Raw genomic sequence first — 56,915 nt, 5'->3', positions numbered from 1 at the left:
CGGCCGCCGATGCCGAAGCTGCCAGTCTCGCGCCGGCCGTCCTGTTCGACCACCAGCGAGACGTTGAGGCGCACCAGCGGGCGCACGTCGGTGGCAATGAAGCCGTCGGGACGGACGATCTCGACCACGCTCCACGATCCGCTGAGGCTGACGCTGGCCTGCACGACGCGGGGATCGCGCGCGCGCGCCGCCGCATCGATCGTCTGGCACAGGTTCACCTTGTCGGCGAAGGGGACGAGGTCGAGGGGGTCGGCTGCGGTATAGAGATGGCGGTTGTTGCCCCGCGGCGGCGGCGCCTTGGCACCCTTGGCGGGATCGATCAGCGCCATGGTCTCGCCCGCGCGCAGGATCGCGTCTTCGCTGATCTCGTTCGCATGGGCAAAGGCGGTCGTCTCGCCCGACACCGCGCGCAGGCCGAAACCGGAGGCGGTGTCGTAGCTCGCGGTCTTCAGCCGCCCGTCGTCGAAGCCGAACGCCTCCGACCGGCGATATTGCAGGTAGAGCTCCCCGTCATCGGCCTGCGCGAGCGTGCGCGCGGCAAGGCGGGAGGCAGCGGCGGGTTCAAAGCCGTCGCGGTACAGGAAGGCGCGGGGATCGGAGGCGGTCATGTCCTCCGATATAGGGACGTCAGAGGCTGGCGCCAGACGGGATGTCGGGCAGCGTCGCCGGGTCGACACCGTCGGCCGGGCCGCCGACCAGCACGAAACGGCGGTCGCAATAGCCGCAATCGACATAGCCATGCTCGTCGATCTGCAGCCACACGCGCGGATGGCCGAGTGCCGGAGCGATCTCCCCGGCGCCATCGCAGGCGACGCGGGGAGTGGTGACGCGGATGAGTTCAGCGGGCGGAATCATGCATGTGCGATAGCAAGGCGGCCGGCGGTCGACAATGCTGCAGCGCGCGTAAGGGCGCGTCCTTTCGCACGGCGGGGATTGGCGTTGGCCGCGGCTGCGCCTATCCGCAGGGCCATGACCCAGGCCGCGATCCGCATCCGAGACCTTTGCAAGACCTATGAGGGCGGCAAGCGCGCGCTCGACGGCGTCACCTTCGATGTGCCGCGCGGGCAGATCTTTGGCCTGCTCGGCCCCAATGGCGCGGGCAAGTCGACGCTGATCAACACGCTGGCGGGCCTGGTCCGCAAGTCCAGCGGCACGGCCGAGATCTGGGGCTTCGACATCGACGAGCATCCGCGCAATTCCAAGGCGTCGATCGGCATCGTGAACCAGGAGATCACCTTCGATCCCTTTTTCACGCCGTCCGAGACGCTGGAGAACCAGGCCGGCCTCTATGGCATCCCCAAGGCGAAGCGCCGGACGATGGAGCTGCTGCGCGCGGTGCACCTGGAGGACAAGGCCAACGCCTATGCCCGCAGCCTGTCGGGCGGGATGAAGCGGCGGCTGATGGTGGCCAAGGCGATGGTCCATTCGCCGCCGGTGCTGGTGCTCGACGAGCCGACCGCGGGCGTCGACATCGAGCTTCGCCAGCAGCTGTGGGCCTATGTCCGCCAGCTCAACGACGCCGGGGTGACGGTGGTGCTGACCACCCATTACCTGGAGGAGGCGGAGGAGCTGTGCGACCGCATCGCCATCATCAACAACGGCCGGCTGATCGCCAATGAGCCGACCCGCGCGCTGGTGGGGATGGCGCAGGACAAGCTGGTCGAGGTGACGGTCGACCGCGACATCACGGCGCTGCCGAGCGCGAGCTGCTTCAGCAAGGTCGAGCACAAGGGCGATCGGGTGATGGCGATCACCTATCGCAAGGACGTGGCCAATGCGGGCGAGGTGCTCGCAGCCGTCACGCGCGACGGCTATGGCATCGTCGACGTTTCCACCAAGGAAGCCGACCTCGAGGACGTGTTCCTGAACCTGACGCGCGCCGCCAACGGGTGAGCACGACGGCCGCCAGCGAACCGCGCCACGCACCCGGCGCGCGCACGGCTTCCTCGGGAGTATCTGCATGACCGACCCGCACAGCAGCGATGTCCTGATCATCGGATCGGGGGCGGCCGGCCTCAGCGCCGCGCTGAACCTGGCGCAGCGCTTCCGGGTCACGGTGCTGGCCAAGGGACAGCTCGACGACGGCTCCACAGCCTGGGCGCAGGGCGGGATCGCGGCCGTGCTGGAGCCGGGCGACACGTTCGAGAACCACATCGAGGACACGATGGTGGCGGGCGCGGGCCTCAACGATCGCGCCACGGTGGAGTTCGTCGTCGGCAATGCACCGGCCGCGATCGAGCGGCTGGCGGCGCTGGGCGTGCCGTTCAACGTGGGCGACGGCGACGGGCGCTGGCACCTGACCCGCGAGGGCGGTCATTCGCACCGGCGCATCGTCCATGTCGACGACGCCACCGGCCGCGCGGTGCAGGAAGCGCTGATCGCGGCCGCGCAGGCGCATCCCAACATCACGCTGGTGCCCGACATGGTCGCGGTCGACCTCGCCACCGGCCGGCACGAGCTGCGCTATTCGGGCGCGGGCCGGGTTTGGGGTGCCTATGCGCTGGAACGCGCGACCGGGCGGGTGGCGCTGTTCACGGCGCGCGCGACGATCCTGGCGACCGGTGGCGCGGGGCGGACCTATCTCTTCTCAACCGCGCCCGGCGGCGCGACCGGGGACGGCATCGCCATGGCGTGGCGGGCCGGGTGCCGTGTCTCCAACATGGAGATGATGCAGTTCCACCCGACCTGCCTCTACAATCTGGAGGTCAAGAACTTCCTGATTACCGAGGCGGTGCGCGGCGAGGGCGGGCACCTGCTGAACCCGCGGACCGGCCACCGCTTCATGCCCGACCTCGATCCGCGCGCGGAGCTTGCCCCGCGCGACGTGGTAGCACGCGCGATCGATGCCGAGATCAAGCGCTTCGGCCTCGACTATGTCCACCTGGACATCAGCCACATGCCGCCCGAATTCGTGCGCGGGCATTTTCCCAACATCCACGACAAGCTGCTGGGCCTGGGCATCGACATGACGCGCCAGCCGATCCCGGTGGTGCCGGCCCAGCATTATACCTGCGGGGGCATCGTCGTGGACCTGGACGGTCGCACCGACCTGCCGGGCCTGTACGCGGCCGGAGAATGCACCGAATCCGGTCTGCACGGCGCCAATCGGCTCGCGTCCAACTCGCTCCTCGAGTGCTTCGTGTTCGGCGAGGCGGCGGCCCAGCACATCACCGCCCATTGGGACGAGCTGCCCCCGCCGCCGCCGATCCGCCCGTGGGACGAAAGCCGCGTGGCCGATTCCGACGAGGAAGTCGTCATCAAGCAAAACTGGACCGAGATCCGCCGGTTCATGTGGAACTATGTCGGCATCGTCCGCACGACCAAGCGGCTCGAGCGCGCGCAGCACCGGATCGCGATGCTGACCGAGGAAGTGAACGACTATTACGGCCATTTCCGGGTGACGCCGGACCTGATCGAGCTGCGCAACCTGCTGCAGTCGGCAGAGCTGATCGTGCGGTGCGCGCTCCATCGCAAGGAAAGCCGGGGCCTGCATTACACGCTCGACTATCCCGCGGCGCTTCCGGAAGCCGTCGACACGGTGCTGATGCCCTGAGCCCCCTGGAAATCCTTGGAATCCCGGGCATTCGGAGGGGTTTCACGGTTCGTCGCTGCAAAACCGTCGTTCGCCGCAACGTCTACCCGGTGTACTTGCCGGTCCGCCTGTTGTGACAGCATGGTTTCGGCCTTCGAGGGGCCAAGAATAACGTGACGTACGGAGAGCATTTTACCGCCACCCAGCGTGCGTTGATCCTGTTGGGATCTGCGCCCTTTGTGCTGATGGGCTGCGCGGTACATGACGTCCGGCAGGAGCCGGCGTCGCTGCTGCCGCCGCCGACCGCCTCCTCCACCTATCGCGTCGCGGTGCCCGTGCCGCCACCGCCGCCCCCGCTTCCGCAGGCGCCGGCGGGGCTGAACCGGGCGATCACGACGCTGCTCGCCAATTTCAACGGCACCGCCTCTGCCGCCGTCATCAGCATCGATCAGGGCTGGACCGCCGCCTATAACGGCAGCCGCCCGATGCCGCAGCAGAGCGTCAGCAAGCTGTGGGTGTCGATGGCGGCGCTCGACCTGATCGACCAGGGCAAGCTGACGCTCGACGATCCGGTCGTCGTGCGGCGGGAGGACCTGACGCTGTTTCATCAGCCGATCGCGACGCTGGTGAAGGGCGATGGCTATCGCACGACGGTGCGCGAACTGATGCGCCGCGCGCTCACCATGAGCGACAATACCGCCAACGACCGGCTGCTGAACTATATCGGCGGACCCGAGGCGGTGCGGTCGTTCCTGACCCGGCGCGGCATCCAGAATATCCGCTTCGGCCCGGGCGAGCGGCTGCTCCAGAGCAAGACTGCAGGGCTGACCTGGCGCCAGGAATATTCGCTGGGCGGCGGCTTCAACCAGGCGCGCAGTGCCTTGCCCCCGAGCGTGCGTCTGGCTGCGTTCAACGCCTATGTCGCCGATCCGCCCGACGGCGCCGGCGCCACCGCCATTGCCGAGGCGCTGATGCGGCTGAAGCAGGGCAGGCTGCTGACGCCCACTTCCACCCGCCATATGCTGGACACGATGGCGGCGTCGCGGACCGGCCGGGCGCGACTGCGCGCGGCGCTGCCGCCGGGCTGGACGCTGGCGCACAAGACCGGCACCGGCCAGGACCTGATGTCGCGGAACGCCGGCTTCAACGATGTCGGCATCCTGACCGCCCCCGACGGGCGCAGCTATGCGGTGGCAGTGCTGATCGGCGACACGACGGCACCGATGCGCACCCGTCAGGAGCTGATCCAGCAGGTCGTCCAGGCGCTGATCACCTACCGCAACTGAGGCGGCCGGGCGGTCGCGCCCGGGTAGCGCGGGTTCGGCTGGTCGAAGTCCGCGGGCGGGGCCTAACCCGCCCCTCGTAACCGGCCGGCGGCGCTGCTATCTCCGCCCCCATGCCCCATCTCTATCTCGTCGACGGCTCCGGCTACATCTTCCGCGCCTATCACCGGCTGCCGCCGCTCACCAACAAGCATGGCGAGCCCGTGGGCGCCGTCTATGGCTACACCACCATGCTGTGGAAGCTGGTCGACGACCTCAACAAGGCGGAGGGGCCGACGCACATGGCGGTGATCCTCGACAAGTCGTCGACCACCTTCCGCAACGAGTTGTACGACCAGTACAAGGCGCACCGGCCGCCGCCGCCTGAGGACCTGAAGCCGCAGTTCCCGATGATCCGCGACGCCACCCGCGCCTTCTCGCTGCCGTGCATCGAGGAGGAGGGCTGGGAGGCCGACGACCTGATCGCCAGCTATGCCAAGGCGGCGCTGGCGCAGGGCTGGCAGGTGACGATCGTGTCGTCCGACAAGGACCTGATGCAGCTGATCGAGGACGGCAGCCTCGACATGCTCGACACGATGAACAACCGCCGGCTGAGCACCGAGCATGTGATCGAGAAGTTCGGCGTGCCCCCCAGCCAGCTCGGCGAGGTGCTCGCGCTGATGGGCGACAGCGTCGACAATGTGCCGGGCGTGCCGGGTATCGGCCCCAAGCGCGCGGCCGAGCTGATCAACGAATATGGCGACGTCGAATCGGTGCTGGCCGCGGCCGACACGATGAAGAAGTCGAAGATGCGCGAGAACCTGATCGAGCATGCCGAGGCGGCGCGCATGTCGCGCAAGCTGGTGACGCTCGCCTGCGACGTGCCGCTGCCCGAGCCGCTCGACGGGCTGGAGCTGCAGGGCATCCCGGACGCGCCGCTGCGCGCGTTCCTGGAACATCATGGCTTTCGCACGCTCCTCAACCGGCTGTCGGCGGTGGCCGATCCGCCTGCCGAGGCGCCGGTCGCACCCGTCGACGACGACGCGGACGCGCCGTGCAACCACGACGGCTATGAGACGGTGGTCGACGAGGCCGCGCTCGATCGCTGGATCGAGAATGCACGCCACCAGGGTTGGGTCGCCGTCGACACCGAGACGACGGGCCTCGACGCGACCCGCGCGGAGCTGGTGGGCGTGAGTCTGGCGTTGCAGCCGAACCTCGCCTGCTACATCCCGCTGGGTCACGGCGGCCACGACCTGCTGGCCGAGGTGCCGGTGCAGCTCGATCGCGGGGTGGCACTCGCCAAGCTCAAGCCGCTGCTGGAGGACCCGGCCGTCCTCAAGATCGGCCATAATCTGAAATACGACATGATCGTGCTGTCGCGCTGTGGCGAGGGCGGCATCCGGGTGGCGCCCTATGACGACACCATCGTCATGAGCTTTGACCTGGATGCGGGCCGCCACGGCCATGGCATGGACGAGCTGGCGGCCACCCACCTGTCGCACAGCTGCATCGCGTACAAGGAGGTGGTCGGCACCGGCAAGAACCAGCGCGGCTTTCACGAAATCGACCTAAAGACCGCGACCCGCTACGCCGCCGAGGACGCAGACGTGACCCTGCGGCTGTGGCGGCGGTTCAAGCCGCGACTGCCGTATGAATCGGTCACGCGCGTTTATGAGATGGTGGACCGGCCGCTGGTGCAGGTGCTCGCCGACATGGAGTGCCGCGGCGTCAAGGTGGACGCGGGCGCGCTCGCGCGGCTGTCGGAGGAGTTCTCCGGACAGATCGCGGGGCTGGAGACCGAGATTCATGCGCTCGCCGGAGGGCCGTTCACCATCGGCAGCCCGAAGCAGCTGGGCGACGTGCTGTTCGACCGGCTTGGCCTGAAGGGCGGGCGCAAGGGCAAGTCGGGTGTCTATTCGACCGACGTCACCGAGATGGAGCGGCTGTCGGCCGACAAGGACCAGCCGCAGGGGGCGGAGATCGCCGCCAAGGTGCTCGACTGGCGCCAGCTGACCAAGCTCAAGAACACCTATACCGATGCGCTGCAGGCCCAGATCAATCCCGCGACGGGCCGCGTCCACACCAGCTACAGCCTGACCGGCGCCCAGACCGGTCGGCTCTCGTCGACCGATCCCAACCTGCAGAACATCCCGATCCGCACCGAAGTCGGGCGGCAGATTCGCGACGCGTTCGTGGCGGAGCCGGGCAACGTCATTCTCGCCGCCGACTATTCGCAGATCGAGCTGCGGCTGGCGGCGCACATCGCCGACGTGCCGCAGCTGCGCGAAGCCTTTGCGCGCGGCGACGACATCCATTCGCTCACCGCCACCGAGCTGTTCGGGGAGGTCAACCGCGATACCCGTGCGCGCGCCAAGACGATCAACTTCGCGATCCTCTACGGCATCTCGCGCTGGGGGCTCGCCGGCCGCCTGGACGTGTCTGCGGACGAGGCCCAGGGCATGATCGACCGCTATTTCGAGCGCTTCCCCGGCATCAACCGCTATATCGCGGAGACGCTGGAGGGGGTGAAGGAGCGCGGCTTCACGACGACGCTGTTCGGCCGCAAGACGCACTTCCCGCGGATCAAGTCCAAGAACCAGGCCGAGCGTGCAGGCTCCGAACGCGCCGCGATCAACGCGCCGATCCAGGGCACGAGTGCCGACATCATCAAGCGCGCGATGGTGCGGATGGAGCCGGCCCTGGCAGAGGCGGGGCTGCCCAACGTCCGCATGTTGATGCAGGTGCATGACGAACTGGTGTTCGAACTGCCCGAAGCGGATGCGGATGCGGCCCGGGTGGTGATCGAACGCGTGATGGGGACCGCGGCCGAGCCTGCGGTGACGCTGACGGTGCCCCTGGCGGTCGAAATCGGCGTCGGCCCCAGCTGGGGAGCGGCGCACTAACCGGGCGGCTGCAGCCGGCCTCCCTCCCCCGGGAAAGGGGGGCGGCCGGCATGTCATACCGTCACATGAAAGCCGCAGCCGTCGCGCATTCTGCAACAAGGGCTTATACGTACCGCCGGTCTCGCTTAAGGGGCGCGGATGAACCGCGCAGACGGCCCGACGAATAGTTCCTCCAGCGGCGATATCGCCGCGCTTGCAAAGGGGGGCCGAACCAATGTGTTCGGCTTTGTCCTGCGGTTGCTCGCGCGGCTTCCGTTCCTGTTCATCGCCGGCCGCATCTATGGCCCGGATACGGTGGGCCGGTTCGCGCTTGCCGTGCTGGTGGTCGAACTGGCGGCGCTGTTCGCGACGCTGGGACTCAAGCGCGGTCTTGCGCAGGCATTGTCCTCCACCGATCGGCCGCACGCCCATGTCGTGTGGGACGCGATGATGGTCGCGTTCGTCGCCTCGATGGTGGCGAGCGCGCTTCTCTACCTCTTCCCGCAGGTCATGTACCCCAACAGCGACATCGTTGGTTTCGACCGGCTGTTGCCGCTGATCGTGTTCGCGATCGCCTGGTCGGACGTGAGCCTGGCCGCGCTCGCCTATCGGCTGAACGTCAAGGCAGCGGTCACGGCGCGGGCCGTGGTGGAGCCGTGGACGATCTCGATCGCCGCCTGGGCGCTGTCCTATTACTCGACCCGCGACGGCTTGATCCTGTCCTATGTGCTGTCGATGGCAGCGGCGCTGATCGCCTCGCTGATCCCGTTCCTGCGCAGCTATGGCCTGCCGCACGGCTGGTCGCCGCACCTGCGGCCGATGCTGGCGCTGGCGCGGCGCAACATGCCGCTTGCAGGCGCCGATGCGCTGGAATGGGGATCGCGCAACGTCGACCGCTTCATCCTGGGCGTGCTGTTCCCGCCGGCGGTGGTCGGCATCTATTACATGGCGCAGCAGGTCGCCTCGCTGCCGCAGAAGCTCAAGACCAGCTTCGATCCCGTACTGGGTCCGGTTATCACCAAGAGCCTGGCCGAAGGGAACAAGGCGGCCGTCGCCCGCCAAGTCATGCAGGTCGGCTTCTGGATCATGGCTGCGCAGGCTGCGCTGGCGCTGGCAGGATCGATCCCGGCCGAAGGCGTGATGGGCATCGTTGGTCCGCAGTTCGTCAGCGGGGCGGGGGCGCTCTCGTTCCTGCTGGTGGCGGAGGTCCTCGCCTCGACCGGGGCGGTGTCGGAAGCCGCGCTCGTCTATGTCGCGCGCCATCGCAACCTGATGCTGTCGGGCGCCCTGCTGACGTTCCAGGTGCTGCTGAGTTTCGCGCTCGTCTTCCTGATGCGCGCGCTCGGCTATCCCCCGGAATGGCAGGCGGCGGGTCCGGCTGTTGCCCTGGCAGTGTCGGTCGGCTGCGGATCCTGGCTGAAGTCGCGGCTGCTTTCGCGCATCCTGGGCTATCCGGTGGCGGAGATCCGCAAGCCGTTCCTGGGCGCGATCGCTGCCGGTTGTGCCGTGGGTTCGGTCATCATGATGCTGCCGCCGTCGCTGGAGTGGGCGGAGATGATCTTTGGCGTCCCCGCGATCCTGATCGCCTATGGCTTTGTGCTGTGGCGCTGGGCGTTCCGGCCCTCTGACCGAGCGCTGTTCCGCAAGGCGCCGGCGACCCCCAGCTTCCCCACGGAAAAGCACAAGGTCTAGCCCGACTGCGCCGCTGGGTCGGCGCGGCGGGGGAGCGACGAACAAAAAAAAGGGGCGCCCCGCGACGCCCCTTTTCGATTGTAGCGATGGCGCCGCCGATCAGTGGCGGAAGTGGCGCATGCCCGTGAAGACCATCGCGAGGCCGGCCTCGTCGGCGGCGGCGATCACTTCTGCGTCGCGGATCGACCCGCCCGGCTGGATCACGGCGGTGGCGCCCGCCTCGACCGCGGCAAGCAGGCCGTCGGCGAAGGGGAAGAAGGCGTCGGAGGCGACGGCCGAGCCGATCGTGCGGGGTTCGGCCCAGCCAGCCTTTTCGGCGGCGTCCTTCGCCTTCCACGCGGCGATGCGTGCGGATTCGAGGCGGTTCATCTGGCCCGCGCCGATGCCGGCGGTGCTGCCGCCCTTGGCATAGACGATCGCGTTCGACTTGACGTGCTTGGCCACCGTCCAGGCGAAGCGGCAGTCGGCGAGCTCCTGCTCGGTCGGGGCGCGCTTGGTCACGACCTTGAGCTCTTGCGCCGAGAGCAGGCCATTGTCGCGCGACTGGACCAGCAGGCCGCCGGCGATCGACTTGATGGCAAGGCCGGTGCGCGCGGGATCGGGCAGTTCGCCGGTCACGATCAGGCGCAGGTTCTTCTTGGCAGCGAAGATCGCGCGCGCTTCTTCGTCAGCGTCAGGCGCGCACACCACTTCGGTGAAGATGCCGCTGATCGCGCGCGCGGTCTCGCCGTCGAGCGGGCGGTTGAGCGCGATGATGCCGCCGAACGCGGAGACGCTGTCGCAGGCGAGAGCCGCCTGATAGGCCTCCAGCAGCGTGTCGCCGGTGGCGACGCCGCAGGGGTTGGCGTGCTTGACGATGACGACGGTCGGCGGGCCGTCGCGGAACTCGGAGACGAGCTCAAGCGCGGCGTCGGCGTCGTTGTAGTTGTTGTAGCTGAGCGCCTTGCCCTGGAGCTGCTGGCCCTGGGCGATGCCGCGGGTGGTGCCGGTGTTCGGCAGGTACAGCGCAGCGGACTGGTGCGGGTTCTCGCCATAGCGCAGCATGTCCGCACGGGTGAAGGCGAGCGGCAGCGTCTGCGGCAGGGTCTCGCCCTGGTCGACGCTGGCGAACCAGCCGGCGATCGCCGAATCATAGGCGGCGGTTGCGGCATAGGCCTTCGCAGCGAAGCGGCGCCGCGTCTCGAGCCGCGTGGCGCCGGCGTTGGTGTCGAGTTCCTCGACCAGTGCGGCATAATCGGCGGGATCGGTGACGATCGCGACATGGGCGTGGTTCTTGGCAGCGGAGCGCACCATCGAGGGGCCGCCGATGTCGATGTTCTCGATGATCTCGTCGCGGTCGGCGCCCTTGGCGACCGTCTGGGCGAAGGGATAGAGGTTGACCACCACCAGGTCGATCGCGCCGATGCCGTGCTCGGTCATCGAGGCGACATGCTCCGGGTTGTCGCGGACGGCGAGGAGGCCGCCGTGCACCACCGGGTGCAGCGTCTTCACGCGGCCGTCCATCATCTCGGGAAAGCCGGTGAGGTCGGAGATGTCGCGGACGGGCAGGCCCGCCTCGCGGATCGCCTTGGCGGTGCCGCCGGTGGAGACCAGTTCCACGCCGTGGCGGTCGAGCGCCCGGGCGAGGTCGAGGATGCCGCTCTTGTCCGAAACGGAGAGCAGCGCGCGCGTGACGGTGACGTTCATGCGCGGCTCCTTCGACCCGTTTGGCCGGGGAGGCAAGGGGGTGCGCGGCCTTGCGGCTAGCGCGCGCGGTGGAAGCGCCAGCCGATGCCGGCGCCGCCGGGAGGCGCCATGCCGGTGAGCACCAGCTGCCGCGTGGCGTGCGGGCGGCCTTCGCCGTCGATCCACAGGCTTTCCTCGACCGCGAGCGCGGCGCCGCGGCAGCGGAACTGCCAGACGGCGCGTCCGTCGGCGAGGCGAAGGAAGGCGGCGAGGCCGTCTGCGGTCGGGGCGACCTCCACCCCGTGCCCGAGGTGGAAGCGGATCGCGAAACCGACGTCGCCCTGCTTGCCGCCGCCGCCGCGCGCGGACGCGGGGAGCAGCGTGTCCTCTCCCACCATGTCGCGGCCGTCGGTGGAGAGCGTGATCATGCGGCGGTGGATCAGCCCCAGGCGGCGAACATAGCCGTCGTGGCTCGCTTCGATCCGGCTGAGCTCGTCGGTCTCCTGACGGCTGAGCTCGACCTCCGTCACGCCCTTGCCGAGCGCGCCGTCGGCGTGGATCGCGGTGGAGTTGGAATCGCCCAGGACGAGGGTCGAATGGGCGGCGGTGGTGCGCAGCGCCGGAGCAAGGCTGGGCGGAAGCGTCAGGACCGCGCCGTTGGCACCGCCGCAGTTGACGACGATGCGCTGCCCGCCGTCCGAAAGCTCGAAGGCGAGGGTGGAGGCGCAGCCGCCGGTCGCCTGGCGATTGGCCGGCGGCGGTGCGGCGTCTACCACCACCACCGTCTTGCCCGCGGAGAGCCGCTGATAGCCCCATTCGCGCGCCTGGCGCAGCGGGCGGGTCCGCACGCCGGTTGCCTCGACGATCTGTTCGATGCGCTCGCCCGGGATCGGCGCGGACCCCTGCCAGCTGCCGAGCCCGCCGTCGGAGTGGCACACGCCCAGCAGCGCCGCGACCAGCCGGGTCAGCGTCTCGCCGAGTATCTCGGGTGCTTCCATCCGCCGCGCGGCATAGGTCTCGCGCAGCATGGTGAGCAGCTGGATCAGGTCGAGCTGATCGGCGGGCGAGCGGCCGAGGGTACCGCCGTCCTCGAACACCGCGGCTGCGAGCGCGCGGGCGAAGTGCGCCTCGCCGAACACGCGGCGCGGCTCCCCGCCGGGAATCATCAGGCCGGCCGCGATCACGCCCGACCAGGCGGCGACTCGCGGCACGCCGGCCGCGACCTTCGCGGCGCTGCTGTCGAGGTGGCGGGCGCCGCGGGCAAGCGCGTGCAGCACCTTGGAGCGATAGACGAGGTCCGTGCTCGACAGGATCAGCGGCGCGTGGGCGGTCCAGAACAGCAGGCGCCGGCCCCAGATATCGGCACGCCAGGCAGGGTCGGAGACCCTGGTCTCGTGCGCGGCGAGCCAGTGGCGCATGATCGCCTCCGCGATCGGCGCGGCGGTCGCGCGGGTCGCGACGCTCGACAGGTCCCGAAGCCAGGCGAAGCTGTGGAGATATTCCGCAAAGGGCGCGGAAAAGGTCGGGCGCGCGAGGGACAGTGCGTTGATCGGCACCGCCTCCCCGCGGAACAGCAGCACGCCGTCGAGCAGCGCCTCGCCGCGTTCGATGTCGCCGAAGAAGGGGTCGTCCGCGACCGCGATCAGCTTCAGCGGATGCTTGCCGCGCAGGCGCAGCGCGTGGAAGGGCGTGCGCCACGCCAGCCTTTCGAGCCGCTCCGAAAGCCGCTCGGCCAGTGACAGGCCCTTGCCGCCGCTCTGGCGGATGAGCCGCTTGCCCGCCTCGATCCCGTCGGGTCCGGTCTCTTCGGGAAGTGGGTTCGTCACATGCCTCTCAATGCCCGGATATTGTCGGCATAGGCAGCGGGGCCGCCGGCGAAGGTGGCGGTGCCGGCGACCAGCACGTTCGCGCCGGCGGCAACCGCCTGCGGCGCCGTCGTCCGGTCGATGCCGCCGTCCACTTCCAGGTCGATGTCGCGGCCGGTCGCGTCGATGCGCTGGCGCAGGGCTGCGATCTTGGCGAGCTGGCTCGATAGGAACTTCTGCCCGCCGAAGCCGGGGTTGACGCTCATCACCATGATCAGGTCGACCAGGTCGAGGACCGGGTCGACGGACTCCACCGGCGTCGCCGGGTTGAGCACGACGCCCGCGCGCTTGCCCAGCGCCTTGATCGCCTGGAGCGAGCGGTGGAGATGGGGTCCCGCCTCGGGATGAACCGAGATGATGTCCGCCCCGGCCTCGGCAAAGGGCTGGAGCAGCGGATCGGCGGGCGCGATCATCAGGTGCACGTCGAACGGCTTGGCGCTGTGCTGGCGCAGCGCCTTCACCACCATCGGCCCGATCGTCAGGTTGGGCACGAAATGCCCGTCCATCACGTCGACGTGGATCCAGTCGGCGCCAGCCGCGTCGATCGCGCGCACCTCTTCGCCCAGCCGTGCGAAATCGGCGGAAAGGATGGACGGGGCGATGCGAACGGGTCTGGTCATGATTGCCAGACCTCTAGCATGGCAGACCCCGCCCGCAACCGTGCGTCTCAGCCGATCCGGTCCATGCGTGCGATGAAGAAGCCGTCGAGGCCGCCCTGATCGGCGAGCATGCCGGGCAGCGTGCGGATCCAGCCACGCGGATGCGGTTCGATCCCCGCCGGAAGCACCTCGGCGGACGCCGGGACGAGCCGGTAGTCGGGATGCTCGGCAAGGAAGCGCTCGACCTGCGCCTCGCCCTCCTCACGCTCCAGCGAGCAGGTGGCGTAGACGAGCCGGCCGCCGGGCTTCACCCAGTCGGCGGTGCGTGCGAGCAGCTGTGCCTGGACCTCGGCCGCCTCGGCGATCACGGACGGGCGGACCCGATGGAGCACGTCGGGGTGGCGGCGGAAGATGCCGGTGGCGCTGCACGGCGCGTCGATGAGCAGCGCATCGACCGGAGCCTCCGGCTTCCAGCGCAGGGCATCGGCCGTGACGATCCGCGCCGAAAGGCCGGTGCGCTCGAGATTCTCGGACACGCGCGCCAGCCGCTTTTCCGACACGTCGAGCGCGGTCACGTCCCAGCCGGCCGCGGCGAGCTGGAGCGTCTTGCCGCCCGGAGCGGCGCACAGGTCGATGACGGTGCCGGGCCCCTCGCCCAGCAAGCGTGCCGGCAGCGAGGCGGCGAGATCCTGCACCCACCATTCGCCCTCGGCAAAACCCGGAATCTCCGGCACGGGCACCGATCCCGGCAAGCGCCGGTGGCGGGGGAGGAGTTCCACCCCCTCGGCAGCGGTGGTGTCGCCGCGCAGGCTGAGATCGATCGGCGGCGGCGTCGCGATGGCGGCGCGGGCACCCTCGACCCCATCCTCGCCCCAGGCCGCTTCCCAGCGGAGGTGGAACAGGGCCGGAAGCGTCGGCAGTTCCGGAAGCGTCGCCCCCTTGCGCATCAGCGTGCCGAAGACGCCGTGGACGAGCTTGCGGGGACCGCCGTCGACCAGCGGCAGGACGGTGGAGATGGCGGCATGCGGCGGCGTGCCGAGCGAGAGGACCTGGACCAGGGCGATGCGCAGCGCGAACCGGGCCTTGGCATCCTCCGGCAGCGGCCGTGCCGTCGCCGAATCGATAAGCGCGTCGAGATCGGGCAGCCGGCGGAGCGCCTCGCTCACGATCGCGTGGACGAGGCCGCGGTCTTCCCGCCGATCGAGGTCCGAGGTAGCACGGTCGAGCGCGGCTTCGAGGGCGATGCCGCGACGCAGGACCGCGTCGAGCAGGCGCAGGGCGGCGCGCCGGGCGGGAACGCCGGGCGGCTCGGGCGCGAGCTGGGGGCGGGCCAAGGTCAGCCCCGCCGGCCGGGTGCGCAAACCCCGGCGTGCGTGTTTTCGTGCGTGCCTGTCGAACCGTTCACTTGATCCCGTGCCTCCTGCCGCCGATGTGGAACATCGCGTACGTCCTTTTCCGGAGAGTCCCATGGGCCAGCGACCGCCCCACGTGAAGCCACCCGAGCATCTTTCCAAAAACCGGCCGGTGCCCGCGCCTGAGCCGGTTTCCCCGCCTTCCGACGATCCCCTCGGCAAGAACCCGGTGCGCTATGGCGACTGGGAGCTGAAGGGGGTCGCCGTCGACTTCTAGGGCGCGCTGGCTTGCGCGGGCGCGCCGGGCCTATTCCGGCAATTCGTCGCCGCGGGCGCGATAGAATGCCTTGACCGCGTCCCAGCCTTCTTCCGCGGTTTCGCAGAAGGTGATGAGGTCGAGGTCGCGGGGCGAGATCACGCCCTCTTCGCACAGAGCCTCCAGGTTCACGACCCGGTTCCAGAACTCGCGGCCGTAGAAGAGCACCGGGATCGGCGCGACCTTGCCGGTCTGGATCAGGGTCAGCAGTTCGAACGCCTCGTCGAACGTGCCGAACCCGCCCGGAAACACCGCGACCGCGCGGGCGCGCAGCAGGAAGTGCATCTTGCGCAGCGCGAAATAGTGGAACTGCATCGACAGTCCCGGCGTCACGTAGGAGTTCGGTGCCTGTTCGTGCGGCAGCACGATGTTGAGCCCGATCGATTCGGCGCCGGCCTCGGCCGCGCCGCGGTTCGCGGCCTCCATGATCGAGGGGCCACCGCCCGAACACACGACGAACTGGCGCCGGCCGTCCTCCGCCAGCGGGAAGTTGCTGGCGAGGCCGGCGAGTTCGCGGGCGACATCATAATATTTGGACTTGGCGATCAGCCGCTCGGCGATGCGCCTGGCGCGGTCGTCCTGGGCGAGTTCCAGAAGGGCCCCCGCCTTGCAGGGCTCGGGGATGCGCGCCGAGCCATAGATCACGAAGGTCGAGGCGATCTTGGCGGCATCGAACACCAGTTCCGGCTTCAGCAGTTCCAGCTGGAAGCGAACCGGACGCAGGTCCTCGCGCAGCAGGAAGTCCATGTCCTGGAAGGCGAGACGATAGGCCGGATGCTCGGTCTGCGGCGTCGAGATCTGGGTCCGGGCGCTCTCGGCCTCGTGCTTGGCGTCGCGAAATACGCGCGACGGTACTCGGGTATCGGTCATGACATTTCCTGCAACAGCCGGCGCGGGCAGAGGGCGCGCGCCGGGCGAAAGCGGTCCAATCTAGAGAGACGGGGCGCTGGCGCAAGCTAGCGGCAATAGCCGCCGCGGCCGCCCATGTCGAAGTGCAAGTGGTTGTAGTGCGCGGCATTATAGTCCGGGCTCAGGACGGTGCGGAACCGCCGGCACGCCGAGCGGCGGACGATCTGCAGGAACTGCTGAACCGCAGGATCGCGCGACTGCCACCCCTGTTCGATGCTGATGCGGCGGCCGTCGGCCAGCACGAAGCCGCCGACATCGATCGCGTTGGCAAGGCCGTGCTCCGACAGCTTGGCCGACCCGGCGGCACCCTGGCCGACGATGCCGCGACAGACATAGCTGCCATAGCTTTCGATCCGCACCACGTTGCTGCCCAGGATCTGGCGGGCGGCAGGGCCGACGCCGTGCTGGACCCAGCCGACAAAGGCGCGGGCGGTGGGGCAGCGGATCGCCTTCAGGCCGGAGGTAGGGGTGCCGAAATCAAGCAGCTGCACCGCGCCCAAAACCTGGCAGCCGCCGCCATAATCGCGATCCGGAAGCGGGCTGAACCGCACGCCCGCGCGCGACAGGTCGGCATAGCATTGGCGGGTGTCGGCGGGGGTCGGGCCCGTGAGCGTGATCGGCCCGCTGCCGCGCGGACGCGGCGGGCGCTTGTCCTTGTCGCCGCCCCCAAAGACGCAGGCCGAAAGCAGCAGCACGAGCAGAAGGGGCAGAAAACGACGGGAATCCAGATCCATCCCCAAGGTGTAGCGGAGTTTCGGGCGAAGGCGCCACCCGGGGCGGGGCCGGCCGAAGCCGTAGCGGCTCGGCCCGCCGCCTTTGGGCACCGTTCACCCAATTCGCGTAACGCACGCGTTGACAAGCTGCGTGCGATCGCTAGGGCCGTCGGCGGGCCACGCTGTCCCAACGCAGCGCGTGCTCTCTGTGAGGAGAGACTATTTTGACGGATACAGTTTCGGTTCCCGCCACCGGTGCGTCTGCCGCACCCGAAAAGCCCGCCACCAAGCCGGCGCGCCCCCATTTTTCTTCTGGTCCCTGCGCCAAGCCCCCGGGCTGGTCGCCTGAGAAGCTCGCCACCGAGGTTCTCGGCCGCTCGCACCGCTCGAAGATCGGCAAGGCGCGGTTGCAGCGCGCGATCGACCTGACCCGCGAACTGCTCCAGGTCCCCGACACCCACCGCATCGGCATCGTGCCCGGCTCCGACACGGGTGCCGTCGAAATGGCGATGTGGTCGCTGCTCGGCGCGCGGCCGGTGACGCTGCTCGCCTGGGAGAGCTTTGGCGAAGGCTGGGTGACCGACGCGGTCAAGCAGCTCAAGATCGAGCCGACCGTGCTCAAGGCGCCCTATGGCGAGATCGTCGACCTGACCCAGGTAAGCCCCGACCATGACGTGATTTTCACGTGGAACGGGACCACCTCGGGCGTCCGCGTGCCGAACGGCGACTGGATCGCCGACGACCGCGGCGGCCTGACGATTGCCGATGCGACCTCGGCCGTGTTCGCGATGGACCTGCCGTGGGACAAGCTCGATGTGGTCACCTTCTCGTGGCAGAAGGTGCTGGGCGGCGAGGGCGCGCACGGCGTGCTGATCCTCGGCCCGCGCGCGGTCGAGCGGCTGGAAAGCTACACGCCGGCATGGCCGCTTCCCAAGATCTTCCGCATGACCAAGGGCGGCAAGCTGATCGAGGGCATCTTCAAGGGCGAGACCATCAACACGCCGTCGATGCTGGCCGTCGAGGATGCGATCTTCGCGATGGAATGGGCGCAGCACGTCGGCGGGCTCAACGGCCTGATCGCGCGCTCCACCGCCAATGCGACCGCGCTCGGCCGGATCGTCGAGGCGCGCGAATGGCTCGACCATCTGCCCGCCGACCCGGCGATCCGCTCGAATACCAGCGTCTGCCTGAAGCTCGTCACCGACGCCGATGCCGACGCCCAGGCCGCGATGATCAAGAAGATGGCGTCGCTGCTGGAAGCGGAAGGCGCGGCGTTCGACATCGCCGGCTATCGCGACGCCCCGGCGGGCCTGCGAATCTGGTGCGGCGCGACCGTCGACACCGCCGATATCGAGGCGCTCGGCCCTTGGCTCGACTGGGCCTGGGAACAGGTCAAGCCGGCCTGATCCGCTTTCCGCCCCTGCCTGAGGCAGGGGCGCCGGGGCGCCTCAATCCGCGCCCGCCCTTCAAGGCTCCTGCCTTCGCAGGAGCGCTGCACACATTTTCCAAGGACCCAATCCATGCCCAAAGTCCTCATCTCCGACAAAATGGATCCCAAGGCCGCCCAGATCTTTCGCGAGCGCGGGGTCGAGGTGGACGAGATCACCGGCAAGACGCCCGAAGAGCTGAAGGCCATCATCGGCCAGTATGACGGCCTCGCCATCCGCTCCTCGACCAAGGTGACCAAGGAAATCCTGGACGCCGCGACCAACCTGAAGGTGGTCGGGCGCGCCGGCATCGGCGTCGACAACGTCGACATCCCCGCCGCCTCGGCGCGTGGCGTGGTGGTGATGAACACCCCGTTCGGCAACTCGATCACGACCGCCGAGCACGCCATCGCGCTGATGTTCGCGCTCGCCCGCCAGCTGCCCGAGGCCGACGCCTCGACCCAGGCCGGCAAGTGGGAAAAGAACCGCTTCATGGGCGTCGAGCTCACCGCCAAGACGCTGGGCCTGATCGGCGCGGGCAACATCGGCTCGATCGTTGCCGACCGTGCGCGCGGCCTCAAGATGAAGGTCGTCGCCTTCGACCCGTTCCTGACCCCGGAACGCGCGATCGAGATGGGCGTGGAGAAGGTCGACCTCGACACGCTGCTCGCGCGGGCCGATTTCATCACGCTGCACACGCCGCTTACCGACCAGACCCGCAACATCCTGTCGGCCGAGAATCTCGCCAAGACCAAGAAGGGCGTGCGCATCATCAACTGCGCGCGCGGCGGCCTGATCGACGAGGCGGCGCTGAAGGCGGGGCTCGATTCGGGCCATATCGGCGGCGCGGCGCTCGACGTGTTCGTGAACGAGCCGGCAAAGGACTCGCCGCTGTTCGGCACGCCGAACTTCATCTCCACCCCGCATCTGGGTGCATCCACGACCGAGGCGCAGGTCAATGTCGCGATCCAGGTCGCCGAGCAGATGGCCGATTACCTGGTGTCGGGCGGCGTCACCAACGCGCTCAACATGCCGTCGCTGTCGGCCGAGGAAGCACCCAAGCTCAAGCCGTACATGGCGCTGGCGGAAAAGCTCGGCTCGCTGGTCGGCCAGCTCGCGCACGGCGCGCTCAGCTCGATCGCGATCGAGGTCGAGGGTGCGGCGGCCGAGCTCAACCAGAAGCCGATTACCGGCGCGGTGCTCGCCGGCCTGATGCGCGTCCATTCGGACACGGTGAACATGGTCAACGCCCCGTACCTCGCCAAGGAGCGCGGGCTCGAGGTGCGCGAAGTACGCAACGAGCGCGAGGGCGATTACCATACGCTGGTGCGCGTGACGGTCCGCACCGAGGCCGGCGACCGCTCGGTCGCGGGCACGCTGTTCGGCAACCAGGCGCCGCGCCTGGTCGAGCTGTTCGGCATCAAGGTCGAGGCCGACCTTGCCGGGCACATGCTCTACATCGTCAACGAGGACGCACCGGGCTTCATCGGCCGCCTGGGCACCACGCTGGGCGAAGCGGGCGTCAACATCGGCACCTTCCACCTCGGCCGCCGCAATGCCGGGGGCGAGGCGATCCTGCTGTTGTCGGTCGACGAACCGGTGACGCCGGAGCTCGCCGCCAAGGTGCGCGCGCTGCCGGGTGTGCGCACGGCGATGGCGCTGGCGTTCTGATGACGGGCGGGGAGGGGCGCTGTCCCTCCCCAACCGCCGGCCCAAGCTTGTCGCGGGCGGACACATCCCGTAGCTGCCGGCCACGACACGGCGCGCCGATCCCGGCCGCGCCCAACAGGATGTTTCGATGACCGGCCTCTTGCCCGAAGGGTTCCACGATCGCCTGCCGCCCGCCGCCGATGCGGTCGCGCGGTTCGAAGGGCGCGTGCTGTCGGTCGCGCGCAGCTATGGCTATGAGCAGGTCGATCCCCCGCTCGCCGAATTCGAGGATGCGCTCGGCCGCCGGCTGAAGGCGGCGCGCGCGCAGGACGCCGTTCGCTTCGTCGATCCGGTTTCGCAGCGCACGCTTGCGATCCGGCCCGACATGACCGCGCAGGTCGGCCGTATCGCCGCCACCCGCATGGGCCATCACCCGCGCCCGGTGCGGCTGTGCTACGCGGGGCCGGTGCTGCGCCTGCGCGCCGCCGACCTCGACCAGCGGCGCGCGCTGCGCCAGATCGGTGCCGAGCTGATCGGGCTCGATAGCGTCGCGGCGGTCCGGGAGATCGTGAGCGTCGCGGTGGAGGCGCTGGCCGCCGCAGGACTGTCCGACGTCTCGGTCGACTTCACCCTGCCGGACGTGCTCGACGCCCTGGCCGGCGGTACGCTGACGACGGCGCAGCTCGACGCGCTGCGCGAGGCGCTCGACGGCAAGGATGCCGGCGCGGTCGCGGCGATCGATCCCGCCTATCTGCCGCTGATCGAGGCGGCCGGGCCGTTCGACCAGGCGCTGGCGCGGCTGCGCGAAAGCGACGTGTCGGGCAAGCTGCGCAGCCGGCTCGACGGGCTGGAGGAAATCGCCGGGGCGGTCCGTGACCGGGTGGCGCTGACGCTCGACCCGACCGAGCGCCACGGCTTCGAATATCAGAGCTGGGTCGGCTTCTCGCTGTTCGCGCGCGGCCTGCGCGCCGAGATCGGGCGCGGCGGCAGCTATGCGGTGATGGGCGAGGACGGCAGTGCCGAGCCGGCGGTCGGATTCTCGCTCTATGCCGATGTGCTGCTCGATGCCGGCGTGGGGGCGGACGCGCGCCGGCGGCTGTTCCTGCCGTTCGGCACGCCCGCTGAGACGGGCGCTGCGCTGCGCGCAGAGGGCTGGGTGACGGTGGCCGCGCTGACCGCAGAGGACACGCCCGAGGCGCAGCTGTGCACCCACCGCCTGGGGAGCGAGGGGCCGGTCGCGCTCGGCTGACGCGGCCCCCCGCGATCGGGATCAGGCGGGCTTAGTCAGCTTCAGCAGCCGGCCGCCTTCGCCATCTTCCAGCACCCAGATCGCACCGTCGGGGCCCTGTTCGACCTCGCGGATGCGCTCGCCCATCGGCCACTGGTCGCCCTTGCGCGCATTGGTGCCGTCGACGTCGACGCGGACGAGCGACTGGCTCGACAGGCCGCCGATGAACAGGTCGCCCTTCCATTCCGGGAACATCGCGCCGGAGTAGACCATGAGGCCGCCCGGCGAGATCACCGGGTTCCACGACACCTTGGGCGCCTCGAACCCGTCGCCGGGCTTGTGGTCCGGAATGTCGCGCCCGTCGTAATGGCTGCCGTTCGAGACCTTGGGCCAGCCATAGTTGCGGCCCGCGACGATCAGGTTGACCTCGTCGCCGCCCTTGGGGCCCATTTCCTGCTCCCACAGATTGCCGTTGGCGTCGACGGCGATGCCCAGCAGGTTGCGGTGGCCATAGGACCAGACCGCGGGATGGAAGCCCTTGGAGGCAAGTTCGGGCGTGCCCGCCGGCTTGCCGTCGAGGGTCAGGCGCAACACCTTGCCCAGGGTCGCCTTTGGATCCTGTGCGGGGTCGAACTTCTGGCGCTCGCCATTGGTGAAGAAGAGGTGCTGGCCGTCGGGCGCAAAGGCGATGCGGCCCGAATAATGGCCGTCGCCCGACACGAAGGGTGTGGCGCTGAACAGCTCGGTGACGCCTTCCAGACGCGCACCCTTGCTGTCCTCGACGAGGCGGCCGCGCCACAGTTTGACGCCCTTGCCGCCCGGACCAGCGACCGATCCGGAGAAATAGACGAGCTTGCTGCGGTCGAAATCCGGTGCCGCAACGACGTCCATCAGGCCGCCCTGACCCGCGCTGTCGGTGGCAGGGATGCCGCCCACCGGCGTGGTTGCGGAGGTGCTGTTCTGGCCTGACGCCAGTGTCGCCAGCACCATGCGTCCGCCTTTCTCGGTGACCAGCATCCGCCCGTCCGGCAGGAAGGTCATCGCCCAGGGGGCGTCGAAGGTGGCGACCGGCGTGACCGCGAACGGCAGGCCCTCCGCAGCAGCGGGTGCGGCGGCAGTGGGGGCGGCTTCGGCGATGTTGGCGTTCGCCGGGTCCTGGGGCGCACCGCAGGCGGCCACCAGAACGGCGACGGCGGTGCAGGCGATGGTGCGGTGCATGGTCATTCTCCCTTTTCTTTGCCAACGCGGGTCCTTGGCCGATGTTGCGGCGGCGGCGGCCCTTCGAAAGCTGCTTGTCCTGTTCTGACGAATTGCCTATATCGCGGCTGTTCTCGACATTGGAAACCTTGACGAGGTCGGACCCGACGGGCCCGGCGCTGATGGGGCATACCTGGGTCGAACGCAATTTTACGAACCGGCAACTGGCCGGCACAACGACTGGAGCGTGGATTGGCGGACATCGCCGAACTCAACCGGCTGATCGAGCCCGAGGCGAAGGCGCTCGGACTTGCGCTGGTGCGCGTGAAGATGCTCGGCGGCAAGTCCGACCCGACGCTGCAGGTGATGGCCGAGCGGCCGGACACCCGCCAGCTGACGATCGACGACTGCGCCACGCTGTCGCGTCGCCTGTCGGACGTGTTCGACGCGCTGGAAGCCGAGGGCCGCGATCCCATCGAGGGTGCATACCGGCTCGAGGTCTCCTCGCCCGGCATCGACCGCCCGCTGACGCGCCTCCAGGACTTTGCCGACTGGGCAGGGCAGGAAGCGCGCATTACGCTGGTCGAGCCGATCGAGGGGCGCAAGCAGCTCACCGGCGACCTGAAGGGTGTCGAAGACGAGCTGATCGTGATCGACGTCCGCAAGTTCCACGAGATGAAGGTGCCGTTCGCAGCGGTCGCCGACGCCAAGCTCACCATCACCGACAAGCTCCTCGCCGCCACCCAGCCGCTCGACGCGAGCGGGGCGGACGACATCATCGAAGTAGAAGGGTAAGCCCATGGCCACTGCCGTTACCGCCAACCGCGCCGAACTGATCGCCATTGCCGATTCGGTCGCGCGCGAGAAGCTGATCGACAAGGCCATCGTCATCGAGGCGATGGAGGACGCGATCCAGCGCGCTGCCCGCGCGCGCTACGGCGCCGAGAACGACATTCGTGCCAAGCTCGACCCCAACACCGGCGATCTGCGCTTGTGGCGCGTGGTCGAGGTGGTCGAGGCCGTCGACGATTATTTCAAGCAGGTCGACGTCGCCCAGGCGCAGAAGCTCCAGAAGGGCGCGGTCGTCGGCGACTATATCGTCGATCCGTTGCCCCCGATCGAGTTCGGCCGCATCGCGGCCCAGGCTGCCAAGCAGGTGATCTTCCAGAAGGTCCGCGACGCAGAGCGCGAGCGCCAGTATGAAGAGTTCAAGGACCGCGTCGGCGAGATCATCACCGGGGTCGTCAAGCGCGTCGAGTTCGGCCATGTCGTCGTCGACCTGGGCCGCGCCGAGGGCGTGATCCGCCGCGACCAGCAGATCCCGCGCGAAGCCGTTCGCGTCGGTGATCGTACCCGCTCGTTGATCCTGAACGTCCGCCGCGAGAACCGCGGCCCCCAGATCTTCCTTTCCCGCGCGCACCCCGACTTCATGAAGAAGCTGTTCGCGCAGGAAGTCCCCGAGATCTACGACGGTATCATCGAGATCAAGGCTGCCGCCCGTGACCCGGGTTCGCGCGCCAAGATCGGCGTGATCAGCCGCGACAGCTCGATCGACCCGGTCGGCGCCTGCGTCGGCATGAAGGGCAGCCGCGTCCAGGCGGTCGTCCAGGAAATGCAGGGCGAGAAGATCGACATCATTCCCTGGTCGGAAGACACGGCGACCTTCGTGGTCAACGCGCTCCAGCCGGCGAACGTCAGCCGCGTCGTGATCGACGAGGAAGAAGATCGCATCGAGGTGGTGGTGCCCGACGACCAGCTGAGCCTGGCGATCGGCCGTCGCGGCCAGAACGTCCGCCTGGCGAGCCAGCTCACCGGCAAGGCGATCGACATCCTGACCGAGGCCGATGCGTCCGAGAAGCGCCAGAAGGAATTCGTCGAGCGTTCGGCGATGTTCGAAGGCGAACTCGACGTGGACGAGACGCTGGCACAGCTGCTGGTGGCCGAAGGCTTCGGCGCGCTCGAGGAAGTCGCCTATGTCGAGGTCGACGAGCTCGCCGCGATCGAGGGCTTTGACGAGGACCTGGCCGCCGAGCTGCAGAATCGTGCGCAGGAAGCGCTCGATCGCCGCGAGGAAGCCAATCGCGAGGCGCGCCGCGCCCTGGGTGTCGAAGACGCCCTGGCCGAGATTCCGTACCTGACCGAGGCGATGCTGGTGACGCTGGGCAAGGCGGGCATCAAGACGCTCGACGACCTGGCCGATCTCGCCACCGACGAGCTGGTCGAGAAGAAGCGCGTCGAGCCGCGCCGCCGCAACGAGGACGCGCCCAAGCGGGCCGAGCCCAAGGGCGGCATCCTGGCCGAGTACGGGCTGAGCGACGAGCAGGGCAACGAGATCATCATGGCTGCCCGCGCCCACTGGTTCGACGACGAGGAGGCACCTGCCGCTGAAGCGTCTGCGGACGAAGCGTCTGGCGAAGAAGCTCCCGCCGAAGAAGCTCCCGCTGCCGAGGCTCCGGCCGAAGCGGCGACGGGCGAGGAGGCCAAGGCCTGATGCCGTTTGTCGACATTCGCCTGGCCGGCGCCGCCTCGCGCGAGCAGAAGGCGGCGATTGTCGCCGACGTCACGCGTTCGCTGGTCGAGCGGCTGGGCAAGAGCCCGGCCGCCGTCCAGATCAACATTACCGAGCTGTCGACCGAGAACTACGGTGCCGGCGGACAGCTGATCGTGGATCGTGACGCCGACATGGCGCGCCAAGCGGGGGAGGACGCGCATGCGGAACCCTCGCAATGATCCGGCTACGGTAACACCGCGCGCCCCCGGGCATCGCGGGAAGCGCACCACGACGACGACACCCCGCCCCCCGCGCGAGCCGCGCGAGGGACCGGAGCGTAGCTGTATCCTGACGCGCGAAACCGGCGAGCGGGCACGACTCGTGCGCCTGGCGCTGTCTCCGGACGGAGAAGTGCTGCCCGATGTCCATGCCAAGGCCCCGGGCCGCGGCGCGTGGATCGGCGTCGATCGCGCCGAACTCGACGCGGCGATCGCCAAGGGCCGGCTCAAGGGTGCGTTGTCGCGTGCGTTCAAGACGCAGGCAATCACCATCCCCGACGACCTTTCCGAGCGAATCGCATCGGCGCTGCAACGTGCGGCGCTGGAACGGCTCGGCCTGGAATCGCGTTCGGGCAAATTGGTGACGGGTGGCGAACGCATTGAAAAGGCGGCCCGCAGCGGCCAGCTCCACGCCCTGTTCCACGCCGCGGATGCGGGCGCGGACGGGGCGGGCAAGCTTGCCCAGGCGTGGCGTGTCGGAACGGATCGCGAAGGCAGCGGTGCGAAGGGACTGGTATTGCCGGTCGGCCGCACCATATTGTCCTTGGCGCTGGGGCGCGAAAATGTGGTACATGTCGGCGTGACCGACAGACCAGCGGCCAGTCGGGTCGGCGAAGCGATCGCCCGATGGCTGCACTTTATCGGACCCGTACCCTCCTCCGTGTCTTGCGAATCCGAATCGCAGGGCGCATCGGCTGTCGTAATCTCGGCGGCCGCACAGATTACGACGAAGCAGGAACTCGAGTAACGCATGAGCGAGACGGACAACGACAAGCCGAAGCTGGGCGCGCGGGCACCGCTGGGGCTGAAGCGCACGGTTGAGACTGGCAAGGTGAAGCAGAGCTTCAGCCATGGCCGGTCCAACACCGTGGTCGTGGAGGTCAAGCGCCGCCGCGTACTCGGCCGCCCCGGCGAAGAGCAGCAGCAGGCAGCGCCTGCGGCAGCACCCGCAGCCGAAGTGGCCGCGGCAACCCCGGCGCCTGCGCCGGCGGCACCGCGTGCCCCGGCACCTGCTCCGGCCGCGAACCCGCACGCCGGCCTCTCCCGCCACGAGATTCAGGCGAAGCTGCTGCGCGAGGCCGAAGAGGCCCGCATGACGGCGCTCGAGGAATCGCGTCGCCGTGACGAGCGCCTGCGCCAGGAAGCGATCAGCCAGGAACAGCGCCGCGCCGAGGAAAATCGTCGCGTCGAGGAAGCGCCCGTCGAGGCACCTGCCGCGGCGCCGACGCCGGCTCCCGAGCCGGTAGCCGAAGCCAAGGTTGAGGCGGCGCCCGCGCCGGCCGCGCCTGCTCCGGCAGCGCCCGAGGCACCGGTCGCCGAGGCACCTGCTGCTCCGACGCCCGCGCCCGCTCCGGTCGAGACGCCTGCGCCGGCACCCGCGCCGGTCGCTGCGGCTCCCAAGCCGGCCGCGCCCGCACCGCAGGCTGCCAAGCCGGCTGCCCAGGCGCCGCGTCGCCCGGCCGCCCCGCCGCGTCCGCAGCAGCCGATGATGCTGCAGCTCGACCCGTCGCTGCCGGCTCCGCGTCGCTTCACGCCCGTGCAGCGCCCCGAGATTCCGAAGCCCGAGCCGAAGCCCGCACCGGCGCCGGCACCTGCTGCGGAAACCACCACCCAGGCAGCCACGACGGCGAACAACGCACCTGCGAACCGCACCGGTGCTGCTCCGGCTCCGCGCCGCAACGACGCTCCCGGCCGGCCGACGCCTTCGCGTGACCGCAAGGGCGACGATCGCCGCCAGTCGGGCAAGCTCACCGTCACCCGCGCCCTGGGCGATGGCGACGGCGCACGCGCCCGCTCGCTCGCCGCTCTCAAGCGGGCACGCGAAAAGGAAAAGCGTCACTTCGGTGGCCCGCGTGAGCCGCAGGCCAAGCAGGTCCGCGACGTGCAGGTTCCCGAGGCGATCACCGTCCAGGAACTCGCCAACCGCATGGCCGAGAAGGGCGCCGACCTGGTGAAGGCGCTGTTCAAGATGGGCATGCCCGTCACCATGACGCAGACGATCGATCAGGACACCGCCGAGCTGCTGGTGACCGAGTTCGGCCACAACATCGTGCGCGTCAGCGACAGCGACATCGATCTGGCGCTCGACACGACCGAGGACGCACCCGAGACGCTGAAGCCGCGTCCGCCGGTGGTCACGATCATGGGCCATGTCGATCACGGCAAGACGTCGCTGCTCGACGCGCTGCGCGGCACCGATGTGGTGCGCGGCGAGGCCGGTGGCATCACCCAGCACATCGGCGCCTATCAGGTCACCCTGAAGGACAAGTCGAAGATCACCTTCCTCGACACGCCGGGCCACGAGGCCTTCACCGAGATGCGTGCGCGCGGTGCCGACGTCACCGACATCGTCATCCTGGTGGTGGCGGCCGACGACGGGCTGATGCCGCAGACGATCGAGGCGATCAATCACACCAAGGCATCGGGCAAGCCGATGATCGTGGCGATCAACAAGATCGACAAGCACGAGGCCAATGCCCAGCGCGTGCGCGAGCGTCTGCTCGAGCACAATGTCCAGGTCGAAGAGATGGGCGGCGAGACGCAGGACGTCGAAGTGTCCGCACTCAAGAAGATCGGCCTCGATACGCTGGTCGAGAAGATCCAGCTGCAGGCCGAACTGCTCGAGCTGAAGGCGAACCCGGATCGCCCGGCAGAGGGTGCCGTGATCGAGGCGAAGCTCGACAAGGGCCGCGGCCCGGTCGCGACCGTCCTGGTCAGCCGCGGTACGCTGCGGGTCGGCGACGTCTTCGTCGTCGGTGCCGAGAGCGGCAAGATCCGCGCGCTGGTCGACGACAAGGGCCGTCAGGTGAAGCAGGCTGGTCCGGCGATGCCGGTCGAGATCCTGGGCCTGTCGGGCGTGCCGATGGCGGGTGACCTGCTGCAGGTGGTGGAGAACGAGGCGCGTGCCCGCGAAGTCGCGGAATATCGTGCAGGCGTGATCCAGCAGAAGCGCACGGCCAGCGCCCCGGCCAGCCTGGAGAGCATGTTCTCCGCGCTCAAGGACAAGAAGGCGATCGAGTATCCGCTGGTCGTCAAGGCCGATACCCAGGGTACGGTCGAGGCCATCGTCGGCTCGCTCAACAAGATCTCCACCGACGAGATCCGGGTGCGGATCCTGCATTCGGGCGTCGGCGGCATCACCGAGAGCGATGTCACGCTGGCGGGTGCGTCGGGGGCGCCGATCATCGGCTTCAACGTCCGCGCCAATGCCAAGGCACGCGAGATCGCCGATCGGAACAAGGTCGCGCTGAAGTACTACGACGTCATCTACGACCTGGTGGACGAGATCCGCGCCGGCATGGCGGGCGAGCTTGGACCCGAGGCGTTCGAGACGGTCGTGGGCCGCGCCGAGATCCGCGACGTCTTCTCCGCAGGCAAGACCGGCAAGGCTGCAGGTCTGCTCGTGGTGGAAGGTGTCATCCGCAAGGCGCTCAAGGCCCGCATCACGCGCAACGACGTCATCATCTACCAGGGCGAGATTGCCTCGCTCCGCCGGTTCAAGGACGATGTCGCCGAAGTTCGTGCAGGCCTGGAATGCGGTGTGACGTTCACGCAGAACTTCACCGACATCAAGGCGGGCGACTTCCTTGAGACCTACGAAGTCGAGATGCGCGAGCGCACGCTCTGAGAACCCGCGTCACCCCGGTTTCGGCCGGGGTGACGCCCTGTTTCAAGATTGCACCATGAAGAACGAACCGCAGGAAAAGTCCGTCCGCACGCTCCGCGTGGGCGAGCAGGTCCGCCACATCCTGTCGGAAATCCTTCAGCGTGGCGATGTGCACGACGAGACGCTGGCGACCCATATGGTGTCGGTGACGGAAGTGCGGATGTCGCCCGACCTGCGCCACGCGACCGTGTTCGTGAAGCCGCTGCTGGGCAAGGACGAGGACGCGGTGCTGAAGGCGCTGCGCACCAACACCGCCTATCTGCAGCGTGAGGTCGCGCACCGCGTGAAGATGAAATACGCGGCCAAGCTCAAGTTCCTGCCGGACGAGAGCTTCGAGGAGGCCAGCCACATCGACGCGCTGCTGCGGGCGCCCAAGGTGGCGCAGGACCTGACCGACGGCGACTGACCCGCCGCCCTGTCCGACGACTGGCCCGACGCCTCTTTCGATCGAGACCCCCGCCCGATGGCCAAGCTCTATTTCTACTACGCCTCGATGAACGCGGGGAAGTCGACCATGCTGCTGCAGGCCGACTTCAACTATCGCGAGCGTGGCCTCAGCACCTTGCTGTTCACCGCCGCGCTGGACGATCGCGCCGGGCCGGGGACTATCGGATCGCGCATCGGCCTGTCGGCGCCGGCGGCGACGTTCGACGCCAGCACCGACCTGCTGGGGGCCGTCGCGGCCGCCCGCGCGGCGGCTCCGGTCGGATGTGTCCTGGTGGACGAGGCGCAGTTTCTCACCACAGCGCAGGTTGACCAGCTCGCGCGCGTGGCAGACGAGCTGGGGGTGCCGGTGCTCGCCTATGGCCTGCGGACGGATTTTCGCGGCGCCTTGTTCGAGGGATCGGCGCGGCTGCTCGCGATCGCGGACGCGCTGACGGAGATCAAGTCGATCTGCACCTGCGGCGCCAAGGCGACGATGAACCTGCGCGTCGATGCCAGCGGCAACGCGGTGCGGGAAGGCGCGCAGACGGAGATCGGCGGCAACGACCGCTATGTCGCGCTGTGCCGTCGCCATTTCGCAGAGGCGATGCGGGGCTAGCCGCCCCGGATTACCCGGTCGCGTCCGGCTGCGGGCTTGCGGCGGGGGCCCGGCGTCGCCACTGACGATCCATCATGGACATTACCCAATCCGTCTGGATGATCGCCGCCAGTGTCGTGACGCTCGTCATCGCCATCGTCTTTCACGAGGTCGCGCATGGCGTGGTCGCCAACTGGCTGGGCGATCCGACCGCGGCCGAGCAGCGCCGCCTGACCTTCAACCCGATCCGCCACATCGACCCCATCGGCACCATCGGCCTTCCGCTGCTGCTCGCGATCTCCGGCGCGCCGGTGTTCGGCTGGGCAAAGCCGGTGCCGGTCAATGCGCAGCGCCTGCGCAATCCGCGCTGGGACATGGTGCTGGTGGCGCTCGCGGGTCCCGGGATCAACATTCTGCTCGCCCTTACCGGGGCGCTGCTGATCGCGGTGCTGGCCTCCGTCAGCGGTTCCGGCGACGGCTCGGTGGCGCGTTTCATGGTCCAGGTTCTGCTCAACTTCGTGTTGATCAACCTCTTCCTGGCGGTGTTCAACCTGCTGCCGGTGCCGCCCTTCGACGGCGGCCACGTCGTGGAAGGCCTGCTGCCGCGCCCGCTTGCGCAACGCTATGCCCAGATCGGACGCTTCGGGATCGTCGTGCTGCTCGTGCTGCTGGTCGTCCTGCCGATGATCTCGCCCCAGGCCAATGTCGTCGGGCGGATCGTCACCCCCATCGTGTACGAGGTCGCGAACGCGATGCTGCGCCTCGTCGGGCTGGGGAACTGAGCGATGCACGGCTGGATATTGCTCGACAAGCCGCTGGGGCTCGGCTCGACCCAGGGGGTGAGCGCGGTCAAGCGTGCCTTGCGCGACGGCGGCTATGGCAGGTTCAAGGTCGGCCATGGCGGGACGCTCGATCCGCTGGCGACGGGCGTGCTGCCGATCGCGCTGGGGGAGGCGACCAAGCTCGCCGGGCGGATGCTCGACAGCGACAAGGTATATGACTTCACCATCCGCTTTGGCGAACAGACCGACACGCTCGACCTGGAAGGGACGGTGATCGCCACGTCCGAGGTGCGGCCAACCCGTGCCGGGGTCGAGGCGGTGCTGCCCCGCTTCACCGGCCCGATCGCACACGTGCCGCCGATCTATTCGGCGCTGAAGGTCGACGGCCAGCGCGCCTATGCGCTGGCGCGGGCAGGCGAGGAGGTCGAGCTCAAGAGCCGCGACGTCACGATCCACGCGCTGACCCTGGCCGATGCTGACGCCGACGCCGGCGCGGACGGGCCGCTGGAGGCGGTGACGCTGACCGCGCATGTGTCGAAGGGGACCTATATCCGCAGCCTCGCCCGCGACATCGCGCTGGCGCTCGGCACCGTCGGCCATGTGACCATGCTGCGCCGGGTGAAGGCAGGGCCATTCGGGCTGAAAACGGCCATTTCGCTGGACAAACTGGCAGAACTCGGTAAGGGCCACGCGCTTGCGCAAGCGCTTCTGCCATTGAGGGCAGGGCTGGACGACATCCCGGCTTTTTCCCTCACCCCCGACCAGGCAGGGCGGCTCCGTCAGGGGCAGCAGTTGGTCGGGATCGCCGCTGACGAGGGTCCGGCCTTTGCGATGCTGGACGATGTTCCGGTCGCCTTGGTCGAGGTCCAGCACGGGGTCGCCCGTGTCGTTCGCGGTTTTAACCTCGAATAGAAAGGACGACGATGTCGATCACCCAGGAGCGCAAGGAAGCGCTGATCAAGGAACATGGCCGCGAGAGCGGCGACACCGGCAGCCCCGAGGTTCAGGTCGCGATCCTGACCGACCGGATTGCCAACCTCACCGAGCACTTCAAGACCCACGCGAAGGATAACCATTCGCGCCGCGGTCTGCTGATGCTGGTCAACAAGCGTCGTTCGCTGCTCGACTATCTTCGCAAGAAGGATGCCGGGCGCTACACCGCGCTGATCGCGAAGCTGGGTCTTCGCAAGTAAGGAACGGCGCCCCGCGGGGCGCCGTTTTCTTTTCCCCACACCGCTGGGGATATGGCACAAGGGCATGCCGCCCCCGGCGGCGCCCACGAGATTCTCCGACGTCTCTCCGCGCGGAGCGGAAGCACGAAGGAGCAGGACCGAGCGCAATCCGGCGACTTGGTTCCGAGCCTAACGGCTCACCCCTGCGGGCAGACGCCCGCAAGCTGCCCCGGCAGGCATAGGGCCGCCGGAGTGAAGGAAACGACATGTTCGATATCAAGAAGACCAGCATCGAGTGGGGCGGCAAGACGCTGACGCTCGAGACGGGCCGCGTTGCCCGCCAGGCCGACGGCGCAGTGCTTGCGACTCTCGGCGAGACGGTGGTGCTGTGCGCCGTCACGGCCGCCCGCTCGGTGAAGGAAGGGCAGGACTTCTTCCCGCTGACCGTTCACTATCAGGAGAAGTATTCGGCCGCGGGTCGCATCCCCGGCGGCTTCTTCAAGCGTGAGCGCGGCGCGACCGAAAAGGAGACGCTGACCAGCCGCCTGATCGATCGCCCCATCCGCCCGCTGTTCCCGGAAGGCTTCTACAACGAGATCAACGTCATCGCTCAGGTGCTGAGCTATGATGGCGAGAACGAGCCGGATATCGTTGCGATGATCGCTGCGTCGGCTGCACTCACGATCTCGGGCGTGCCGTTCATGGGCCCGATCGGCGCTGCGCGCGTCGGTTATCAGGATGGCGAGTACATCCTCAACCCGACCCTGGAGCAGGTGAAGGAGGGCGAGCTCGACCTGGTCGTCGCCGGCACCCACGAGGCCGTGATGATGGTCGAATCCGAAGCCAAGGAGCTTTCGGAAGAGACGATGCTGGGCGGCGTGATGTTCGCCCACCGCGAGTGCAAGAAGGTCGTCGAGGCGATCATCGACCTCGCCGAGCAGGCTGCCAAGGATCCCTGGGAGCTGACCCCGGTCGTCGACCAGTCCAAGCAGAAGAAGAAGCTCAAGGACCTGATCGGCGCCGACCTGGTCGCCGCCTACAAGCTGACCGGCAAGCAGGACCGCCAGAACGCGATCAACGACGCGCGCACCAAGGCGCGTGAAGCGTTCGCGGACCTGAAGGAAAGCGATCCGGCCCAGTATCTGGGCGTGCTCAAGCTGGTGAAGAAGCTCGAGGCGGAAGTGGTTCGCACCGCGATCCTGAAGGAAGGCCGCCGCATCGACGGTCGCGACACCAAGACGGTGCGCCCGATCGAGGCGATGGTGCACTTCCTGCCGCGCACGCATGGATCGGCGCTGTTCACGCGCGGCGAGACCCAGGCGATCTGCTCGACCACGCTTGGCACCAAGGACGCCGAGCAGATGATCGACGGCCTGAACGGGCTCCATTACGAGCACTTCATGCTGCACTATAACTTCCCGCCCTATTCGGTCGGTGAAGTGGGTCGCTTCGGTGCGCCCGGCCGTCGCGAAGTCGGCCACGGCAAGCTCGCATGGCGCGCGCTGCACCCGGTGCTGCCATCGAAGGAAGAGTTCCCCTACACGATCCGCGTTCTGTCCGACATCACCGAGAGCAACGGCTCCTCGTCGATGGCGACGGTGTGCGGTGGCTCGCTGTCGATGATGGACGCGGGCGTTCCGCTCAAGCGTCCGGTTTCGGGCATCGCGATGGGCCTCATCCTTGAGGGCAAGGACTTTGCCGTGATCTCCGACATCCTGGGTGACGAAGATCACCTGGGCGACATGGACTTCAAGGTCGCCGGCACCAGCGAGGGCATCACCAGCCTTCAGATGGACATCAAGATCGCCGGTATCACCGAGGAGATCATGAAGGTCGCGCTGGCGCAGGCGAACGAAGGCCGTGCGCACATCCTGGGCGAGATGAGCAAGGCGCTGGGTGAGACCCGGACCGAGCTGTCGGCCCATGCACCGCGCATCGAGACCATGCAGATCGACAAGGCGAAGATCCGCGACGTCATCGGCACGGGCGGCAAGGTCATCCGCGAGATCGTGGCGACCACCGGCGCCAAGGTCGACATCGACGACGAGGGCGTGATCAAGGTCAGCTCGTCGGACGTGTCGCAGATCGAAGCCGCGATGAACTGGATCAAGGGCATCGTCGAAGAGGCAGAGGTCGGCAAGATCTACACCGGCAAGGTCGTCAACATCGTCGACTTCGGTGCATTCGTGAACTTCATGGGCGGCAAGGACGGTCTCGTCCACGTGTCCGAGATGAAGAACGAGCGCGTCGAGAAGCCGGGCGATGTCGTCACCGAAGGCCAGGAAGTGAAGGTCAAGGTGCTCGAGGTCGACCCGCGCGGCAAGGTTCGCCTGTCGATGCGCGTCGTCGACCAGGAGACCGGTGCCGAGCTGGAAGACACCCGTCCGGCACGCGAACCGCGCGAGCGCAGCGATCGTGGCCCGCGTGGTGACCGTGGCGACCGCGGCGGCGATCGTGGCGGTGATCGCGGCGACCGTGGCCCCCGCCGCGAAGGTGGCGATCGCGGCCCGCGCCGGGATCGCGGCCCGCGCCGTGAAGGCGGCGAAAGCGGCAAGAGCAACGATGATGGTGGCGACATCGGTCTGCCGTCGTTCATCACCGAGAGCTGATCGTACGATCCTTTCGGCATGAAGAGGGGGCTCGCGGTAACGCGGGCCCCTTTTTTCGTGACGTTTCCGACTCTTGGCGAGGACGGGCGATTGCCAGTGTCCGCGGCCTCGGGCAGAAGCGACCAGGATGGGGGCCAGGGACATATCGACGGGGCGGGCGCAGCAGCGCACCGCGAGGCGCCTGCTGGAGCGACTGCCCCTCGCAGCGGATCGACCGTGGCTGGCGCTGTCGATCACCCTCGCGTGCGTCGCGATTGCGGCGGTGCTCCGCTGGCTGGCCGACCCGTTGCTGCCGCCTGGCTTCCCCTATGTAACCTTCTTCCCGACGGTCATCCTGATCGCCTTCCTGTTCGGGACGCGGATGGGGACGGTGGCGGCGGTACTGTGCGGGGTGATCGCCTGGCATTTCTTCATCCCACCTGCCGGCAGTCTCACGCTGACGCGGTCATCGACCGTGGCGCTGCTCTTCTATGCCTTTGTGGTCGGGACCGACATCGCGCTGGTGCACTGGATGCAGCGCGCCAATCGCAAGCTGGGGCGTGAGCGCGAGCTCAGCCGCACTCTGGCCGACACCCGCGAACTGCTGTTCAACGAGCTCCAGCATCGTGTTTCGAACAACCTTCAGGTCGCAGCCGGGCTGTTGTCCGTGCAGAAGCGGCAGGTGACGGACCTTCAGGCGCGCGCTGCGCTGGACGAGGCCGCGCGCCGGCTGGGGCTGATCGGCCGGATCAGCCGCCAGCTCTATGATGCGGCGGGCGCCACCCGCAACATGCGTGAGTTCCTGGAGCCTCTCTGCGCCGACGTGGTCGAGGCAAGCGGCCGCACGGGCATCCGCTGCTCCATTGATGTCGCGGAGGACGCGATCCTGTCGCCGGACGCTGCAGTGCCGCTGGCGCTGATCGTGGCAGAGGCCATGTCGAACGCGATCGAGCATGGCTTCAAGGATCGCGACAGCGGGAATATCGACGTCCGCCTGGCCCGCAGCGGCGACGGGATGGTCATCGTCGAGGTGCGGGACGACGGGCACGGCCTGGCAGAGGGGTTCTCGATTGACGCTTCGGACAGCCTGGGACTGCGGATCGCGACCATGCTCGCGGGGCAGCTCAACGGCCGCTTCGAGATGATTGGCGGCGCGGGCACGACCGCACGGCTGGTGCTGCCGGCCTGACCCGGCGGGAACAAGAGTTCTCCGCACGCAACGCGCGCCAAAGTCCGTCAAATCTGGGAGTGGGGAGCTTCTGTTGCCCGGTGCCCCCCGTACCGCTGGAATCCGCTTCTGTTGCCCGGTGCGGTCCAACCGCGCATTTTAGAATAACCTTAGGCCGTTAAGCCTTGGGGTTACGCCGCAATAGCGAGTGCTTCGTTATCGTTGGCACTTGTGTACGGGCCGTTGCGGTGGTCCCATTCCGAGCGAAAACAGCGCCTTTCAACACACGTCGATCCTGGTTCGGCCCCGTCAGGACCGGCCTGGAAGGCCAGTTCTGGTGGAGCCGCCGGGTACTGCCCCCGGGTCCGCTGCGCCTAGTCTACGCCGCAGTTTATCGCCATAGCCGGCCGAAGCCGACAAAATGCATATAGACGCTCGGTTTGGGCAATTAAAGCCTGCCGTGGTCTTTTCATGGCCACAATGCACTGGCATGGGCTTGACCATTATGTTGACCCAGCGTTCCCGGTATGCGCTGCGCGCAATGTTGTTCCTGGCCGCCCAACCTCCGAGCGTCGCACCCACCCCGATGCACCGGATCGCGACCGGGGCCAATGTCCCGCGCAAGTTCCTAGAGCTGATCCTGGCGGACCTCCGCGAGGCCGGCTTCCTGCTGTCCACGCGGGGCAAGGCGGGGGGCTATCGCCTTGCTCGCCCGACGCACCTGATCTCTCTGGGCGAAATCATCCGTGTGATCGAGGGGCCGCTTGCGCTGGTGCCATGCGTCAGCCGCACCGCCTATCGTCCCTGCGGCGATTGCAAGGACGAGGCGGCATGCGCGATCCGCATCGCCATGGCGCGGGTGCGCGACGAGACCGCGCGCATCCTCGACGGTACCAGCCTGGCGGATGCGACGGCCGAGGAACTGGCCGCCGCCTGATCGCGGCGGCGGCAGCGGCGCAGGCGGCTCAGGCGTCCCTCTCCTTCATCGCCTCCAGCAACCGCTTCACTTCCTGCGAGCGGCCGCGCGGCAGGATGAGGATGTCCTCGCCGCTGGCGACCACGATCAAGTCCTTGACCCCCACCATCGCGATGCGCGCGCGATCGCTGCGGACGAGGCAGCCGGTGGTGTCGATCGTCAGCACTTCGGGGCCGCAGACATTGTCGTTCTCGTCCCGGGCGCTGATCGCGTGAAGTGCGTCCCAGCTGCCGACATCGCTCCAGCCCATCGACACCGGGACGACGGCGACCCGCTCCGCCTTTTCCATCACGGCATAGTCGATCGACTCAGAGGGCGACTCCGCGAACGCATCGGCATCGGGGTAGACGCGCTTTCCCTCCCGTCGCGCGCGGTCCATCGCCGTCTGGCTGGCGACCAGCATCGCCGGGGCGTGGGTGCCCAAGGCCCCGAGGTACATGTCCGCGCGAAACAGGAAGATGCCGCCGTTCCAGGCGTGATCGCCATCGGCCAGCATTGCCTCGGCACGATCGCGCGGCGGCTTCTCCACGAAACGCGCGACGCGGTGCGCGCCCGGCGCGATCGCTTCGCCGACCTTGATCCAGCCATAGCCGGTTTCCGGCGCATCGGGGGTAATGCCGAAGGTGACCAGCCACCCCTCTGCCACCAGCGGCAACGCCGCCTCGATCGCGGCATGGAAGGCCGGGACGTCGGCGATGACATGGTCCGACGGCATCACCAGCAAAGGGGTGGCATCGCCGCCAGCCGCGACAGCCGCCAGCGCGATTGCCGGCGCGGTGTTGCGTGCCATGGGCTCGAGCACCAGGGCCTGGGCCGCAGCCCCGATCTCGCCCAGCTGTTCCTCGATATCCTGCGCGTGTGCGGTGCTGCCGACGACGATCGAGGCGGCGAACCGCGGGCCCGATGCGCGGCGCGCCGTCAACTGGAGCATGGTTTCTTCGGCCGTCAGCGAAAGCAGCTGTTTGGGACGTTCGCGCGTAGAGATCGGCCACAGCCGGGTTCCCGATCCTCCCGACAGGATAACGGGGATGATCGCGGCTTCGAACGGCATGTAGCGCTTCTCCATCGAAAAAGGGTGCCGAACGGGGCACAAGCCATTAGACGCCAGGACGGTGCAGCGCACAATGCTCAGTTGATGCCCGTGTTCAGCTTTTCTTCGGTTATTGTTGCGAGAGGGAAGGAGTGCCGGTCGGGCGTATGCACCCGGCCAGGAAACCGGGCTTTATGATCAGGCTGTTCAAGCACTATATCCCTCATGCCGTGCTGTTGCTCGGCATTCTCGATTTCGCGCTGTTGATGGTGGCGGGCGAACTCGGCTGGATCGTGCGTGCGAGCCAGATCGACATGGCGGTGGAGCCGATCCACACCCGGATTCCCCAATTGCTGAGCTTTGCGGTTTCGCTGGAACTCGCGATGATCGCGGTCGGCGTCTACGGCGCCGAGGCGCTTCAATCGCTGCGGTTCGCGGCTGCGCGGCTGATCGTCGCGGTCGCGCTCGGCGCGATCGGGGTCGCCGTGCAGTTCTTCCTGGCCCCCGGGATCACGTTCTGGCGCTCCAACCTCGTCTACGCGATGGGCTTTGCCGTTGTGCTGCTGCTGCTGGTGCGGATCCTGCTCGGCCGGACCTTGGGCGGGCATGTCTTCAAACGGCGGGTGGTGGTGCTGGGCGCGGGGTCGCGCGCGGCGCGGCTGAAGGCGCTGGCGCAGACGCCGGGTGCCGCCTTCGTGGTGGTGGGCTATGTCGGCATGGGCGACGCCAAGCCGGTGATGCCCGAGGCGATCGGCCGCGAGGCGATCAGCAACCTTGCCGAGCATGTCGTGCTCCTCAACGCGGGAGAAGTCGTGCTCGCGCTCGAGGAGCGCCGCAATGCGCTGCCGCTCAAGGACCTGCTGCGGATCCGGACGACGGGCGTGCACGTCAACGAACTCTCGACCTTCCTAGAGCGCGAGACCGGCCGCGTCGACCTCGATACCGTGAACCCGTCATGGCTGATCTTTTCCGACGGCTTCTCGTCCGGACGCGTGTTCTCGAGCCTGTTCAAGCGGCTGTTCGACGTCACCGTCAGCCTGCTTCTGCTCACCCTGGTCCTGCCGGTGCTCGCCGTGGCAGCGCTTGCCATCAAGCTCGACAGTCGCGGGCCCGTTTTCTACCGCCAACGCCGCATCGGCCTCTATGGCCTGGGCTTCGACATCATCAAGCTGCGCTCGATGCGCATCGATGCCGAGGTGGGCGGCAACGCCGTCTGGGCGGAAAAGGACGATCCCCGCATCACCCGCGTGGGCCGGATCCTGCGCAAGCTGCGGATCGACGAGCTGCCCCAGTGCTGGAGCGTGCTGAAAGGCGACATGAGCTTCGTCGGGCCCCGCCCCGAACGCCCGCAGTTCGTCGACGAACTGGAACAGCAGCTGCCCTATTACGCCGAACGGCACATGGTGAAGCCGGGCATCACCGGCTGGGCGCAGATCAACTATCCCTATGGCGCCTCGCTCGACGATTCCCGGCAGAAGCTGGAATATGATCTCTATTATGCCAAGAACTACTCGCCCTTCCTGGACCTGCTGATCCTGCTCCAGACGGTGCGCGTGGTGCTCTGGCCAGAGGGTGCGCGCTGAATGCTGCCCGACCTCATCCTGTGGAGCCATGCGCTTGCCGCGCTGCTGTTCGGGATGCTGGCATTGTGGGCGGTCCAGGCGCCGGAACTGCCGGGATCGATCCGCACGAGCTTCGCCGTCGCGCTGGTGCTGACGGCGTTGTGGGCGCTGTCCGTCGCGGGCATCGGCAACGGCGATCCGGTCACCCTGGTGTTCGAGGGGCTGCGGAATCTCGCCTGGCTGATGGTGATGCTGGTCACCCACCGCTGGGGCGGCGCGCGCTACCTGACGCTGCCGGTCGCCTATGCCGCCGTCGCACTGGTGATCGTGCTGCAGGTGGTGCTGCAACTGCTCGCCACCGGCACAGACGTCCCAGCCGCCGCGGCGGAGCTGATGCGCACCGCCCTGTTGATGCGGGCGCTGTCCGCCGCGGCGGGTCTGGTGCTGCTCTATGGGCTGAACACCGGGCTGGGGCGCTCCGGCTTGCAGCTGGCGATGACGGCGATCGGCGCCCTGTGGCTGATCGACGTGAACTTGAGCGCGCTTCACTATCTGACCGGAGAGGCACCGCGCGAGTTCCAGGCCATGCGGGGGCTGGCGCTGGCGGCGCTCGCCGGGGTGATCGCGCTTGCCTTTCATCGCAGCGGAGGGCGCGAACTGCGCGTGTCGCGAACCGCGACGCTGCACTCGCTCTCGGTGCTCGGCCTGCTCGGCTACGTGTTAATCATGATCGCCGGCAACACCGCGCTTGCGAGTGTCGGCGGGACGCACGCCCGCATCCTCCAGACCGCGTTCGTGCTCGGGGCGACTGCCGCGATCCTGACGCTGATGTCGTCGGCGTGGCTGCGCGCCTGGGTGCGGGTCAAGCTTACCAAGCACCTCTTCCAGCACCGCTACGACTATCGGGTCGAGTGGGCGCGCTTCACGGAGACGCTGGGGCGGCCACAGGGGGCGGCACCGCTGGCGGAACGCGTCGCCAAGGCGATCGCCGACCTCACCCAGTCGCCCGCCGGCATGCTGCTGATCGCGGGTGACGAGGGACTGGAGCGCACCGCCGGCTGGAACTGGCCGGTGGACGGACCTGCGCCGGAACCCGCCGCCGCGCTTGCTCAACACCTCGCGGCGACAGGCCGGGTCATCGAGCTCGACGGTGCCCGCGCCGGCACCGCCGAGCGCATGGATTCGGATGCGGTGCCGGACTGGATGCTCGCCCTTCCCGAGGCGTGGATCATCGTGCCCTTGCCGCATCTGGGGCAATTGGTCGGAGCCATCCTGGTGGCGCGGCCGCCGCTCGACCGCGCGCTCGACTGGGAGGATTTCGACCTCCTCAAGATCGCCGGTCGGCAGGTCGCCAGCTATCTCGCCGAAGCGCGGGCGACCGAGGCCTTGCTGGAGGCGCAGCGGTTCGACGAGTTCAACCGGCGGTTCGCCTTCATCCTCCACGACCTCAAGAACCTGGTGAGCCAGCTGAGCCTCGTCGCACGCAATGCCGAGCGGCACGCCGACAATCCGGAGTTCCGTGCCGACATGGTCGCGACCCTTCAGGAGTCGGCGGCGCGGATGAACGACCTGCTTGCCCGGCTCGCGCAGCGCCAGCCCACGCCCGTAGGGGCAATCGGCGTGCTCGACCTGACGGCGCTGGCGCAGGGGATCGCGGAAGCGCGACGGGCGCAGCACCCGGTCGAAGTCGAGGGGGAGCAGCCGGTCTACGCGATCGCCGACCCGCTGCGGCTTGAACAGCTGCTCGGCCACCTCGTCCAGAACGCCGTCGAGGCGAGTGCCGCCGATGCACCGGTCACGCTGCGCGTCAGCGATGGCGAGGACATGGCCGTCATCGAGGTGGTCGACCGCGGGCACGGGATGACACCGGCCTTTGTGCGGGACCGGCTGTTCAAGCCCTTCGTCTCTTCAAAGCCCCATGGTTTCGGCATTGGCGCCTTCGAGGCCACCCAGCTTGCCCAGGCGCTGGGGGGGCGGATCGAGGTGAGCAGCCGCGAAGGCAGGGGATCGACGTTTCGCGTGCTGCTGCCCCGCGCGCTCGCATCAACCATGGAGGAGGCGGCATGAGTGCCGAGACGCGGCGGCTGCTGATCGTGGAGGACGACCTGGGCCTCCAGCGGCAGCTGCGCTGGGCGTATGAAGGCTATGCAATCACCGCGGTCGGAACCCGCGAAGCGGCGCTCGCGGCGCTGCGCGCGGAGGAGCCGGCGGTGGTCACGCTCGACCTGGGTCTGCCGCCCGATCCTGACGGCACCACCGAGGGGTTCGCGACGCTGGAGGCAATGCTCGCGCTCAAGCCCGACACCAAGATCATCGTCGCGTCGGGGCACGGTGCGCGTGAAAGCGCGCTCAAGGCGATCGCGATGGGGGCATTCGACTTTTATTCGAAGCCGATCGACATCGACACGCTGGGGCTGATCGTCGCGCGTGCCTTTCACGTCCATGCGCTGGAGGCCGAGAACCGCCGGCTGGCCGCGCGGATCGATGGCGAAACGGCGCTGGGCGGCATGCTCACCGCAGCGCCGGAGATGCTGAAGGTCACCCGCACGATCGAGCGGGTGGCACCTGCCGATGTGTCGGTGCTGCTGCTGGGCGCGTCGGGCACTGGCAAGGAACTGCTCGCGCGCGGCGTCCATGACGCGAGCCCGCGTGCAGAGGGCGCTTTCGTGGCGATCAACTGCGCCGCGATCCCCGAGACGCTGCTGGAGAGCGAGCTGTTCGGACATGAGAAAGGGGCCTTCACCGGCGCGATCAAGACCACGGCGGGCAAGATCGAGGCCGCGCATGGCGGCACCTTGTTCCTGGACGAGATCGGCGACGTGCCGCTGCCGCTTCAGGTCAAGCTGCTCCGCTTCCTGCAGGAGCGGGTGATCGAGCGGATCGGGGGGCGCAAACCCATCCCGGTCGACACGCGCATCGTCTGCGCGACCCACCAGGACCTCGACGCGATGGTGGCCGACGGGCGGTTCCGCGAGGACCTCTACTACCGTCTTGCCGAGATCGTGGTGCGCATCCCGTCGCTTTCCGAGCGTCCGGGCGATGCCGGCCTGCTCGCACGGCACTTCCTGCGGCGGTATGCGCGGCAGATGAATGCCGGCGTGACCGGATTTGCCCCCGATGCACTGGCAGCGATCGACACCTGGGCGTGGCCGGGGAACGTCCGCGAGCTCGAGAACCGGGTGAAGCGCGCCGTCATCATGGCCGATGGCAAGCAGGTGACGGCTGCCGACCTCGATCTCGACCATGGCGAGGCGGAGCCGATCAACTTGAAGGCAATCCGCGAAGAGGCCGACCGCAACGCCATCCGCCGTGCGCTGGCCCGCGCGCAGGGCAACATCTCCGGCACGGCGCGCTTGCTGGGGATCAGCCGGCCGACGCTCTACGACCTGATGAAGGCGTATGACCTGCCCTGAGCTTGCCTGACGGCACCGCCGCCGGGTAGCGCGGGGACATGGACGCCCACACCGACACGCTCGCCCGGATCGCCGCCGCGCTCGAACGGCTGGCGCCGCCGCCGCCAACCGCGGCCGATCCGCTCGCGCATCCGGCCTATTTGTGGGACGGCACCGTGCTGAGCGCGGCGCGCGCGTTCGATCCGCTACCGCTCGACCTGCTCTCCGGCATGGATGCGCAAAAGGGGAGCTTTGTCGCCAATCTCCAGCGGCTGGCCGCCGGCATCGCGGCGCAGGACGTGCTGCTGTGGGGGGCGCGCGGGACCGGCAAGTCGGCGCTGGTGAAGAGCGCGGTCGCGGCCGTGCAGGCCGAGGGGACAGCCATCGCGCTGGTCGAGGTGGTGACGGCGCGGTTGGAGACGCTGCCGGCGCTGTTCCGGGCGATTGCCGACACGAACCGGGCGTTTGCGATCTTCCTGGATGACCTGGGCTTCGACCATCCCGGCGAGGCGCGGGCGCTCCGTTCGATGCTGCAGGGCGGAGCGGAGGCGCGGCCCGCCAACGCACGCCTGGTGGTAACCTCCAACCGCCGCCACCTGATGCCGCGCGACATCGCCGAGCAGGCGAGCGCGATCAATCCTCGCGATTCGATCGACGACAGCCTCGCGCTTGCCGACCGCTTCGGCCTGAGCCTTGGCTTCCACGTCGTCGACCAGGATGCCTATCTCGCGATCGTCACCGGATACTGCGCGACCCATGCGCTGCCGTTCGATCCGACCGACGCCGTGGGCTGGGCGACGCGCCGGGGCAGCCGCTCGGGACGGGTGGCGTGGCAATATGTGATCGACCTCGCCGGTCGCCACGGCCGGGCCCTGTAGCGCGGCCTCAGCCGGCCAGTGTCTCGATCTGCTCGGCCAGCTCCAGCCAGCGTTCCTCCGCCGCGTCCTTGTCGGCGCGCGCCTTGGCAACCGACGCCATCAGCGCGTCGAACTTCTTCGGATCTCGGGTGTAGAGGTCGGCATCGGCGAGCGCCGCTTCGTCGCGGGCGATCGCCTGCTCCAGCTTTTCGATCTGGCCGGGCAGCAGGTCGTAGTCGCGCTGGTCCTTGTAGCTGAGCTTGGTCGGCTTGGCGCGAACCGCCTCCGCCGCCGGCGCCGCCTTGGGCTTGCGCGCTTCGGCCTTGGGCTTGCGGCGCGCCTCCCAGTCGGCATAGCCGCCTACCACCACGTCCACCGTGCCCGATCCGTCGAGCCCCAGCGTCACCGTCACCGTGCGGTCGAGGAAGTCGCGATCGTGGCTGACGATCAGCACGGTGCCGGCATAGTCGCCGATCACCTCCTGCAGCAGGTCGAGCGTCTCCAGGTCGAGGTCGTTGGTCGGCTCGTCGAGGACCAGCAGGTTGGAGGGGCGTGCGAACTCGCGTGCCAGCAGCAGTCGCGAACGCTCGCCGCCCGAGAGGGTGCCGACCTTCGCCTCGGCGATGCTCGGGTCGAACAGGAACTCCTTGAGGTAGCCGTGGACGTGCTTGCGGACCCCCTGGACCTCGATCCAGTCGCCGCCGTCGGCGAGCACGTCGCGGACGCGCTTCTCCGGCGACATGAGCTTGCGTTGCTGGTCGATGACGATGCCGTCGAGCGTCTTGGCAAGCTTGATCCGTCCCGAATCCGGCGCCAGCTCGCCCGTTAGCAGGCGCAGCAGCGTGGTCTTGCCCGCGCCGTTGCCGCCGACGATGCCGATGCGGTCGCCGCGGCGTACCCGCAGCGAGAAATCCTTGATGACGTTGCGGTCGCCGAACGCCTTGGTGACATGCTCGGCATCGATCACCACCTTGGTCTTGGTGTCGTCGCTTTCGATCGCGAGCTTGGCGATGCCCTGCGGCCCGGTCATCGACGCACGGTCGGCGCGCATCTTGTGCAGCGCCTCCAGCCGGCCCTGGTTGCGCTTGCGCCGCGCGGTCACGCCGCGGTGGAGCCAGTGCTCCTCGATCTTGAGCTTGGCGTCGAGCTTCTCGGCGGCGCGCTGCTCCTCGGCCTGTACCGCCTCCATCCAGGCGTCGAACCCGCCGAAGCCGATCTCGCTGCGCCGGATGGTCCCGCGGTCCAGCCACAGGGTCGAGCGGGTCAGCCGGGTGAGGAAGGTGCGATCGTGGCTGATCGCGACGAAGGCGCCGTTGAAGCGGCCCAGCCATTCTTCCAGCCATTCGATCGCCGAGAGATCGAGATGGTTGGTCGGCTCGTCGAGCAGCAGGACGTCCGGGTTCATCGCCAGCGCCCGCGCGATCGCCGCGCGCCGCCGTTCGCCGCCGCTCGCGGTCGCCGCCTCACGCGACAGGTCGATGCCGAGCTGGCTGGCGATTGCCTCTACCTCATGGATTTCCGCGGCATCGTCGCCATGGGTCGCAAAGTCGTGCAGGGTCGCAAAGCCGGATACGTCCGGATCCTGTTCCAGGAGGACGACGCGGGTGCCCGGGACCACGGTGCGACGGCCTTCGTCGCCTTCCAGCGTGCCGGCAATAAGCCGGAGCAGCGTCGACTTGCCCGCGCCGTTGCGCCCGATCAGTGCCAGCCGGTCGCGCTGGCCGATGTGCAGGTCGAGCCCGCGGAACAACCAGCCGGATCCCTGGATCAGGCCGAGACCTTCGTAACTCAAAATGGGTGCTGCCATGGTGGCGCAGGTAGGCGGCTGCCGCACCGGGGGCAAGTTGCCGTGGTGCAACACTTGTGCCACCTGCCATATTCATAGGCTATTCAACGCGCTCACCCTATGCCAACCAGCATGAAGATGTTGTTTCGAGCCGGTCTCTGCGTGTGCGCACTGCTGCCTGTTGCAGCGGTTGCGGCTCCCGTGGCCGGCGTGCAACGCCATCGCAGTGACCAGGAAGCCGCGATGGAAGGCCGCAAGCAGGGCCGAATCCTGCCGCTGCGCGAGATCGAACGGCGCGTGACCGGCAAGATGCGCGGTGCGCAATACCTGGGCTTCGACTTCGACGCCGGCACTGCCATTTACACGCTCAAGTTCCTGCGCGATGGAGCCGTGATCTGGGTGGACGTCGACGGCCGGACTGGCGAGATTGTCGGCCGGACGGGAAAATAGAGCCTTCGCGAAAGGGTGAATATGCGCGTTCTGATCGTCGAGGACGAACCGAATCTGGGCCGGCAGCTGCGGGCGACGCTGGAAGGCGCCGGCTACGCCGTGGACCTCGCCACCGATGGCGAGGAGGGGCATTTCCTGGGCTCCACCGAGACCTATGACGCGATCATCCTGGACCTGGGCCTGCCCGAGATCGACGGGCTGACGGTGCTCGATCGCTGGCGGCGCGAAGGGCGCACCGCCCCCGTGCTGGTGCTGACCGCGCGCGACAGCTGGTCCGACAAGGTCGCCGGGCTCGACGCCGGGGCCGACGACTATGTCGCCAAGCCGTTCCAGACCGAGGAACTGATCGCGCGGCTGCGCGCGCTCATCCGTCGTGCATCGGGCAATGCCTCCGCCGAGCTGATCGCGGGCGACATCCGCCTCGACACCCGGTCGGGCAAGGTCACCAAGTCCGGCGAGCCCGTGAAGCTGACCGCGCAGGAATATAAGCTGCTGAGCTACCTCATCCATCACAAGGGCAAGGTGGTCAGCCGTACCGAGCTGATCGAGCATATCTACGACCAGGATTTCGACCGGGATTCGAACACGATCGAGGTGTTCGTCACGCGCATCCGCAAGAAGCTGGGCTCCGATGTGATCACCACGATCCGCGGCCTGGGCTACAGCCTCGACGAGCCGGGCGCGCCTGCGCCGCTGGCGTGATCCCGGGCCGGCCCCTGCAATGACAATCTGGGGCGGCCTGCTCGACACCTGGGCTGCGCGCCACGACAAGGCGGCCGCGCCGGTCCAGCCCGGTCCGGGCGATCCCCCGCCGCGCAGCTATGTGCGGGTGACGGGCTCACTCAGCCGCCGCATGATCCTGATCGCGGCGGTGTGGATCCTCTTGCTGCTGTCCGGCGGCGGCTATGCGCTCGACCGGGTGCTGAGCTCGGCGATCACGCGCAATTTCGACGACCAGCTCGACTATCTGCTGACCTCGATGATCGTGACGGCCGAAATCGGGCCGGACGGCGAAGTGGTGTTCAACCGCAACCTGGGCGACCAGCGGTTCCTGGAGCCCGGCTCGGGTCTCTACTGGCAGGTGAGCGGCAAGGGGTTCGAGCCGTTCCCCTCGCGGTCGTTGTGGGACCGCAAGCTGCCCGAGGGGCCGCCGCACCACGACATGGAAATCCACACCTACGACAGCAACGCCTTCCCGGACGAGAAGCTGCGGATCGTCGAGCGGGACCTGACCCTGCCGGGATCGCCGGTGCGCTGGCGGTTCCAGGTGGCGGAAACCCGCGACGTGCTCGACGCGCAGATCAACGCGCTGCGCCGTACGCTCATCCGCAGCTTCCTGCTGCTGGGGCTGGGGCTGATCGTGATGGCGGCGCTGCAGACCTGGTACGGGCTGCTGCCGTTGCGCAAGCTGCGCTATTCGATCGCGCGGCTGCGAAGCGGCGAAGCGTCGCGGCTGGAGGGGGCGATGCCGGCAGAAGTCGCGCCGATGGTCGAGGAACTGAACGCGCTGGTCGAGCACAACGACCGCCAAGCGGAAGAGGCGCGGCGCCACGCCGGCAACTTGGCGCACGCGCTCAAGACGCCGCTGACCGTCATCATGAATGCGGCGGCCGCCGGACAGGACGACCTCGCCGACACCGTCATTCGCGAGGCGCGCACCATGCGACGCCAGGTCGACCACCATCTCGCCCGCGCGCGCGCCGTCGGCCGCCGCGGGAGCGCACATAGCCGCACGCCGGTATGGGAATCGGTCGAGGCGGTCGAGCGGGCGGTGGGGCGGCTCTACCCCAATGTCCGGGTCGATGTGGACGGCGCCAAGAATCTGATCGCCCGGATCGAGCGGCAGGACCTGGACGAGATCCTCGGCAATCTGGTGGAGAACGCCGCGAAATATGGCGGCGGCAGCGTGTTCGTGACGGTGCGCGCCGACATGGGTTTCGCCGAGATCCTGGTCGAGGACGACGGCGTCGGCATTCCGGAGGCGGACCGCCAGCGCATTTTCGATCGCGGCGTGCGGCTGGACAGCGGCAAGCCCGGCACGGGCCTTGGCCTCGCCATCGTGCGCGACGTTGCCGAAATCTATGAGGGTACGGTCACGCTGGAAGAGAGCGAGGACTTGGGCGGGCTGCTGGTGCGGCTGCGCCTTCCCGCGTTCGGCTGAGGCAGCGCGCGGCGTGAGCCGCACTCTCTAGAGAATGTGCAGCCCCATGCGCCGTACGGCCATGGCGTAGCTGCGCATGCCGTCGAACGCGCGGTCGGTCAGTGCGACATAGGCACGGCGGCGGTCGTTCGGATCGTCCTCGCGCTGGAACAGCCCCGCCTCGGTCATGGTGGTGATCCAGCGCAGTGCGGTGGTGGGCGGCACTGCGGCAGCGATGCACAGGCTGGAAACCGACACCGATACCTTTTCCAGCCGGGCAGCCATCAGGTCGAGCAGCATGTCCCAGGCGGGATCGGCGAAAAGCTCCGCGTCGAAGAACTGGCCGCGCAACCGTCGCGCCCGGATGACCGAGCGGATCGCGGCGGGCTGTGGCAACAGGTCTTCGGTTTCCTGCTGGCCTCCCGTCTCGAACCGATAGCCGTCATGCGGCGGCGCCGGATCATAGGAATCGCGGGCGCCCTGTCGGCGAGAGGCATCGGCGAGGCTGAGGCGCGCCAGTGCGTCGGCGATGCGCGCGACCTCGTCGCTCAGGCGCCGGAGCCGCTCGCTCTCGCTCTCGTTCGCTCCCCCATATTGGATCGTTTCCTGGCGCCCGGCGATGGCAAGCGCGGCGACCCGTTCGGGAAGGCTGGGATCGCACAGCAACTGCACTTCGCCAGCGCTTGCCTGAGCCACGACCTGATCGAGTTGCGCAGCGCTGAAGGATAGGACCAGCCGCGCGTCATAGAAGTCGCTGACCGCCCGGCCCCATTGCAGCAGCCGGTCCAGCGTCTCGGGCTCCGCACCCGCGGCCTCGATCAGCACCATGTCGAGCGCGGGCAGGTCCCTGGGCGGGGCGGTATCCTCGGGATATCCGGTGGACGCGACAATCCGCGCGCCGATCATCTCTGCCGCATCGCTCGCGGTCTTCGCGCTGGACGGATCGTTCGCGACGATGAGCAGTCCGGCCGCCCGCGACGCCCCCTGCAGCGAACCGAAGCCCTGGTCCGGAGACTCAGAAGCGAGCGAAGACGATCCCAGCATGACGAGGCCCCAATCCCTTACCGGACGTTAAGCATCCGGCCTGGAGCATTCCTCGCATAGAAAAACACCAGTATCAATCGAGCGCCTTGACGATCTCTTCGGTCATCTTCTTGGCGTCGGCGAGCAGCATCATGGTATTGTCCATGTAGAACACCGGGTTGTCGACCCCGGCATAGCCGACGCCGCCCATCGATCGCTTTACGAACAGGACGGTCTTGGCCTTTTCCACATCCAGGACCGGCATGCCGTAGATCGGCGAGCTCTTGTCGGTCTTGGCAGAAGGGTTGGTCACGTCATTGGCGCCGATCACGAACGCGACATCGGTCTGTGCGAACTCGCTGTTGATGTCTTCCAGTTCGAACACGTCGTCATAGGGGACGTTCGCCTCCGCCAGCAGCACGTTCATGTGGCCGGGCATGCGACCCGCGACCGGGTGGATGGCGTATTTCACGCGGACGCCGTGCGCCTTGAGCTTGTCGGCCATCTCCCGCACCGCATGCTGCGCCTGGGCGACGGCCATGCCATAGCCCGGGACGATGATGACCTGTTCCGCCTGGCTCATCAGGAAGGCCGCATCCTCGGCCGAGCCGCGCTTCCACGGGCGGTCGATCGCAGCACCCTCGCCGGCGCCGCCGCTTTCCGCGCCGAAGCCCCCGGCGATGACGCTCAGGAAGCTGCGGTTCATCGCCCGGCACATGATGTAGCTCAGGATCGCACCCGACGAGCCCACCAGCGCGCCGGTGATGATCATCGCGCTGTTGCCGAGCGTGAAGCCCATCGCGGCGGCGGCCCAGCCGGAATAGCTGTTCAGCATCGACACCACGACCGGCATGTCCGCGCCGCCGATCGGGATGATCAGCAGGAAGCCGACCACGAAGGCGAGCACGGTCACCGCCCAGAACATCCACGGCGTCTGGGTGTGGGTGAACTGCGCGGTGAGCGCGAGGATCGCGCCGAGCACGGCCAGGTTGATGATATGGCGGCCGGGCAGCAGGATCGGCTTGCCCGACATGCTGCCGTTGAGCTTCAGGAAGGCGATGACCGAGCCCGAAAAGGTGATGGCACCGATCGCGGCGCCCAGCGTCATCTCGAGCCGGCTGACCGGATGAATTGCCGCGAAGGGCTGCCCGATCATCGGCACCACCAGTTCGGCAATCCCGAAGGCCACCGGGTTGAGGAAGGCGGCGGCGGCAACCAGCACTGCGGCAAGACCCACCAGCGAGTGGAAGGCCGCGACCAGCTGCGGCATGGCGGTCATCGCAATCCGCCGCGCGGTGACGAGGCCGATCACCGCGCCCAAGGCGATCGCGGCGAGGATCTCGAACACGGTCACCGTATCGATTTGCGCAAACAGCGGGCCTGTGGTCGAAACGAAGCCCGATGGATGGGCGACGACGAGCCCCACCGTCTGCACGGGCATGTGGGTGAGGAGCGTGGTGACCACGGCGATGGTCATGCCGGCCATGCCCAGGCGATTGCCGCGGCGGCTGGTGGCGGGCGACGAGAGGCCGCGCAGCGCGAGGATGAAGCAGACGCCCGCGATCAGGTAGGCAAGCGCCACCCAGGGGTTAACCGAAGCCGTGTGTTCCATCCTGAACCCCCTTTCCGTCTCCCCGGCGAGGGCCGGGGACCATCATTCCACCTGCGCTTGCGGCGCGATGGCTCCCGGCGTGGCGCCGGGGCGACGAAGCTAGTGTTTGGCGGCCGCGTCCGGCCGCTCCTTCTTCTTGTACATGGCGAGCATCCGCTCGGTGACGGCAAAGCCGCCGAAGATGTTGATGCTGGCGAGCACGACCGCGAGCAGCCCCAGCCACTTGGCGCCCGGGGCGCCGGCTGCTGCAGCGGCGACCAGCGCACCGACGATGATGACCGAGGAGATGGCGTTGGTCACCGCCATCAGCGGCGTGTGCAGCGCCGGCGTCACCTGCCAAACCACGTAATAGCCGACGAAGCACGCCAGCACGAAGATCGACAGGATCGAGACGAAGTCCATGGCCTTGCCCTTTCGTCAGCTGTTCCGGGGAATTGCGCGCAGGCAGGCTTCGAACGCCGCCCTTGCCGCCGGGTCCCCGTCCGCGACCGTCACCCATTTGCCGTGCGATGCGACTGCGCCGCCCAGCATCAGATTATCGTGGTGGCCGAAATCCTCGACCACGGCGTCCCTGTCGTCGCCGACCAGCGCCCGCATGCGGGTGGCGAAATCATCCCCTGCCGACGAATAGCCGTAGATCGGCCGGTCGAGCGCGGCGAAGAACCCGAGTTCGAAAGCCGTGCCGGCGTCCGCCCCGACGCCGCGGAACGGCGTCAGGTTGGCGACGATGGCATCTGCCGCCCGCATCCGCCCCAGATTCCCGCGGTAGATCGCGACCCCATCTTCGAAACTGCCGATCGCCGATGGGCTCGCCTCGACATCGAACGGGAAGATGCCCTCGAAGCCCAGCGACGCGCACAGGTCCAGCTTGTGCCGCGCGACCGCTGGTGCGTCGGGCAGGAACACGTCGGGACCGGCAAGATAGAGGCGGAGCGCCACCGGGGTCTCAGGCCTCCAGCAGCCGCGGATGCACCACCGCACCGTCGCGCGTCAGGCGAATGCCCTGGGTGACCTCGTCCTCGTCGGGAAGCACGGGGCGTCCCGCCTCCTTGTCCCAATAGGCGGAGAGGAAGTTGTAGAGGTTGCGCGCGAACAGCGCCGAGGTGTCGGCGGCAAGCCGGCTCGGCACATTGCGATAGCCAAGGATGCGCACGCCGTGGCGCTCGACCACTTCGCCCGCCACCGCGCCCTCGACATTGCCGCCCTGTTCGACGGCAAGGTCGACGACGATGCTGCCGGCACGCATCGTCTGAAGCTGTGCGTCGCTGATCAGCCGCGGTGCCGGACGACCCGGAATCAGCGCGGTCGTGACCACCACGTCCTGCTTGGCAAGATGGCTGGAGACCAGCTCTGCCTGCGCCTTTTGATACTCGGGCGACATCTCGGTCGCGTAGCCGCCCGATCCTTCACCCTCGATCCCGGCGACATTCTCCACGAAGATCGGCTTGGCGCCGAGCGACAGGATCTGCTCGCGCGTGGCAGAGCGGACGTCCGTGGCGGATACCTGAGCGCCGAGCCGGCGTGCGGTGGCGATCGCCTGGAGCCCCGCCACGCCGACGCCCATCACGAACACCCGCGCCGCCGACACGGTGCCGGCCGCGGTCATCATCATCGGAAAGGCGCGGCCATAGGCGGCGGCTGCATCGATCACCGCCTTGTAGCCGGCGAGGTTCGACTGCGACGAAAGGATGTCCATGGACTGGGCGCGCGTGATGCGCGGCATCCACTCCATCGCCAGCGCCTCGACCCCGAGCGCGGCATAGCCGTCGACGCGGGCGCGCTCGCCAAAGGGATTGAGGCTCGCGACGAGCCAGGCGCCGCGTTTGACGCCACCAAGCGATTCGGGCGGAGGGCCCTGAACCGCGAGGATCACGTCGGCGTCCGCCAGGACCTGCGCGCGCGGCCCCAGCGTGGCGCCGGCCGCGGCATAGTCAGCGTCCGCAATCGAGGCGCCGGTGCCGGCCCCGGTTTCCACGGCGACGCTGGCGCCCAGCTGGATGAACTTCTTGACCGTCTCGGCGGTCGCGGCGACTCGCCGCTCGTCCGCGGCGACCTCGGACAGAACGGCGATTTTCATATCAGGCCGCGATCAACCAGACGACCAGCGCAGTGATGATCAGGACCACAATCGTGGTCCATTTCATCAATGCCATAAACCCGTTGTAGGTTTCGGTATGGGCATTCACGTCGCCATTGCCGGCCATTTTCGGATCCCCTGCCATTTTTCCTTTAGAGCCAAGCTTAGCCGCGTGCCTAGAATCCGCCAACCCCAGTTGGCCAAGCTTAAGCGAGCCTTTACCCTCTGTGCTATATTACGACCGCAACGAGGCTTCGGGAGTTGGGGATGACGCGCAACGGCCAGCGCCTACTTCTGGTGATTGACGATGACCCTGCACAGCGCCGCCTGATCTCGGTGATCGCGGCGCGACGTGGCTGGCGGACGGTTTTCGCCGACGATATCGACTCGGCGCTCGAAACCCTTGCGACTCCGGACGGGCTGGCGCTGGATGCGATCCTGCTCGACCATCGATTCCCTGAATCCGAGGTGGAACTCGCCGGGCTGATCGCGGCGTTGCGTCGCAACCGCCCCGCGCTGCCGCTGTTGATGCTGACGTCGGATGGATCGGTCGCACAGGCGGTCGCGGCCATGCGCGCAGGCGCCAGCGATTTCCTGGTGAAGCCGCTCGCGCCGGAGCGGCTGCTGTCGGCGCTCGATGCTGCCGCAGGTGCCGCCGACACCGGCGAGCTTCGCCCGCTGGCCGAAAAGCTCTCCATGCCGCTCGCGTTCGACGAAGTGGTGGGGTCCGCGCCCCAGTTCCGCGCGGCGCTGGCGATCGCTGCCAAGGCGGCGCGGGCGCGTGTGCCGGTGCTGGTCGAGGGGGAGAGCGGCGTCGGCAAGGAAGTGTTGGCCGAGGCAATTCACGCAGCCTCGCCGCGCGCCCGGCGCTCGATGGTGCACGTCAATTGCGGCGCGATCCCCGGCAACCAGATCGAAAGCGTGTTGTTCGGACACGAGAAGGGCGCCTTCCCCGGCGCCTTCGAACGTCGCACCGGCCGGTTCGAGGAGGCCGACGGCAGCACCTTGTTCCTGGATGAGGTCGGCGAAATGCCGCTCGCCGTCCAGGCGAAGCTGCTCGACGCGATCGTGTCGGGCGAGGTGAGGCCGATCGGTGCCACCTATGCGCGCGGCGTCGATGTGCGGGTGATCGCCGCGACCAACCGCACGCTCGCCGACGAGGTCGAGGCCGGGCGCTTCCGCGAAGATCTCTATTACCGGCTCAACGTCGTCCAGCTCACCATCCCGCCGCTGCGCGAGCGGCCGGGGGATGTTGCGCCGCTGGCGCGGCACCTGTTGGCCCGAATCGGCCGCCAGCCCGGTTTGCGGGCGCTCGGCATCACCGACGAGGCGCTGGCGCTGCTCGCTGGCTATGATTGGCCCGGAAACGTCCGCCAGCTCCAGAATGCTTTGTTCCGCGCGGCGGTGCTGTGCGAGGGCGACGCGCTGACCCGCGCCGACTTCCCGCAGATCGCGCAGCTTTCCGACGAGGAGACCGTGCGGCGGCCCGCACCCGTGCGTCCGACCGAGGCCGGGGTGACCCTGTTCCGTCCGGACGGCAATCTGCGCGCGCTCGACGAGATCGAGGCCGATGTGATTCGGCTCGCGATCGGCCACTACCGTGGGCGGATGAGCGAAGTCGCCCGCCGCCTCGGCATCGGCCGCTCGACGCTGTACCGCAAGCTCGGCGAACTCGGGATCGACCAGAGCGCGGCCTGAGCGCCGATCACAGGCACGTCCGCTGCGCGTCCGCCACGGCGCGGGCGCGATCGTTCTGGGCCGGGCCCGGACGGATCTTCGTGGACAGGCAGGGTGTGCGCTCCAACGTTACCGGCAACAGGTACGAGGTCGGCCGGGTCGGCTGGTCGACATTCTCGACCACGTCGTAGCGCAGGATCAGCGCATCAGGATGGAAGCTGCCGTCCTCCTCACGCCCACGCCACTCGATTCGTTTCCCAAGTTCGCTGAAGCCGCCGCCACTGATCGAGGGCAGGCCCAGATTATGCTCGCGGCCGCCCATAACCAGTATGAGGTTCTGCCGCCCGTCCGCCTCGACGAGCTTCAGCCGATACCCGCCCAGGCCCGGACAGGCTGATTCGAAGAAGCCCGCTTCATCGGGAGCCGAGCGCACGACCTGGCAGTCCGCAAGGCTGGTGTAGCGGGAGACGCGGCCATCCGTGGTGGACGGCATTCCCGTCGCGCGCGAGCCTGTTGGCGTCGGCGTCGGTGCAGCCGTTGGTTCCTCGACGGCCGAGCCATTCCGCGCCGGCTCCTCAGGTGGGGAGCCGCCGCAAGCGCACAGGCAGAGCGCGAGGAGGGGGATGAATGTCCTCATGCCGCCACCAACGGGCCGGACACGCGATGGCTCCGCCTCATTCGGAGAGCGCCGTGTCGCGCAGGCCGCGCCAGACGCGGAGCGCCTGCACCGTTTCCGGCACGTCATGGACGCGGATCAACTGTGCGCCCATGTCCGCTCCCTTGAGCGCCAGCGTGAGGGAACCCCCCAGCCGCTGGTCGGCCGGTGCCTCGTTCGACAGCGCGCCGATCAGTCGCTTGCGGCTCGCGCCCAGCAGGATCGGGCAGCCGAGGCCATGGAAGATCGCAAGGCCGTTGAGCAACGCCAGATTCTCTGCAAGCGACTTGCCGAAGCCGATGCCGGGGTCGACCAGGATCTTCGCCCGGTCGACGCCGCCGTCCACCACCGCCTCGATCCGCTGCTCCAGCCAGTCGAACACGTCGGTCAGCACGTCGGTGTAGCGGGGACGGGCATGGCCTCCCGCCTCGGGGTCCGGCGAGTGCATCAGGACGACGGGGCAGCCTGCGTGGGCCACCACCTCCAACGCGCGCGGGTCGAACAGCAGGGCGGCGACATCGTTGACGATATGCGCGCCGGCCGCGAGCGCCGCTTCCATGACTTCCGCCTTGCGGGTGTCGATCGAGATGGCAGTGCCGCTTGCGGCGAGGCGCTCGATCACCGGAACGACCCGGGCGATCTCGTCGCCCTCCCAGACCGTCGCGGCGCCCGGCCGCGTCGATTCGCCGCCGACGTCGATCAGCGCCGCGCCGGCCTCCACCATGCGGTGTCCGGTGGCGGCGATCGCTTCCGCATCGCTGCCGTTCCTGCCGCCGTCCGAGAAGCTGTCCGGCGTGCAGTTTAGAATGGCGGCGACGCGCGGCTGATCGAGGCGAAGCACGCGTTCGCCGCAGGTAATCGGCGCGCGCTGTGCCGTGATGCGCCTGTGCAGCGTCTCGAGCCGCTCCCCCTGCGCGCTCGACACCCGTTCGAGGAGACGGGGGAAGTCGGCGAGCACTATTGTTGTCCGCACCCCGCTGGCGGGAACCAGCAGTTCATAGGCGGCGAACCATTGCATCCCGCCGGCGAGCCGGGCGGCCTGGCCGTCGAGGCCGACGGGCGTGTCGACCAGTTGCACCGGACGGAGGTGGAGCGTGGCGTCGGTTGGGATCGGGGGAACGGTCATCCCCATGCTTTCGCGCAACCGCGACGCTGCTGCAACGGCACCGCCTCCGGATCCCGCGGCCATGCTCCCGCGCGGGCGGGAACATGGGGCAGATGATCAGGGCTGGGTTGCGAGCAGGTAGGTCTGGCGCAGCGTGTCGATCGCCTGGAGGCGACCCTCGCTCTCGTGATGCCAGAAGGTCCAGCCGTTGCACGAGGGTGCGCCCTGGAGCGTCGCGCCGAGCTTGTGGATCGAGCCCGTCTCCACGCCACAGGCCAGCGAGCCATCGGCACGCACCACCGCCTGGAAGCGGCGCTTGGCATCGGTCAGCACCATGCCCGGGACGATCATGCCGTTTTCCACCAGCGTACCGAACGCGACGCGGGGCGTGCCCTTGGGTGCCTGCATCGTGCGCAGCGACGATTCGTCGAGCGGCAGTGCCTCGGCGATCCGCTGGGCAGCGGCCTCGATATAGACTCCCTCGCGCTCGATGCCGATCCAGCGGCGACCCAGGCGCTTGGCGACGGCGCCGGTGGTGCCGGTGCCGAAGAACGGGTCGAGCACGACGTCGCCCGGATGGGTGGCGGCCAGCAGCACGCGGTAGAGCAGCGCCTCCGGCTTCTGGGTCGGGTGGACCTTGTGCCCGTCCTTCTTTAGCCGCTCCGGCCCACCGCAGATCGGGAATTCCCAGTCGGAGCGCATCTGCAGCTCATCGTTCAGGGTCTTCATGCTGCGGTAGTTGAAGGTGTACTTCGACTTCTCGCCCATCGACGCCCAGATCAGCGTCTCGTGCGCGTTGGTGAAGCGGGTGCCGCGGAAGTTCGGCATCGGATTGGCCTTGCGCCACACGATGTCGTTGAGGATCCAGAAGCCCAGATCCTGGATGGTCGCGCCGACGCGGAAGATGTTGTGGTAGCTGCCGATCACCCAGATCGTGCCGTCCGGCTTCAGGATGCGGCGCGCCTCGGCCAGCCAGTCTCGGGTGAAGCGATCATAGGTCGCGAACGAATCGAACTTGTCCCACGCGTCGGTGACGGCATCGACATGGCTGCCGTCGGGGCGGTTGAGATCGCCGCCGAGCTGGAGGTTGTAGGGCGGGTCGGCGAAGATCATG

At 68.3% G+C, this 56,915-nt stretch carries 50 protein-coding genes and 1 other RNA gene (2 of these 51 only partly in view); 30 read left to right on the top strand and 21 right to left on the bottom strand.

What is annotated here, in order from left to right:
- Both tldD and QP045_RS07715 read right to left on the bottom strand, forming a co-directional pair.
- On the bottom strand, positions 1–608 hold the 5' end (the start) of the coding sequence (tldD, locus tag QP045_RS07720) for a metalloprotease TldD (RefSeq protein WP_422514391.1). Its footprint begins 817 nt before the window's first position; 608 of the gene's 1,425 nt are visible here — the first part of the coding sequence; it begins with the start codon at positions 606–608; its stop codon lies off the left edge, out of view.
- Positions 609–627: 19 nt separating this feature from the next.
- The gene (locus QP045_RS07715) at positions 628–855 is read right to left on the bottom strand and encodes a zinc-finger domain-containing protein (RefSeq protein ID WP_422514390.1); all 228 of its coding nucleotides are present in this window, start codon (positions 853–855) and stop codon (positions 628–630) included.
- Between the two features lie 114 nt (positions 856–969).
- Here QP045_RS07715 and QP045_RS07710 point away from each other — a divergent pair, with 114 nt between their 5' ends.
- From QP045_RS07710 to QP045_RS07690, 5 genes are all read left to right on the top strand, one after another.
- On the top strand, positions 970–1,893 hold the full coding sequence (locus QP045_RS07710) for an ABC transporter ATP-binding protein (protein ID WP_422514389.1): 924 nt from the start codon (positions 970–972) through the stop codon (positions 1,891–1,893).
- 67 nt (positions 1,894–1,960) lie between these two features.
- Positions 1,961–3,553, top strand: coding sequence for an L-aspartate oxidase (gene nadB, locus QP045_RS07705; protein WP_422514388.1), 1,593 nt, complete (start codon positions 1,961–1,963; stop codon positions 3,551–3,553).
- 152 nt (positions 3,554–3,705) lie between these two features.
- Positions 3,706–4,818, top strand: a complete 1,113-nt coding sequence (locus QP045_RS07700; protein WP_422514387.1) for a serine hydrolase — start codon at positions 3,706–3,708, stop codon at positions 4,816–4,818.
- Between the two features lie 110 nt (positions 4,819–4,928).
- Positions 4,929–7,700, top strand: coding sequence for a DNA polymerase I (gene polA / locus QP045_RS07695; protein WP_422514386.1), 2,772 nt, complete (start codon positions 4,929–4,931; stop codon positions 7,698–7,700).
- 138 nt (positions 7,701–7,838) lie between these two features.
- On the top strand, positions 7,839–9,371 hold the full coding sequence (locus tag QP045_RS07690; RefSeq protein WP_422514385.1) for a lipopolysaccharide biosynthesis protein: 1,533 nt from the start codon (positions 7,839–7,841) through the stop codon (positions 9,369–9,371).
- A gap of 99 nt (positions 9,372–9,470) precedes the next feature.
- Here the strand turns inward: QP045_RS07690 and purH are convergent, their stop codons facing one another.
- Genes purH through QP045_RS07670 form a run of 4 tightly spaced genes read right to left on the bottom strand, consistent with a single transcriptional unit; the run spans position 9,471 to position 14,834 of the window.
- On the bottom strand, positions 9,471–11,057 hold the full coding sequence (gene purH, locus QP045_RS07685; protein ID WP_422514384.1) for a bifunctional phosphoribosylaminoimidazolecarboxamide formyltransferase/IMP cyclohydrolase: 1,587 nt from the start codon (positions 11,055–11,057) through the stop codon (positions 9,471–9,473).
- Positions 11,058–11,113: 56 nt separating this feature from the next.
- A complete protein-coding gene (locus QP045_RS07680) occupies positions 11,114–12,862 on the bottom strand; it encodes a heparinase II/III family protein (RefSeq protein WP_422514383.1) in 1,749 nt (582 codons plus the stop codon).
- On the bottom strand, positions 12,859–13,521 hold the full coding sequence (rpe, locus tag QP045_RS07675; protein ID WP_422514382.1) for a ribulose-phosphate 3-epimerase: 663 nt from the start codon (positions 13,519–13,521) through the stop codon (positions 12,859–12,861). The genes QP045_RS07680 and rpe overlap by 4 nt, the downstream gene beginning before the upstream one ends.
- A gap of 47 nt (positions 13,522–13,568) precedes the next feature.
- Positions 13,569–14,834, bottom strand: a complete 1,266-nt coding sequence (locus QP045_RS07670) for an RsmB/NOP family class I SAM-dependent RNA methyltransferase (protein ID WP_422514381.1) — start codon at positions 14,832–14,834, stop codon at positions 13,569–13,571.
- A 133-nt stretch (positions 14,835–14,967) separates the two neighbouring features.
- Here QP045_RS07670 and QP045_RS07665 point away from each other — a divergent pair, with 133 nt between their 5' ends.
- A complete protein-coding gene (locus QP045_RS07665) occupies positions 14,968–15,129 on the top strand; it encodes a DUF1674 domain-containing protein (protein ID WP_422514380.1) in 162 nt (53 codons plus the stop codon).
- A 30-nt stretch (positions 15,130–15,159) separates the two neighbouring features.
- Here QP045_RS07665 and QP045_RS07660 read toward each other — a convergent pair whose 3' ends face one another.
- Together QP045_RS07660 and QP045_RS07655 are read right to left on the bottom strand one after the other, a co-directional pair.
- Positions 15,160–16,038 (bottom strand): LOG family protein, encoded by an 879-nt coding sequence (locus QP045_RS07660; protein WP_422514379.1) that lies wholly within the window; start codon positions 16,036–16,038, stop codon positions 15,160–15,162.
- Positions 16,039–16,124: 86 nt separating this feature from the next.
- Entirely contained in the window at positions 16,125–16,811 is a 687-nt protein-coding gene (locus QP045_RS07655; RefSeq protein WP_422514378.1) for an extensin family protein, read from the bottom strand.
- A gap of 203 nt (positions 16,812–17,014) precedes the next feature.
- On the opposite strand from QP045_RS07655, the gene QP045_RS07650 reads away from it, so the two are divergent.
- From QP045_RS07650 to QP045_RS07640, 3 genes are all read left to right on the top strand, one after another.
- Positions 17,015–18,196 carry a phosphoserine transaminase gene (locus QP045_RS07650; protein WP_422514377.1) on the top strand — a complete coding sequence of 394 codons (1,182 nt, stop codon included), beginning with the start codon at positions 17,015–17,017 and terminating at the stop codon, positions 18,194–18,196.
- Positions 18,197–18,310: 114 nt separating this feature from the next.
- Entirely contained in the window at positions 18,311–19,888 is a 1,578-nt protein-coding gene (gene serA, locus QP045_RS07645) for a phosphoglycerate dehydrogenase (RefSeq protein WP_422514376.1), read from the top strand.
- Between the two features lie 127 nt (positions 19,889–20,015).
- The gene (locus QP045_RS07640) at positions 20,016–21,116 is read left to right on the top strand and encodes an ATP phosphoribosyltransferase regulatory subunit (protein ID WP_422514375.1); all 1,101 of its coding nucleotides are present in this window, start codon (positions 20,016–20,018) and stop codon (positions 21,114–21,116) included.
- A 21-nt stretch (positions 21,117–21,137) separates the two neighbouring features.
- Here the strand turns inward: QP045_RS07640 and QP045_RS07635 are convergent, their stop codons facing one another.
- Positions 21,138–22,313, bottom strand: a complete 1,176-nt coding sequence (locus tag QP045_RS07635; RefSeq protein WP_422514417.1) for a PQQ-dependent sugar dehydrogenase — start codon at positions 22,311–22,313, stop codon at positions 21,138–21,140.
- A gap of 231 nt (positions 22,314–22,544) precedes the next feature.
- Here QP045_RS07635 and rimP point away from each other — a divergent pair, with 231 nt between their 5' ends.
- From rimP to QP045_RS07575, 12 genes are all read left to right on the top strand, one after another.
- On the top strand, positions 22,545–23,087 hold the full coding sequence (rimP, locus tag QP045_RS07630; protein ID WP_422514374.1) for a ribosome maturation protein RimP: 543 nt from the start codon (positions 22,545–22,547) through the stop codon (positions 23,085–23,087).
- 4 nt (positions 23,088–23,091) lie between these two features.
- Positions 23,092–24,783: a transcription termination factor NusA gene (nusA, locus tag QP045_RS07625; protein ID WP_422514373.1), complete on the top strand. Its 1,692-nt coding sequence runs from the start codon at positions 23,092–23,094 to the stop codon at positions 24,781–24,783.
- Entirely contained in the window at positions 24,783–25,022 is a 240-nt protein-coding gene (locus tag QP045_RS07620) for a tautomerase family protein (protein ID WP_422514372.1), read from the top strand. Before nusA ends, QP045_RS07620 begins: the two co-directional genes overlap by 1 nt.
- Positions 25,023–25,164: 142 nt before the next feature.
- Positions 25,165–25,809, top strand: coding sequence for a DUF448 domain-containing protein (locus tag QP045_RS07615; protein ID WP_422514371.1), 645 nt, complete (start codon positions 25,165–25,167; stop codon positions 25,807–25,809).
- 3 nt (positions 25,810–25,812) lie between these two features.
- Positions 25,813–28,689 (top strand): translation initiation factor IF-2, encoded by a 2,877-nt coding sequence (infB, locus tag QP045_RS07610; protein WP_422514370.1) that lies wholly within the window; start codon positions 25,813–25,815, stop codon positions 28,687–28,689.
- A 55-nt stretch (positions 28,690–28,744) separates the two neighbouring features.
- A complete protein-coding gene (rbfA, locus tag QP045_RS07605) occupies positions 28,745–29,134 on the top strand; it encodes a 30S ribosome-binding factor RbfA (protein WP_422514369.1) in 390 nt (129 codons plus the stop codon).
- A gap of 57 nt (positions 29,135–29,191) precedes the next feature.
- Positions 29,192–29,770: a thymidine kinase gene (locus tag QP045_RS07600; RefSeq protein WP_422514368.1), complete on the top strand. Its 579-nt coding sequence runs from the start codon at positions 29,192–29,194 to the stop codon at positions 29,768–29,770.
- A 74-nt stretch (positions 29,771–29,844) separates the two neighbouring features.
- Complete coding sequence (locus QP045_RS07595) at positions 29,845–30,531, top strand: site-2 protease family protein (RefSeq protein ID WP_422514367.1); 687 nt, start codon at positions 29,845–29,847, stop codon at positions 30,529–30,531.
- Between the two features lie 3 nt (positions 30,532–30,534).
- Positions 30,535–31,443 (top strand): tRNA pseudouridine(55) synthase TruB, encoded by a 909-nt coding sequence (gene truB, locus QP045_RS07590; RefSeq protein WP_422514366.1) that lies wholly within the window; start codon positions 30,535–30,537, stop codon positions 31,441–31,443.
- Between the two features lie 11 nt (positions 31,444–31,454).
- Positions 31,455–31,724 (top strand): 30S ribosomal protein S15, encoded by a 270-nt coding sequence (rpsO, locus tag QP045_RS07585; protein ID WP_422514365.1) that lies wholly within the window; start codon positions 31,455–31,457, stop codon positions 31,722–31,724.
- Positions 31,725–31,969: 245 nt separating this feature from the next.
- Positions 31,970–34,312: a polyribonucleotide nucleotidyltransferase gene (gene pnp / locus QP045_RS07580; RefSeq protein ID WP_422514364.1), complete on the top strand. Its 2,343-nt coding sequence runs from the start codon at positions 31,970–31,972 to the stop codon at positions 34,310–34,312.
- A 127-nt stretch (positions 34,313–34,439) separates the two neighbouring features.
- Positions 34,440–35,480: a sensor histidine kinase gene (locus QP045_RS07575; protein ID WP_422514363.1), complete on the top strand. Its 1,041-nt coding sequence runs from the start codon at positions 34,440–34,442 to the stop codon at positions 35,478–35,480.
- Between the two features lie 97 nt (positions 35,481–35,577).
- Here QP045_RS07575 and ssrA read toward each other — a convergent pair.
- Positions 35,578–35,916: a transfer-messenger RNA gene (ssrA, locus tag QP045_RS07570) on the bottom strand.
- Between the two features lie 48 nt (positions 35,917–35,964).
- Here ssrA and QP045_RS07565 point away from each other — a divergent pair.
- Positions 35,965–36,396, top strand: a complete 432-nt coding sequence (locus tag QP045_RS07565) for an RrF2 family transcriptional regulator (protein ID WP_422514416.1) — start codon at positions 35,965–35,967, stop codon at positions 36,394–36,396.
- 28 nt (positions 36,397–36,424) lie between these two features.
- Here the strand turns inward: QP045_RS07565 and QP045_RS07560 are convergent, their stop codons facing one another.
- Positions 36,425–37,486: a mannose-1-phosphate guanylyltransferase/mannose-6-phosphate isomerase gene (locus QP045_RS07560; RefSeq protein ID WP_422514362.1), complete on the bottom strand. Its 1,062-nt coding sequence runs from the start codon at positions 37,484–37,486 to the stop codon at positions 36,425–36,427.
- Positions 37,487–37,659: 173 nt separating this feature from the next.
- Here QP045_RS07560 and QP045_RS07555 point away from each other — a divergent pair, with 173 nt between their 5' ends.
- The 4 genes from QP045_RS07555 to QP045_RS07540 are packed head-to-tail and all read left to right on the top strand — an operon-like array spanning position 37,660 to position 43,297.
- The gene (locus QP045_RS07555) at positions 37,660–39,048 is read left to right on the top strand and encodes a TIGR03013 family XrtA/PEP-CTERM system glycosyltransferase (RefSeq protein WP_422514361.1); all 1,389 of its coding nucleotides are present in this window, start codon (positions 37,660–37,662) and stop codon (positions 39,046–39,048) included.
- A complete protein-coding gene (gene prsK / locus QP045_RS07550) occupies positions 39,049–41,094 on the top strand; it encodes an XrtA/PEP-CTERM system histidine kinase PrsK (RefSeq protein ID WP_422514360.1) in 2,046 nt (681 codons plus the stop codon).
- Positions 41,091–42,440, top strand: a complete 1,350-nt coding sequence (gene prsR, locus QP045_RS07545) for a PEP-CTERM-box response regulator transcription factor (protein WP_422514359.1) — start codon at positions 41,091–41,093, stop codon at positions 42,438–42,440. The genes prsK and prsR overlap by 4 nt, the downstream gene beginning before the upstream one ends.
- Before the next feature lie 38 nt (positions 42,441–42,478).
- Complete coding sequence (locus tag QP045_RS07540) at positions 42,479–43,297, top strand: DUF815 domain-containing protein (protein WP_422514358.1); 819 nt, start codon at positions 42,479–42,481, stop codon at positions 43,295–43,297.
- 7 nt (positions 43,298–43,304) lie between these two features.
- On the opposite strand, the gene QP045_RS07535 is transcribed toward QP045_RS07540, so the two are convergent.
- Positions 43,305–45,083, bottom strand: a complete 1,779-nt coding sequence (locus QP045_RS07535) for an ABC-F family ATP-binding cassette domain-containing protein (protein WP_422514357.1) — start codon at positions 45,081–45,083, stop codon at positions 43,305–43,307.
- A gap of 111 nt (positions 45,084–45,194) precedes the next feature.
- Here QP045_RS07535 and QP045_RS07530 point away from each other — a divergent pair, with 111 nt between their 5' ends.
- The 3 genes from QP045_RS07530 to QP045_RS07520 all read left to right on the top strand — a co-directional run bounded on the left by QP045_RS07530 (position 45,195) and on the right by QP045_RS07520 (position 47,673).
- Positions 45,195–45,512 (top strand): hypothetical protein, encoded by a 318-nt coding sequence (locus tag QP045_RS07530; RefSeq protein WP_422514356.1) that lies wholly within the window; start codon positions 45,195–45,197, stop codon positions 45,510–45,512.
- A gap of 21 nt (positions 45,513–45,533) precedes the next feature.
- The gene (locus tag QP045_RS07525) at positions 45,534–46,214 is read left to right on the top strand and encodes a response regulator transcription factor (protein WP_422514355.1); all 681 of its coding nucleotides are present in this window, start codon (positions 45,534–45,536) and stop codon (positions 46,212–46,214) included.
- 151 nt (positions 46,215–46,365) lie between these two features.
- Positions 46,366–47,673 (top strand): ATP-binding protein, encoded by a 1,308-nt coding sequence (locus tag QP045_RS07520; protein WP_422514415.1) that lies wholly within the window; start codon positions 46,366–46,368, stop codon positions 47,671–47,673.
- 27 nt (positions 47,674–47,700) lie between these two features.
- Here QP045_RS07520 and QP045_RS07515 read toward each other — a convergent pair whose 3' ends face one another.
- From QP045_RS07515 to QP045_RS07490, 6 genes are all read right to left on the bottom strand, one after another.
- Positions 47,701–48,696, bottom strand: coding sequence for a winged helix DNA-binding protein (locus QP045_RS07515; RefSeq protein WP_422514354.1), 996 nt, complete (start codon positions 48,694–48,696; stop codon positions 47,701–47,703).
- 73 nt (positions 48,697–48,769) lie between these two features.
- Positions 48,770–50,287, bottom strand: coding sequence for an NAD(P)(+) transhydrogenase (Re/Si-specific) subunit beta (locus QP045_RS07510; protein WP_422514353.1), 1,518 nt, complete (start codon positions 50,285–50,287; stop codon positions 48,770–48,772).
- Positions 50,288–50,386: 99 nt separating this feature from the next.
- Positions 50,387–50,689 carry an NAD(P) transhydrogenase subunit alpha gene (locus QP045_RS07505; RefSeq protein ID WP_422514352.1) on the bottom strand — a complete coding sequence of 101 codons (303 nt, stop codon included), beginning with the start codon at positions 50,687–50,689 and terminating at the stop codon, positions 50,387–50,389.
- Between the two features lie 15 nt (positions 50,690–50,704).
- Positions 50,705–51,226: a nucleoside 2-deoxyribosyltransferase gene (locus QP045_RS07500; RefSeq protein WP_422514351.1), complete on the bottom strand. Its 522-nt coding sequence runs from the start codon at positions 51,224–51,226 to the stop codon at positions 50,705–50,707.
- Between the two features lie 7 nt (positions 51,227–51,233).
- Complete coding sequence (locus QP045_RS07495) at positions 51,234–52,364, bottom strand: Re/Si-specific NAD(P)(+) transhydrogenase subunit alpha (RefSeq protein WP_422514350.1); 1,131 nt, start codon at positions 52,362–52,364, stop codon at positions 51,234–51,236.
- A gap of 1 nt (position 52,365) precedes the next feature.
- On the bottom strand, positions 52,366–52,509 hold the full coding sequence (locus tag QP045_RS07490) for an aa3-type cytochrome c oxidase subunit IV (protein ID WP_422514349.1): 144 nt from the start codon (positions 52,507–52,509) through the stop codon (positions 52,366–52,368).
- A 122-nt stretch (positions 52,510–52,631) separates the two neighbouring features.
- Here QP045_RS07490 and QP045_RS07485 point away from each other — a divergent pair, with 122 nt between their 5' ends.
- Positions 52,632–54,062, top strand: a complete 1,431-nt coding sequence (locus tag QP045_RS07485) for a sigma-54-dependent transcriptional regulator (protein WP_422514348.1) — start codon at positions 52,632–52,634, stop codon at positions 54,060–54,062.
- Positions 54,063–54,069: 7 nt separating this feature from the next.
- On the opposite strand, the gene QP045_RS07480 is transcribed toward QP045_RS07485, so the two are convergent.
- From QP045_RS07480 to QP045_RS07470, 3 genes are all read right to left on the bottom strand, one after another.
- Positions 54,070–54,534 carry a hypothetical protein gene (locus tag QP045_RS07480; RefSeq protein ID WP_422514347.1) on the bottom strand — a complete coding sequence of 155 codons (465 nt, stop codon included), beginning with the start codon at positions 54,532–54,534 and terminating at the stop codon, positions 54,070–54,072.
- Positions 54,535–54,715: 181 nt separating this feature from the next.
- A complete protein-coding gene (gene folP, locus QP045_RS07475) occupies positions 54,716–55,822 on the bottom strand; it encodes a dihydropteroate synthase (protein ID WP_422514346.1) in 1,107 nt (368 codons plus the stop codon).
- Positions 55,823–55,918: 96 nt separating this feature from the next.
- Positions 55,919–56,915, bottom strand: partial view of a site-specific DNA-methyltransferase gene (locus QP045_RS07470; RefSeq protein WP_422514345.1) — the 3' portion only. 134 nt of this gene lie beyond the right edge of the window; only the last 997 of its 1,131 coding nucleotides appear in the window; its start codon lies beyond the right edge, outside the window; it ends in the stop codon at positions 55,919–55,921.

The organism is Sphingomonas sp. 3-13AW, assembly GCF_049311085.1.
Taxonomy (GTDB): domain Bacteria; phylum Pseudomonadota; class Alphaproteobacteria; order Sphingomonadales; family Sphingomonadaceae; genus Sphingomonas.
The sequence above is the reverse complement of the archived record's forward strand: the minus strand, read 5'-3'. Positions and strand labels throughout refer to the sequence as shown.

Bases quoted from the DNA above. Each gene is read 5' to 3' on its own strand.
- rpe (WP_422514382.1), bottom strand. From the start codon at position 13,521: ATGACCAGACCCGTTCGCATCGCCCCGTCCATCCTTTCCGCCGATTTC.
- QP045_RS07655 (WP_422514378.1), bottom strand. From the start codon at position 16,811: ATGGATCTGGATTCCCGTCGTTTTCTGCCCCTTCTGCTCGTGCTGCTG.
- QP045_RS07525 (WP_422514355.1), top strand. From the start codon at position 45,534: ATGCGCGTTCTGATCGTCGAGGACGAACCGAATCTGGGCCGGCAGCTG.
- pnp (WP_422514364.1), top strand. From the start codon at position 31,970: ATGTTCGATATCAAGAAGACCAGCATCGAGTGGGGCGGCAAGACGCTG.
- QP045_RS07600 (WP_422514368.1), top strand. From the start codon at position 29,192: ATGGCCAAGCTCTATTTCTACTACGCCTCGATGAACGCGGGGAAGTCG.
- QP045_RS07535 (WP_422514357.1), bottom strand. From the start codon at position 45,083: ATGGCAGCACCCATTTTGAGTTACGAAGGTCTCGGCCTGATCCAGGGA.
- QP045_RS07490 (WP_422514349.1), bottom strand. From the start codon at position 52,509: ATGGCAGGGGATCCGAAAATGGCCGGCAATGGCGACGTGAATGCCCAT.
- rpsO (WP_422514365.1), top strand. From the start codon at position 31,455: ATGTCGATCACCCAGGAGCGCAAGGAAGCGCTGATCAAGGAACATGGC.
- polA (WP_422514386.1), top strand. From the start codon at position 4,929: ATGCCCCATCTCTATCTCGTCGACGGCTCCGGCTACATCTTCCGCGCC.
- rbfA (WP_422514369.1), top strand. From the start codon at position 28,745: ATGAAGAACGAACCGCAGGAAAAGTCCGTCCGCACGCTCCGCGTGGGC.
- QP045_RS07480 (WP_422514347.1), bottom strand. From the start codon at position 54,534: ATGCCGTCCACCACGGATGGCCGCGTCTCCCGCTACACCAGCCTTGCG.
- infB (WP_422514370.1), top strand. From the start codon at position 25,813: ATGAGCGAGACGGACAACGACAAGCCGAAGCTGGGCGCGCGGGCACCG.
- QP045_RS07665 (WP_422514380.1), top strand. From the start codon at position 14,968: ATGGGCCAGCGACCGCCCCACGTGAAGCCACCCGAGCATCTTTCCAAA.
- QP045_RS07690 (WP_422514385.1), top strand. From the start codon at position 7,839: ATGAACCGCGCAGACGGCCCGACGAATAGTTCCTCCAGCGGCGATATC.
- QP045_RS07620 (WP_422514372.1), top strand. From the start codon at position 24,783: ATGCCGTTTGTCGACATTCGCCTGGCCGGCGCCGCCTCGCGCGAGCAG.
- QP045_RS07575 (WP_422514363.1), top strand. From the start codon at position 34,440: ATGGGGGCCAGGGACATATCGACGGGGCGGGCGCAGCAGCGCACCGCG.
- QP045_RS07520 (WP_422514415.1), top strand. From the start codon at position 46,366: ATGATCCTGATCGCGGCGGTGTGGATCCTCTTGCTGCTGTCCGGCGGC.
- truB (WP_422514366.1), top strand. From the start codon at position 30,535: ATGCACGGCTGGATATTGCTCGACAAGCCGCTGGGGCTCGGCTCGACC.
- QP045_RS07530 (WP_422514356.1), top strand. From the start codon at position 45,195: ATGAAGATGTTGTTTCGAGCCGGTCTCTGCGTGTGCGCACTGCTGCCT.
- QP045_RS07510 (WP_422514353.1), bottom strand. From the start codon at position 50,287: ATGGAACACACGGCTTCGGTTAACCCCTGGGTGGCGCTTGCCTACCTG.
- QP045_RS07640 (WP_422514375.1), top strand. From the start codon at position 20,016: ATGACCGGCCTCTTGCCCGAAGGGTTCCACGATCGCCTGCCGCCCGCC.
- folP (WP_422514346.1), bottom strand. From the start codon at position 55,822: ATGACCGTTCCCCCGATCCCAACCGACGCCACGCTCCACCTCCGTCCG.
- QP045_RS07710 (WP_422514389.1), top strand. From the start codon at position 970: ATGACCCAGGCCGCGATCCGCATCCGAGACCTTTGCAAGACCTATGAG.
- QP045_RS07540 (WP_422514358.1), top strand. From the start codon at position 42,479: ATGGACGCCCACACCGACACGCTCGCCCGGATCGCCGCCGCGCTCGAA.
- QP045_RS07515 (WP_422514354.1), bottom strand. From the start codon at position 48,696: ATGCTGGGATCGTCTTCGCTCGCTTCTGAGTCTCCGGACCAGGGCTTC.
- QP045_RS07560 (WP_422514362.1), bottom strand. From the start codon at position 37,486: ATGCCGTTCGAAGCCGCGATCATCCCCGTTATCCTGTCGGGAGGATCG.
- serA (WP_422514376.1), top strand. From the start codon at position 18,311: ATGCCCAAAGTCCTCATCTCCGACAAAATGGATCCCAAGGCCGCCCAG.
- QP045_RS07715 (WP_422514390.1), bottom strand. From the start codon at position 855: ATGATTCCGCCCGCTGAACTCATCCGCGTCACCACTCCCCGCGTCGCC.
- QP045_RS07660 (WP_422514379.1), bottom strand. From the start codon at position 16,038: ATGACCGATACCCGAGTACCGTCGCGCGTATTTCGCGACGCCAAGCAC.
- nusA (WP_422514373.1), top strand. From the start codon at position 23,092: ATGGCCACTGCCGTTACCGCCAACCGCGCCGAACTGATCGCCATTGCC.
- QP045_RS07505 (WP_422514352.1), bottom strand. From the start codon at position 50,689: ATGGACTTCGTCTCGATCCTGTCGATCTTCGTGCTGGCGTGCTTCGTC.
- QP045_RS07565 (WP_422514416.1), top strand. From the start codon at position 35,965: ATGTTGACCCAGCGTTCCCGGTATGCGCTGCGCGCAATGTTGTTCCTG.
- QP045_RS07595 (WP_422514367.1), top strand. From the start codon at position 29,845: ATGGACATTACCCAATCCGTCTGGATGATCGCCGCCAGTGTCGTGACG.
- nadB (WP_422514388.1), top strand. From the start codon at position 1,961: ATGACCGACCCGCACAGCAGCGATGTCCTGATCATCGGATCGGGGGCG.
- QP045_RS07555 (WP_422514361.1), top strand. From the start codon at position 37,660: ATGATCAGGCTGTTCAAGCACTATATCCCTCATGCCGTGCTGTTGCTC.
- QP045_RS07635 (WP_422514417.1), bottom strand. From the start codon at position 22,313: ATGCACCGCACCATCGCCTGCACCGCCGTCGCCGTTCTGGTGGCCGCC.
- QP045_RS07485 (WP_422514348.1), top strand. From the start codon at position 52,632: ATGACGCGCAACGGCCAGCGCCTACTTCTGGTGATTGACGATGACCCT.
- QP045_RS07495 (WP_422514350.1), bottom strand. From the start codon at position 52,364: ATGAAAATCGCCGTTCTGTCCGAGGTCGCCGCGGACGAGCGGCGAGTC.
- purH (WP_422514384.1), bottom strand. From the start codon at position 11,057: ATGAACGTCACCGTCACGCGCGCGCTGCTCTCCGTTTCGGACAAGAGC.
- prsK (WP_422514360.1), top strand. From the start codon at position 39,049: ATGCTGCCCGACCTCATCCTGTGGAGCCATGCGCTTGCCGCGCTGCTG.
- prsR (WP_422514359.1), top strand. From the start codon at position 41,091: ATGAGTGCCGAGACGCGGCGGCTGCTGATCGTGGAGGACGACCTGGGC.